Raw genomic sequence first — 57,671 nt, forward strand, 5'->3', positions numbered from 1 at the left:
GAAGAAGGTAAAGATCCAGATCCAAACGAGATCAAAGAGAACGAGATCAGCGGAGAAGGTACCGACAAAGACGGATTCCTATTCGCTTTTTACGGAGACAAGGCCCCTACTCCTATCATCGATTTTTCTTTGAGAGATTATTTTCCGGAGAATGCGCGGGCACAAGGTATCTCCGATGCGATGATCTACTTGGAGGTACAAGTAGATGAGAAGGGAAATCTGATTAATGCGAAAGTGATCAAATCTTCTATTCGTGGATATGGTTTCGAAGAAGCAGCAGTGAAAGTGATCCGATTAGCTCGATGGAGTCCGGGTTATGCCAAAGGAAGACCTACTCGTATGAATCATAGGGTCCCAGTCCATTTTGAATTGGACGATAACTAATTCCGACGTTTTAAACCGCCTAAATATTTCCATATTTTACACACTGGAAATATTTTTCTGAATAAGATTCCTTAAATATTCAAAGGTATTTCTTAAGAAATAAAGCTGCAGTTTCTGGCGAGCTTTCGTCCATTGTAATTAGAGATGGAATCCGGGGCTTGGAAATTCTTTTCGACAGGCGTAATTGCCAGTCTGATTATCGTCTTCTTCTTTTCTCATCCCAATCCGGGAATGATCCAAGCAGAGAAGGATCTCCCAGATGAGACCTTAGTTCTAGCAGAAAAACAAGAGAGCATCTCCATTCAGTCTGTCTTCTCCGGAAAACAAAGTTTTTTATATTTCGGATTTTTGGACTCATCCAAAAACGATCTAGATGAAGTGGAAAAATTCCTAAACTGGTTTCATAAATCCGCGCCTAGTGATTCTCAATTTGTTTTTATTAGTTTAACTCCTGAAAAGGACACCCACCAAGATCTAAAGAATAGATTCGGTAAACTAAGCGAGAAGATAGTCTTACTCAAACCTGCCAACTCAAGTGCTGCATTGGAACTCGCAAGAGCATTCGGGATACAGGCATATATCCAGCCAGATAGCGGAGATATGAAATATAAGACTGCACTTATATGGGTGGACGATTCTCCTAAGATTAGAGGGATTTTTCCTAAAATTCCTGAAAAACCAGAATCAATAGATCTCCCTTCCTTGCTTGTCCGAGCAAAATAAGTTCCCGAACTCGTTTAAAATACCATTTCCTATAAATTATTTTCCAAAGGAAAATCCTTGAAAAAGGTTCCCGATCGGCAGTAGAGTGGAAAGCCGCGTTAACAAATTGTTTCCGGAGTCATTCCAAATGCAAAAACGTTTCGTATCGGTGCTATTCGTACTGATTCTATTATTCATCTCTCCGATTTCCGCATTAACACCGCCTCCTAGTCTGGAATCGCAGGTGAATTCTTCCGACTTTATCGCACTGGCAAAACTTTCCAATGTGAAAGAAAGTAAGATCTCCTCTAATTCCATTTCTGTGACTGCTAATGTGGAAATTTTAAGATCCTTAAAAGGCGGCAAGGAACTCCGACAGAAATTCGATATCGCCTTTTTGATCTTTCCGGAACTATTCGGAAAATGGTTAAAGGCGGCTCCTCAAGAAGGAGAATATATACTTTTTTTAATTAAGAAAAAAGTAAAGGATAGTAAGGGGGTCGAGTCCGAAGTGATCGGACTTTACGAACCCCATCCTTACGCATTCAGAGAATACAATAAACAACTAGAAGAAAATATATTATCTTTAATTAAGAACTAAAGGACAAATAGATGAAACCAAATTTGCGTTTATTATCCGCTTTATTACTTTTACTTTCCGCAACCGGCCTATTCTCTCAGACACCTCCAGGCCTGGGAATGAAACAAGAACCTGCGGAACTTTTAGCTTCATTCAAAGAAGCAAATCCGAATCGAATATCTCATAGAGGACTTTCTTCTTCTGTGGATCTGTCCCAATACATGCCTCCTGTAGGAGATCAGGGTCAGCAGAGTTCCTGCGTGGCTTGGTCCACTGCCTATGCCACCAAGTCTTTTCAAGAATATATGGAAAGAAAGGATAGAGGTTGGAAATTAAGCGACTCTTCCGGAAGTCCAAACTATTCCAATATTTTTTCACCTGCGTTCATCTATAACCAGATCAACGGAGGCAGAGACAACGGATCTTTGATTTCGGATGCAATGCGTATAGTTGTAGAAAAAGGAGCAGCTCCGTGGTCTTCTATGCCATATAACGAGAGAGATTATCTGGCTCGCCCTCCTCAAGATGCTTTTAATGTGGCTTCTTCTTATAAAGCAAAAGAATTTTTGAGAATCAGGCAAACCGATCCGACCGAACTTAAAAACCAGCTCTCTTTGGGAAGGCCCGTAGTAGCCGGTATAATAGTTTATGAAAATTTTATGAATTTAAAGGGAAAAGAAATTTATAAAGAGGGAGTTGGTAAAACTTACGGAGGACATGCAATTGCAATCGTAGGCTACGATGATTCCAAGGGTGCATTCAAATTTATCAACTCTTGGTCCACACAATGGGGAGATAACGGCTACGGTTATATCGATTATAGATGGTTCACTAAAGTTTGCCAATCTGCCTTCGTACTTGTGGACGATGTGACGCCGGCAACTGCCACGAACACAACGACTACCACACCTGCAACAGATGTAAAACCAGTACCTCCTGAAAAAGTAAAACCGACCGCTCCGAAAGAGATCGCAGCCACCCAAGGTTCTTTTTCGGATAAAGTAGTGCTGACCTGGGCATCGGTTCCGCTTGCGATCGGATACGAGATTCATAGAAAGGGTCCTGGAGATTCTTCTTTTTCTAAGGTCGGACTTTCTCAGACAAATGGATTTACGGATGACGGGATCCAAAAGGATATGGCTTATTCTTATAAAGTTGCAACCTTAACAGACACTGACTCTTCCGATTTATCCGATGGAGAAGCGATCGGTTACGCAAAAACGGAAGAGGCAAAAGCTCCCCCTAAAGTTGTGGGAGTTAAAGCAAGCCAAGGGCAATATCCGAACAAAATCGACCTGGTTTGGGAATCGATCAGTGATGTTTCCGATTATTATGTATATAAGTGGAATTCCATCCAGAAAAAATATCTCTCTGTTGGAAGAGTTAAGAATACGAATTACACTGATAATGCGGCCGCCAAGAACGGGGTCACTGAATTTTATGTAATCGCTGCGATCAGTAATGGTAAAACAGGAGATGCTTCCGATGCAGCTTCCGGATTTACTATGAAGGCAGAAGCTAAACCTTCTAAACCTTTCGGGCTTACAGCAACAAAAGGATTATATAATAGTAAAATAGAAGTACAATGGCAGAAGGTCTCGGGAGCTTCTAAATATCTGGTATATCGTTATGATGTAAGCGGATTATTCGGAGGAGGCGCTTGGTCCAAGATAGGAGAAGAAGCAAAAGAGGCATTCATTGATGAAAAACTCAATGGCCAGTATGCATTCTACGCAGTGGCAGCAGTGAATAAGGACGGTCAATCCGGACCATTCTCCGATTATGCTTACGGATATATAGATCCGAACAAACATAGAGCTGCAAAACTTCCTACTCCGAACAATCTGAAAGGCGCACTCGATGCAAAAACAGGAAAAATTTCTCTGAAATGGGACTCCGTTAAAGGGGCCAACGAATACTATGTGTATCGTAAAAAAAGAGGAGCTTCTTCTTGGGACTTCGTTTCCGGCACCAATGAAAAGACTACAAACTTTGTCGCAGATGTTCCTGAGAAAGAAATTTTGTATCTCTACTCGGTGACTTCTAAAACGGATTTAGGTGGAGAAAGTGATAAGGCTACTCCTGTATCAGCCGTTCTTTCCCAAGCAAAACCCGCTAAGGTGATGCGTTCTTTTGGTGGAGACTCTAGTTTAGAAAAATTTAAAGGACCTTGGACTGCTATGTCTTGGGATGGCTCTAAAGGTGTAAACCAAGTTCTTCTGGAAATCGAAAGCCAAGACAATGTGAACTACGTTGTGAAGTTCAATAAGCAGAAAATTTTCGAAGGAAGATATGTGGAGAATAGCCCTATCATCGACAAAGAAGGTAAATTCCGGATCGAGATCGAAAATGCGGGAGATGCTCTGCAAGTGACACTAAAAGATAATGGGATCATTAACCAGAAAGCGACTCTGAATTTCTTGAAGGAATAGTCACGACAACAATTTCTACGGAGGTTGTTGGAATTCCTACATAAGAAGTCCGTGAAACATCTACTTGATCTTTTACGGATTTGTGATATGGGGGTTTTTATCGAAAGCTTGCATCGGGTACCACCGCACCGGCCCCCCTTCGCAGCGACAATAGGAGCGAGAAGACGACCAAGTTTTGCTTGAGTCGGTGACCGAGAGAATCGAGGTCAAGCGAGGTTATAAATCAAATCAACGTGCTTCGTTTTATCGAAAGCTCGCATCGGGTACCACCACACCGGCCCCCACCCAGAACAAGGGTGGGGTAACCCCACTCCCCGTTGGAATTCCTACAAATTAAAACAGATCTACTTCTTTCGCTAGAACGAAAATATTGCCGACTTCTTTGAGTCTTTGTGTAAGCTCAGGAGAACTTAGGACCTTAGTAACCGCGGTTTCCGGAAGTTTTTGCATTTCTTTAAAACGTTCCTGGTAGTCTTGGATCCAGATTTTTTTACAGAATAGATTGGCTTGGAAATAATATACTTGGTGGGTGATTAGGAAGTTTAAGGAATCAATATCTTCTAATGCTTCCGCCGTGATGATCGCTTCTCTGTTGTCGGAAAGTCTTCTGCAATAATCTATGAATGCAAGGTTGTCCAAGAACTTGGTCAAATCCTGATCTGCTTTAAATTTAAAACTGATCGGATCCAATTTAAATTCTTTGATCATCTCTCCTAGATCTAAGACCACCTGGTGACTTTGGCTTTTTACTCCGAAGTCATCCGCTGCAAAGCTGATCCCGAAATTCCAGAACCTTCTACATACGGATTTGAGAGTTGCCTCTCCTTCCTCGTAGGGTTTTTCGATCAACTCCATACGAACATTTTGAGGATTCAGATTTTGTTTCAGAAGTAGTTCATGAAAACGAGTGACCTTCTCATCCGTATCGAATGTATCGATTAGAGTTTGAGGAGAAATATTAAATTTCAGAAGTCCAGGAGAACCGTTGCAGGACATGATCAACTTCTCTAAGATCAGAAGTTCTATCCTATTTAGATCCTGGTCATGAGGAATATCTCGGATGAGATCCGCATAACCTGCATACGCTTCCCCTCCGACAAAAACTTCTCCACCTTTCATGGAGAATGTATGATCTCTATGATTATAATGAATGATCGGTTGGATGACCGCGTCCGCACGCTCACTCGCAAAATAATCGTTTACACGATTTAAATACGTCCAGCTCCAACGAACCAGATTATCTTTCAGGTTTTTTAAAGAAGAAGTTTCCAACTCTCTGAAGATTTCTTCTACATAGGAAATAAAATTACACTGAGTCCGCCCTATTCCGAAATCAAAATTGAGAGTTCCGGTTCGGACCGCATGGTCATGAAATCTTCCCATGGCAGCGTCAAAATTGGCAAGACTGACCGGCCCGGAATTGTCCAAAGGAGCGACACCGATTAGTAGGTTCTTTTTATCTCCATAAGCATAATAACGAAATAACTCTCGATGAGAAGGTTCTATATCCGCGATCCTCTGAGGGATCAATTGTATGAATTCTACTAGGGAAACTGTGGAAATATTTTGAAATCTAAGGAGGAAGATTGGCTTTCCTCGATTTTCATTGATGAATACTGTCTTAAACTGTTCTAGATCCCCCATATCGAAGGATCTTAGTTTTAAGTTATAAGCATCGGTCATTTCGTTTGCGACATTAATCGGCATAGGGTGGGCTTACTTACTCGGAAGCCCGTGGACTGGATTTTAAACGACTGTTGTTTTATGTAAAGCGGAAACGTAAACTATCGTTCGAGATTCGGTCCACACCTAATTCGGACAATTTTCTTTGTCCTGGTCCGGGGTTTATTAATATAACATCTCCTTCTATAATTACTTTCTTATCAAACAAAATATCTCCTTCGACTTTCAAGGAGGTGCAGCGCACTAAAGAAGGAATAGCTTGTATACGATCCGTAAAATCTTTTACCTTCTTATAGTATGTTTCATCTAAGGAGATGACTAATTCTCCGAGACCCAACATCTTTCTTTCTTCCGACATAGTCACCGAGAAATCTGGATTTAAAGAATATGCGTCTGAACGTCTGACTAGATAATCCTCACATTTTTTTACGGGAGCAAAACGATCTCTTGGTATAATGAGACCCTTTGTGTTGGAGAAGTTTTGGATGGCGGATCCCATCGCGGTCTCTAACTGTAGGACCTCCTTCCCTTCTACCTTTTTAGGATTCACGATCAATGATAGTTTGAAATTCCCTGCGAGTAATTTTTCTTTTAATACATCCAATCGTATCCAAAGATTATTAGTGGAGAATGTTCTAAATTTACCCAAGCCCTCGAACTCATGCATGTGATCGGAAGGCACCTGGGCAGTTTCCAATAATTGTAAATTCTTTTTTTCTCCACCGACTACCCTTCTGAAAATCGCTCCGCCTTTTTTATCAGCGAGTGTCTTGGGAGTCATCTCCATGCAGAAGTCCAAGTTTTCTTTCAGAATATATTCTAATATTCCAGGATGAACAGTTGCACCTAAATTGTCTCCGTTAGAAACGAATGCAACTTTGTATCCGTTTTCAAGAAGTCGATCCAATAGCCCTGTTTCTAAAAGTGTGAACCAGATATCCCCATGACCGGGAGGACACCACTCTTCGGAATTATCTTTGGAAATTTCCAAAGGTTTTAGTTCCGGAACAACGAGTCTAGGAACCTTATGTTGTAAGAAACTTGTAGGATAATTTTGGGAGAATTTAATTTTTGTAAGTTCGTCTTGGCTTTCTTTCTGAGTGCTAAAACTGTCCATCAAGATCAAAGGAACTTCGAGATTATATTTTTGTCGGATGAATTCTATTTGTCTGCAGACAACTTCTAAGAAGCTCATTCCATCCTTGATCTCTATCAAGGATTTTGGTCCGGAAAGCCCCATGCTGGTACCGAGGCCTCCATTCAGTTTGATCACTACTAATTCTTTTAAAAATTTGGGATCTCCTGAATATTCCGATTCGATTTTTTCTAAGGAAATCTCATCCTTATTCGGGTCCAGGTCCCCTACTTCTTCCCATTTTACGATCCCGGTTTCTCCATTTCGGACTTCTTGGATCTTGGAAATAAAATCGGAAATGAACTCTTCAGAGAGTCCTTCGGCCAACATTTTTTCTCTGACTAATTTTTCAGATCCTGCTGTCATCGAATCCATCTTATAATTCCTTTCGCATCGTACATTTCATCAAATTCGCCCAATTCGATCGTATATTTTTCGTCTTTCGAAGAAGGATCATAGATCAATTTTAATTTTACTTCTCTTCCACTATCTTCTTTTTTTACCGGTTTCTCATTCTGCTCTTCATACAGAGGAAGGAAGACAGAATAAGAATAGATATATACCGATTTTTTGGAATTTTTTCTATAATACAAAACACCTTTTTCAGCAAGATCTCGTTTTAGGATCTTTGTATAAGGTACAGGAAAAGTTTTATTCCAAATGGCAAGAAGTGTCTTATCCATCTCAGAATGTTTAGGCACCTCCGAATACAAATTCGTTACGGAAAAAAGAAAAATGCCTAATATCAGGAAACGAAACATCGCCTTCATAAACTTACAGACAGATTAAGAACCAGGAAGTATTCTTCAAGTAATTACTTAAAAAGAAAGGACCGCTAGCTATAGTATTTCCCCGCTATATTTGAAAGCGGATTCCGTATCTATTTAACGGATTCCTTATATTTAGAATAAGTCTCGTTATCCGAATCGAAGACTATATCTGCAGTAGCACAGATCACTCCACCCAAGGAAACGATCCTGATATTTAATAAAAATTCCTGGTCTTGGAATACAAGTTGTCCTAAAGCTAGATACTCGGCCCCGGCAAGTTTTCCTATAGATACGATCTGATCGTTAAGTACGAGCCCACTTGCTTGGAAATCCTGCTCTCCTATGACCCGATTCAATCTATCTCTCTCCAATAATTGGAATGTTTTAGGATCGAATAATTCTTTTCCAAGTCTATCTGTGACAAGCCTTCCTAGTTGAGAATTGCTCCCGTCCTCGTTGATTATATTCAAGATAGCAAGTCTTGCAGGAAGTTTGCCTCCTTGCGCTTTCAAAGAGGCTAAAAATTGGTATCTGAGTTCGGAGGCAATACTTGCAACCCCGGCATTCGGATCCTTCGCTTTCTTTCTGACTTCACCGGAAGAAACACAAGAACCTAATATAAGTATAGATGCTAATAGGAAGACCCGAATTTTCATTTTCCCGCCTATATTAAAAATATTTAACTAATGTGACTTGGTTTCCGGTGCTATTAAATTTCACCAGATCGAATGTGGCCAAGGTAAGAGTAAGTCCTCGTCCATGAGTGATCCCTTCAGAATTCAGTTTTTCCATGCTGCTCTTTTGTAGTCTAGCATGATTAAATCCTTTTCCTTCATCCGTGATCCTGACCCCTATTCTATCTCTGGAAAGTGAATATTCCACTTTTACTTTTTTGGATTTATAATAAGGATCTTTCTGTCTTTCCTGTACGAACCTGAAATAATTCCCTTCCGACATTGCTCTGGTTTTTTCCTCGAAGCTGATATTCAAATTTCCATGTTCGATTGCGTTGATGATCATTTCTCTGAGGCAGTTTCTCATTGCAGTGATCGTGCCCGGATCTACGAATCTGTATAAGTTTGCAGTCATTCTTTGGCTTAGAAGTTCTGCATTTTGTAGATAATTATTTGCAGAATAGACAGTCTTCTCATCATCCACATATCTAGACATCAAGTCCTGGTCCGGCTCGTAGGCTCTTCCTAAAATTTCCCTTTGGCCCTCATATTCCAAAATTTGGAACTGCACCTGCAATTCCTTAGGTTCTCTCAAATATTTTTGGAGAAATTCTCCTAGGAATCGAACCGGCTTTCCTTCGGAAGCGAGTTCTTCCAGTTTTTCTAATACGTATAATTTCTTATAAGCGTCCTGCAATTCTCCAGCCTTATAAATCAGCTCCATGAAGTTTTTACCGATCACTTCTTGGGGTTTAAATCCTATATGTTTGGAAACGGATCTGTTTGCGGCGAGGATATTCCAATTTTGGTCCAAAGAGAATAAAAAGTCCTCTTCTACTTCGAACAAACTTCTGTATTTTGCTTCCGATTCTTCTGCATAATTTCGGATCTTTCCTAATTCTTCTACTCTTTGTTTCAATTGATCCGACAAACGTTTGATCCGATCTGCCAACCCCAAGGATAGAAGGCTAACTTCCATCACGGAACCCACTTGTATTCCCCATAGGGTGAAAAAGTTATTCGGCAGTATCCCGAAAGATTTTAAACCGAATAAAAAGCTAAAGAACAAAAAAGAAGACCAAGCAAACAGAAAGTATTTTGCCTCTCTTCTCCCTGCTATCAAACATTGTATACCGTTAGAGATTAAAAATCCTAATGTAAAGAACATAAGGACTAAACTACTCATGATTGCAGTTCTATATTCCCAAATGAATAATGTGGAAACCATCCCTCCAAAACTCAATAAGAAGAGAAGATAGTACAATTTAGAAGTTTTAGGAGTGTATTCAGGAGCATTCAAAAAGGACCTGCTGAATGCTCCTGCAGTCAAGATCACTGAAAAAATAGAGAACGGCAGACTATAATTTGCCCATAAAACGGAACTTCTCCATAAATATTGGAAAGAAAGCCCATTCAAAGTAAACTGGAAGAGTATATAAGTTAATATATAAATAACATAATATAGGTAACTTTTGTCTTTGGTAGAAAATAAAAGAAAAAGATTATACACCACCATAATAAGCATGGAGCCGTAATACAATCCAAGCGCGAGTTGTTCGGTGGAAGAATGTTCTATAAATTCGTTTTTGGAGAATGTCAAAAAAGGTAATAAAATAGAACTGGAGCTTGCAATCCTAAAGTAAACTTCTCTTTTAGAACCCGGCTCATCCGAAAAAGGGTATGCAAAGTTTCTATGTTCGATCGGGCGAGTGCCGAATTCTCTTAAATCTCCAGAGTGATTGATTGCAGAATCGGAAACCCTTCCGACATAAAGATCTACATAGTCCAAAAGAGCATAATCTATCTCTAAGATCCAATCTATAACTTTACTAGTTTGATTCTCCGTTTTAAGACGCACCCAAATCGCAGATTTAGAATATCCTAAACTGTTTTGGAAAATCTTTTCCGACCCACCTTGGTCGAATATTTTTAATACTTCTTTAAAGGACTTTTTGCCGGTCTCATCTTGGTAGACGGAAAGATAAGGAAGAAGGGAAACGCCATCCATCTTCTCTTCCAAGAAGAAGCGGTCTTTTTTTTCGTAGACCGGACCTTCTCCCCAAACAGGAAAAGAGAAGAAGATCATCAAAAGAAAACTAGATAGGATTAAAGATCGATTCCTGATTTCCTTTCGCATGGGCTACAAATCGTATGCAAATTTTAGAAAAAAGCGCCCACAAATTTTAGCATTTTATCAAAAATCTGTTTAGACACTATGAAGGTTCCTATACTACTTCCGATCTGAGGAAGCATAAATACTAAGAAGATACGAGTTACCTTATTCTTCCAATACCCGCTGAAAGTTTCGGTATCTTCTCCCAATCTTTCGAAATCTTCTACCAATGGTTTTCTAAACCAGGATTCGGATAATGCCGCTACCCAGCCCGGTTTGATGATAGGATTAAAATTCCCAATTGGAGCTGCGATAAATGCAAGAAGAATAGAGACTGGATGTGCAAGCGCGATGATCGCTCCGATTGCAGCAAGTGTTCCCTTGACTAGGATCCATCTTATTAAAAATTCCTGGCCTTCTTCTTTTCCTCCGAACCAATAAAGTGCTGTGAATGCGGAAATGATAATCGCAGGGAATAATAAAGGACGAACTCTATCCCAGAAACCCTTGGTCGGTTGGATATCCAAATGGTCGATATCCTTATCTTCTACGATATGTTTTACAATTCCTTCTAAATGTCCTGCACCAACTACTGCAAAAATTTTCTTACCTACTGCCGCTTGTTGTCTGATCCTTTGCGCTAGATATGCGTCTCTTTCGTCTATGATCACATTTTTAACGGACTGGTATCTGGAGGGAAGTTGAGAGAATAAATCCTTGAGCACATCGTCTGACTTCATCTCTTCTATTTTTTCTGGAGAGATCTCTTCTTTAACGATAAGAGAGCTTACTAAGGTGGAGAATAATAACATTCTACTCCAAAATCCTACATTCCACCATGCTCTTTTGAGAGTGATGGAAATCTCCCTGTCTACTGGTACTATCTTAGCATGGATCTTATTTCCTTCTTCAATTGCCTTTCTCATTTCGTCACCGGGACGAATGTTTCCGTAGCCTAATTTTTTTTGGAAAGAAGAAAGGATCAGGCTGGAAAGAAGAAGCCACATCTTTCTTTCCTTGAAAACTTTGAAAATATCCAATTTTTTCCAGTGGTCCGGATCCTGAACGGATCTCATTCTGGAGGCGCAAAGTTCTACACAAACCGTGTCCGGTTTTTCTTCTTGGATGATTCTTTCAACTTCATCTATACTTTTTTGGCTAATATGAGCCGTTCCCAAAATAGTGATCTGGGAACCGTTTAATTCCAAGGTACGGATCGGTTCTGAGGAGGCGATTGTTTGCAAGAGGGTCGATTTCCTTTCTGTACATACAGTTTCCTTTACGCTGGATGATATGAAACTCTATTTTTCCAAAAAGAATGGGGATTCCCACGAGATTTTTAGAAAGTTAAATCGTCACATAATTCGATCCAGGCCCGGTCAAATTTCTAGGAAAAATGATTTGAAGGAACTAGGATGATCCTAAAATACTACCCGGTTATTACTGACAGAAAGTATGCTCAATAAGGACGTAAAAACTATAAACGTCGGGATCGCAGATATCCAAGGCGGCCAGTCCCCTTCGGTGATCCGTACCACATTAGGTTCCTGTATCGGAGTCGTTTTTTATTCTCCTGAAAAAAAAGTAGGAGCTATGGCCCATATCATGCTGGCCAAAGATCCTTCCGGAAAGGATTCCGCTAAAAACCCGCACAAGTACGCGGATACCGCTCTTCCGGAATTAGTAAAAAGAATGACTGAGCTAGGCTGCGGCAAGGGAGAATATTACGCTCGCCTATTCGGTGGAGCTTCCATGTTCAAGGGAATGAACTCAAGTTTTCTGCAGAACATTGGTGACCTGAACGTAAACGTCGCAAAAGAATTTTTAGATAAAGAAAAAATAACGTTACTCGTAGAAGATGTCGGAGGCCATGAAGGCAGAACGATTAGTCTCTATTTGGATGATGGCAGGATCCTTTTAAAGAAGGGCGGATTCGAAAAGTACCTTTATAAGGTCAGGTAGCGTAATGAAAGAAAAGATAGATCAACTTTTTGAAAACGAGGCCCAGCTCCCTAAAATCTCTTCCGTAGTAAGTAAAGTAATGGAGATGGTGGGAAAACCGGATGTTGTAATCGCAGACCTAGCTAAGGAAATTTCCAAAGATCCCGGACTTACTGCTGCAGTGATCAAACTTTCCAACTCTGCCTACTTTCGTCCCGCTAAACCTGTAAAAACCGTACAAGAGTCTTTGATGACTCTCGGGATTAAAACAGTAAAAGAAATTATTCTTCTAAACGAAACCAAAGGTATTCTGAAAAAGGAATTGAAAGGTTATCAGGTAGATGGAGAAGCAAACTGGATGCATTCCTTAATCGTAGCGGAGCTCGCTAAAAGGATCGCAGTTCAGAAAAAACTAAAAGTGGATAAGGACGTAGTATTTACTGCAGGACTTCTTCATAATATAGGCAAAGTAATACTCGCTGATTTTTTCCCTACAGTGCTCATGCAATTCAGGACCGAATTACAAACCTACCAAGGACCGTATACTGACCTGGAAGCTAAGTTTTTCGGATACACTCACCAAGAGACAGGCGCAAAACTTTTGGAAAAATGGAATTTTCCTCAGGAATTGATCGAGGTAGCCAGATATTATACCGAACCTGAAAAGGCCACGCAGTTCCCTGAATTAGTTTCCATAATACATATCGCGAATTGTATCGTGGTCTTAGGTGGAATGGGAATTGACATAGGCGGTTTAAAAATTCCACTCTCCTCTAAAGCCTTGCAAAACATAGGTGTGACAGAGGGAGATCTGCAAATGTATTACACTCTTTTACCGGAGATGGCTAAACATATCGAAGAGTTGATCTCGGTTTGAAAAACATCGCCCTGATTGGTCCTAGAGGCGTCGGAAAATCCAAAATCTCCCGTAAACTTTCCAAACTCACAGGCAAACCGGTAATTTCCACAGACATGATAGCTGTCTACCTGACAGGTGGAGTGTCCATTCCAGACTTCGTAAAATCACATTCCGGAAATTGGAAACCCTTCCGCGACCTAGAATTCCAGATCCTAAAACAAGTTTCAGGTTCTAAAAATCTGATCTTGGATTGTGGAGGCGGCATATTATTCGACCAAGACGATTCCGGTAAAGAGATCGTAAGCGAAAGAAAGACCAAGATCCTGAAAGAAACCTCATTTGTGATCTCTCTATCCAGAAAATCCGAATACTTAGTCGAGAAAATCCAGAACGATCCTACCCGTCCCCCCTTAAGTTCTGTTCTATCTTATAAAACAATTTTGGAATCCAGACTACCTCAGTACAGGGCTCATTCGGATATCCAGATTGCCCTAGATGACCGCAGCGTAGAAGAAGCTTGCGAGGAAATCCTACGCAGATCCGGCTGGACCTAGTATAAAAAGGGCGTTCTGCCTTTTCCTTGAACGCCCGAATTTATAAGATATTATTAAAATCATAAATATCTTTACGACTTTCTAATGGAATTAGAATCTTCGTTATAACCGGATAAGAAAAAAATCATTCTAAAAGGCGAATGCCCGATGTTGGAATTCCAACAAACCGGGGAATTTACTAGTGATCGCGTGTGTTGGAACTCCTACATCGCGGATCCATTTGATAAATAGATCCTTTAGAACATCCGGATAAACAAAATATAAAAATGATACAGTTAGTACTAGAGGTCCGAGATGATAGATACGGAGGTCCCGAAGAAGAATAAGTCTTCCTTCGAGAAACTAGTAAAGGTAATTCGGCAAAGAAATTATAAAAAGGCGACCGAATACACTTACCTAAGATACAATTTGGACTTTCTTTTGTTCGCGGACAAACCCGCGGAAAAAGTAGTTACAAAGGATATCGAAAAGTACATAGAATATTTAAGGAAGAAGAAGGTTTCCTCTTCCACAATCCAGATCAATATCAGTTCTTTAAAAATGTTTTTTGAAGAAGTTCTGGATATGAATGTATTCGAAGACTTCAGACGACCTGCAAGGGAATACAAGACCCCAAAGGTTTTAAACCAAAAAGAGATTACACTTCTTTTAGAGACCGCATCCGAGTCTCCTAGATCCCATCTTCTTTGTGCGTTGGCCTATTATGCAGGTTTAAGAGTAGGTGAAATCATTCGTCTGAAATGGGGACAATTCGATCTTTCGAAAAAGACGATCAAAGTGGACTCCCCTATTCCCACACAAAACAGAACCGTTTTGATGGATGGAGAATTACAAAAGATTTTGAAGAAGTTCGAAAAGGAAGTCGGAACAGAAAAAAGCTCTTATTTGTTCCCAGGCAAGTACCAAGGCACTCATTTGACTTCCAGGAATGTAGAACGTTTAGTCGGCGATCTGGCAAAGGAATCAGGAATCAAAACCCAAGTGACCCTGTTCACTCTCAGACATAGTCGTGCAATCCACCAATTGGCAGAAGGGAAAAGTTTAGAAGATATTAGAGAGTTTTTAGGTCATAAAAGCCTTGCGACTACCGAAAGTTATCTTCCGATCCGCAAGAACCTAAGGCCTCAGGTTAGACAAAAACATATCCAGGACGCTTTAAAAGAAATTAAGAAGAAATACAGATATTGAAACTTATCCGGCCGGAGTGCCGGAACTTCTTCTTTTTTGAATATTCTTTTTTCTTGATAGAAGCCACTGGATTTTTGTGTGCACCTCTGCAGTCAGGCCCATTTGTGTAAAGACCAGAGAGGCAAGAACAAATAAACTCCCTACTACCGGCCCGAATAAAAGTGTAAGTCTCCAACCTAATTCGGGGTCTTGTGTTTGTGCCCCGGCTTGGTATCCTATTGTTTCCAATAAAAATCCTAAAAATGCAAAGCCAATTGCTCTGATAATCTTGGTTGCCATCTTCCAAAAACCGAAATAAGCACCTTCTCTTTTTTCTCCTGTCAGAAGTTCATCATAGTCCACTACATCAGCCACCAAGGAATCGAAAAGAAGAATGGATCCTGCAAATATTCCGCCGAAAAATGCGGCAATCAAAGGAGCCTCATAAGATCTTTGAGGCAAGATCGGATACAAAATGATTGTCAGTACGCCGAGTAAAAAACTTCCCCAGAATGCAGGCTGCTTTTTACCGAATCTTTTTGCTAAGTAAATCCAAAGTGGAATTGAGATCGTAAGAAAAAATACGAAAGGGAGAAGGATACGTACTACCACTTGAGAGTCTTCTAAAAGTAATCTTTCCTTATAATATAAAAGTCCGAGGGAAGAATTCAAAGTTCTTGCAGCAGTTGCCACTATAAATGCCAAAAGTAGAGGCAGAAAATAACGATTTTTTAATATAAAAGATGCTGATTTAAAAAAAGATAGAATATTCTCCCCGACAGAACTCGGCTTTCCTGAAGATTTGTGATAAGGAAAATCTCTTCCTTTGGTAAAACGATAAGTAGAATACGATACAAAACATAATAAAATCCAGATACTCGCAGAAGAATAACTCCTGGATGTAAATCCATCCTTTCCCAAGGAAACCCAAATTGCAGGAAGTAATAATCCTAACAAAAGTCCTAAATTTGCAAAAAACAATCTCCAACCGAAAATTCGATTCCTTTCTCCTGATGTAAAACCGATCTCTCCTCCCAAACTAATATGAGGAACTGCGATCATAGTCATAAATGTATTCGTGAAAAAATAAGTTAGTACCAAATACAAAAACTTGGAAGTTTGGGTTTCTAACTCAGGAGGTGTAAAAAGAAAGTACACACCTAAGCCGAGTAAAAATCCTCCAACTACAATATAAGGACGTCGTCTTCCGTTTGTAAAACTGGTCCGATCCGAGATATATCCCATAATAGGATCGCTGATCGCATCCCATAAAATAGCGACGAGCATAGCCAAACCAAACAGAGAAGGTTTTAAACCTACAGTGGAAACATAAAAATCCAGAAGATAGATCTGGGCCATAGTTTCCACAGCAGTGATCCCCACTTCTGCGGAGGCATAACCTGCCATGGTTCGATTCGAAAGAGTTTGTTCTTTCATCAATTGAGAAGTTCTTCTACGCGTTACGGATTTGTTCTATCTCAATTGATAAAAGTTTTCCATATACCGATTAATTTGCCCGAACGAACCAGATGGATCTCACCCATCTCTGCCATTACCTTTTCACTTTGGGTAGGACGGAAAAATACATGATCATCCGGCTCTAAAGAAGTCGCCTTGGATCCATTTAAAATACTTTGATTCGTGCTTGTGCCGAATAAAGAATTGTCTTCGAGCCCTTTAGGAGATTCTTTTTTGGCGGAGAAGGCTCCACCGTAAATGAAATAAGTCACTTCTTGGTTCGGATTCCAGATCGGAAATAGAAAGGATAAAGATTCTAAGAAAGGGATTTTAGTTCCTTCTAACTTTTTTAAAACAGGAGTAGCAATATAAACGGCAGGACTATGTTCTTCTAAACTTTCCACATCGAAATCCGTAGGTTTTACCAAAGCAGATCCTAAGGACACATCGTTGACCACTCCCGGATTCTTTTGGTAGAAGTTATACGTTTTACTTCCTCCCCCGTTGAATACCAATTCCTTTTGAAATAAGTTGGGAAACTTCTCTTTCCCTAACTTTACGAAATCCGAATATTTGTCCAAGGAATTTTGGAGAGATTTTTCCATAGCGGAGATCTTATTTCCGAAAATAACCGGAACGGAAGCCACATGAGGTTCGTATCCCATATATCCGGAGAGTTCTAGATTTTTAGGATTCGAATGTAGGAGTTCCAACGCAGTCAAAGATTCTTCCGGTTTAGCAAACCCCCCTCTATGTAGTCCTATATCTATCTCTAAGCTTAGTTTTAATTTTAGTTCCTTCTTCTTTGCAAAATCTAAGTATTGTTCCACACGATTCGATGTATCCACCAACCATTGTACATTTTGAAAGTTTTCTTTTTTGGTTTTGGAGTATATGTTTTCCAAGGCAGCGATCGGCATCGGTTTTCCCAAAAGAATATCAAATTTTTGGAATTCTGGATCGTTCAATAACATGACGATATCTCCAGAATGAAATACCATTAGTCTTTTGGAATTTGTGGCATTTACGATGTACTTAAGCAAATCTATAGAAGGAAGAGACTTTACAACCACTCTGTAAGATAGAGGGGGCTTAATTTTTTCTTTCAGAAGTTTTAAATTTGAATCCAAACGATCCAAGTCGAGTAATACGATCGGTTTTCCGGGACCATTTTGTTTGAGTTCCGCATTTAGATCCTTAAAATAAGAAGTGTAAGATGCTCCGTTATCTTTCGGTTTCATAAAAACGATCAGTAAAAGTGCAACTACAAAAACCCAAAGTAATCCGTGGTTAGACCCTTTTCTATACATCCTTGATTCTCCTTCGAAAAACCAGATCGGATTTTAAGAGGCTCTGTTATTCAGGCAAACGGAATTTAGGAAGAGATAGATTAAATCGAACTGCGATCATTCGTACTAATATCACAAGAAAGGCAGAAACCGCAGTGTTTAAACTTCCATCCACTTCATATCTATCTAATACAATGTATAAGATTGCTCCTGCCAAACATGCAGTTGCATAAATTTCTCTACGAAAGATCATAGGAACCTCATTGATAAGAGTGTCTCGGATCACTCCTCCGAACACCGCAGATACCATTCCTAGAATCGCTGCGGCAAAAGGATTCACTCCGCTAAGTAAGGAAATCCTAGTTCCAATCACGGTATAAATTCCTATCCCAACTGTGTCGAAAAAGAAAATCCCGGTTTTCATTCGGATTAAAAGTTTAGGAAATACGAATGTGATCGCAAAACCCACAAAGATGGCCCAAAGAACATTGGAATCGGAAACCCAAGAGACAGGATAATTTCCTAATGTAATATCTCTTAAAGTTCCTCCACCGATCGCAGTGATAAATCCCGTGAAAAATACACTAAATGCGTCCGCGTGATAGGTCTTTTTTTCCGCAGCGGCCAAGGCTCCTGACACCGCAAATACGGTGACCCCGGCCAAATTGAAAAAATAAGAAAGGTCCACCTTAACTCTTTTTGTATACTTTTTGTTTCTTCTTCCCCTTTCCCATGAGAGAAGGGCTGAGTAACGCGTTCAACCCCGGCAGAAAACTTCCTACCTTTGCTAAAAATCCTCTGGAACCAGGGATCAGAACTTCCATAGGTTTATTAGGAATGACCTTGTTAAAAATAATATCAGTTACTTCTTCCGTTTTGAGATATCTGTTTCCTGAGAATGTCATGGAAGCTTCTTCATAATCTTTTTGCAGATCAAGCATCGGTGTTTGGATCGCGTCGGGACAAACCACACTTACGAATACTTTTTTAGGTTTCAATTCTTGAGCGACCGCTAGGGAGAATCCTCTAACTGCAAACTTAGAAGTAGAATAAAGAGAGATCCCAGGAATTGGAGCTACACCGGCCAAAGATGCAATATTTATAATATGCCCTCCTCCTTGTTCTATCATACGGATAGAAGCTTCTCTAGTCCCATACATCAAACCCTTAGCGTTGATATCTATATGTCTGTCTATATCCTTAGGACTTACATTTTCGATATAACCTGGAAGAAGATATCCTGCCACATTCATTAGAATATCCAGTTTTCCCCATTTTTTATAAGCAAGATTCATTACCTTCTTCCAATCGGAAGGAGAAGTCACATCTAACTTGGCAGTCAGGACTTTGTTCTTGTCAAACTTCTGCTTAGAAACATAATCCTTCAGAGCTTTTTCGTTCAGATTCGTGAGAAGAATATTATGACCTAAGGAGTGGGCCTTCTCCGCAAGATTTTTGCCTAAACCACCGTTTGCACCAGTGATGAGTATATTCATGTATATTTCCTAATGGGTAACTATATTACCGAATTCTAATTGCCCAAAAGAAAAAGTCGGACTGGTCCCAGGGAAAAGCCAGAAGCCGCTCATTTCAGAAGAAGGCATAACGTTAAAAAATTCCGGATTTCGCAAAGAAGGACCAGCGATCTCTTTTTCCAAAACCATGGAAATATATTGGTCGAGGCCAATCTCCAGAGTATTTCCGTTTAAGATCACTTCCATTCCTGTGTTTTTAGCATATTTACGCACACCTGGGATCCTGGACTTAAGCGGATTATAATTGTCCGCACTCACTCCATTCTCGCTGGTTACAAAAATCCCCTCCGGAGTATTTGCTACCAAACTATGATTTCCGTAGGTATGCCCAGGAGTTCTGATCAAAGCAACTCCACCACCAAGCTCGGTGTCCGTATCTAATAGAACGACCCGATCCATGGAGATACCACCGGATCCGTTCGGACAATACCAATCGGATTGAGGAGGAAGAAGTCCTTGGATAGAATTCCATTCTTCTTTCATGACTAGAAGTTTTGCATTTGGGAAATAGCCGGGCTGGCCGTTCGCTCCCAACCATTTGCGAAGGTCCTGAGTATGCAAATGATCGAAGGAAATATAATCCACCTTCTCCGGAGAAAGTCCTACTTGTTTAAGACATTCTTCCACGGTATTCAAAGTAGGAGCCATAATCTTTCTTCCAATATTCTGGAAAGGCCCGAAACTTTGGGAAAGTCTTTTGAAAAACGGGGTTTCGGCATTCGCATCCACATCGGATGGGGAAAATAATAGAGTTTTGATCCCTTCCGATGTTTTGTATTGGATGATGAATAATCGATTGATGATATGCAGAAATGGAGTGGGTAAACTAAAAGCATTCAGCAAAGCATACTTGGTAGGATAAGGAACTCGTACCAAATCAAAGGATTTGTAATATACTACTTGCGGCCCCGATAAAAATTTTTCTCTAAATCTTCTTGCTCTTCTGCGAACATCTTCCAAACGATCCACAGGGGCAGGAAGGCTGCGGGAGCCAACAAAATCTTTGATTGGTTTCAGGCTAATATCTTTTTTAGAAACTGGTTTTTTAACCGACTTGGAAACAGTTACCTTTGCCATAAGTTCATCCCTTCACGTATTTTTTTTAAATACCGATTCTCAAGAAATGAGAACCGGACATCTGATAAAGCTTCTTTATAAAAACTTAAAACGGTTTGTACAATGCCAGATAAGCGGAGAAAGTACCAAGCGCTGGAAGACCGAACCAAAGTATCTTTGCAAATTCGGGTTTTTTATAATATGCTGTCAGTAATCCACCAAAGAAAAGCCAGATCAGAATTTTGACGATCACCCAACCAGGAAAACTAGTTAGAAGCCCAATCCTTGCTAACATTCCAAAACCTCCAACCAATACGAAGGTCATGCCTAGTCCGTGAGCGGAAGCGATCAGTTTTCGAGGAGCGTTTTCTTTTGTACCTCCTCCTAATACGTGAAGTGCCAGACCACCGTACGCGGAGAATAAGAATAAGATGCCAAGGATATGAATAAGTTTGTACACCGGATAAGAAATCATAGGTGTCTATTCTTAGGATCCGAGGATCTTATGGAAAGCGAAAAACGACCTTCTACTTTTCAAGAAGGTGTTGCACTCCGACCCAATTTCCAAGGGGTGGAGACTCTATATATTCTTGGCAACGTTTTCTGTATAATATAGCAACTATATCTTCCGGATAAACTTTCAGAGCTTGTTCGAAATTTTGGAGAGCTTCCTTAAAATTTCCAACCTTGTACAAAATGATCCCTCTAGAAATCAAAGCCAAAGTGGCGTCCTTTAGTTTGCGAATATGTGGATCATCTGATTCATAAATTTCATATATGATGATGGGTTGGCTTTTTCCTTTAACCACAACTGAGTCCACTTCTCGAATCGCGAGTTCGTCTGCGATCGTAAGACTAGATAAAGTGTTTTGAGTAACTAATATATCTGCCTTATACAAATTTGTGAGACTTTCTAAACGAGATGCGACGTTTACCGTGTCTCCTATTACAGTCGTATCCAATCTATGAGAAGATCCGACTGTCCCGAGCATCAGATTTCCGGTATTAATACCGATTCCGATCCGTACACCCTTTACATGTCCGTGAGCACTTTTGACTTCTTCTTCCAGTTCCCGGACCCTTCTTCTCATATCGATGGCCGCAAGAACTGCCCTATCCGCGGCAGACTTACCTTCCCAATTATTTTCAGAATGGATCACTCTTTCTGCGGAGAATAATGCAAGAATCGCATCCCCCATAAACTTATCCACAAAACCTTCGTACTTTTGGATAAGAGGTTCCATCTTAGCAAGATAGCCGTTTATAAATCTGAAATTTTCTTCGGGAGTCATCTTCTCCGAGATGGTAGTAAAAGAACGAATGTCGGTGAATAGAACGCTCATCTCTCTTAATGCAGAATCACCCAGATTCACATCTACTGCTGAATCTTTTCCAAGCACACTTAAGAATTGCATCGGAACAAAACGGAAAAATGCATTCTTCTGTCGAGCTAACTCCAATTTTTGATGGCTCAGTTCTATGTTTAATTCTTCCGATTGTTTGTATAGATCAATGAATCGATTCGCAAGTATGGTGGTTAAGGAGATCACGAATAGAAGATACGCAAACTGAGTGAATCGGATCCCTGATTGGAAGAACATAGAATCCAAAACATCGTAACCCGAAATGAATACGATGATGAACATGCTGATGGCCATGAGAGAAGCGTCTTTTTTCCGAAGATACACCGCCTTTCCCATAAAGTATAATAGATAGATAAGAGAAGGTAAAATAGAGATCTGCCAAGCTCTCAAACTGATCATCAAATATTGGAATGGAGCAAAAAAGGAAAAGAAGAAAATCCCAAAACTCCATCCTGTGATACCAAGTATTACCTTATTCGGCAAAGTAGATCCGTAAAAATAATCGTGAAGGAAAAGTAAGAAGAATGGAGCAAGCAATGCCACGGAAGCATATTCAATTCTTGTAATCCAAGTGCTATCTTGTATAAAATCGAAAATGATCGTGGATCTACTTAAAGAGTATACCGCCATGGAAATGGAGAAGACCCCGAAATATAGATTGTATTTGTCCGTTCTTCTTTTGGAAAAAATAAGAAGATGATATAGTCCGAAAAATATATAGATCGTATTTAAACTTAAGTTGATTAAGATCCCGATCTTCTTGGAAAAATCGTATTCAACGCCTAATGTATAATCCCCATCCAAATAAAATCCAAGATCCACATTCGTAGGAGTGAATACGGGAGAAAGTACGGGATAATCTTCTTCCGAAAGATGAACTGCCGGCGCATCTCCTAATAAACGAAATACGATCCTATTTTCTCCGGCTTGAAGGATACTTGAGTCCACAGGAATTTCTATATCTCGTAGAGTTTTTCGGATCTGCATTTTTCCGTTGGAGTCCAAATGGATCTCTTTTTGGAGAAGATGTCCGTTCAGATAAATTTCCCAATTCTCCCCTATAAAATTTAAGTAAAGTCGGATTGGATTTAAAAAAACTTGTGCCTTAGGATCGAAACTCAAATTGAATTTTGTTTGAATGGTAAATTCCTGGATCTTGTCGGAAACAGGAGTTTTATAAAGTTGGTTTAGAACGATCGGAAATTTTTCTATTTTTGAATACCCTGGCTCGGTTGATTCGAAACCGGATTTGAATTCAGGTTTAAATCCTTGTATGGATTCCCACTCCAATCTTTTTAGATCCAGGTCCTTCCAACCTGGGATGGGCTCTTCTTCTTGAGAACCCAGAGAGTAAAAAGAGAATAAGAAAAAAGAAATAAAGACTAGAGATCTGAAAGTAAAAGCGGGATATTTTTGATTTTGCACCATGCGTTATTCGACAGTAGTAATTGGATGAGAAAAACTGCAAGATTTCAAGTTTTTTAAAGGATTTTTTCCTTTTCCCAAAAATGTTTTCGGTAGAAACTATCCGGAAGGGAAAATAGGAGGAAAACTTTATGTCCGACTCGTGGGAAGGCAAAAAATTACCGGAAGTAAGTTTATCTAGCTCCGCAGGAAACACCGTAAATCTACCGAAAGACTCAAGCGGTTCTTGGACCTTGTTGTATTTTTATCCGAAAGACGATACCCCAGGTTGTACAAAACAAGCCTGCTCTTATCGAGACAATCTGGAAAAGTTTACGCAAGCCGGAGCAAAGGTGTATGGGATCAGTTCAGATTCATTGGATAGTCATCAACAATTTATTGATAAGTTCAATTTAAGTTTTCCTCTTCTATCCGATCCGAAACAAAGTTTAAGCGGTCCTTTAGGAGTTTATGGAGACCAAGAATGGCAAGGCAGAGTGTTCAAGGGACTTTCTAGAGATAGCTTTTTGGTGGGACCCGATGGAACCATCCGCAAAGTATGGAGAAAAGTGGATCCCACTAAAACTGTTGCTGAAACTTTAGAGGCGATCTTAAAAGAGGCCGGTGCCTAAGGCGTGATCGTAAAATACACTCTAGATACATACCAACCGCATAGACATTTATTAAAGGTGGAAATGGAAGTCCACCCAGACAAACAGGAAACATTTCTTTGTATTCCGAATTGGTCTCCAGGTTCTTATAAGATCCGAGATTATTCCAAATCTATCCATCAAGTCCAATTTACACAATCCAAACCGGGATGGAATATCGAACAAACCGATCTTGACACTTGGAAGGTTTCCTCCAAGGGAGAAACATTCAAAATTTCTTATATAGTTTACGGATTCGAACATACCGTTCGAACCAATTATTTTACGAGCGATTTTATTTTAGTCCATCCTCCTGCAACATTCTTGTATCCTAAAGATCGGATCGATCTGGAACCTGAGTTAAGTTGGAAGAATCTTTCTCCTTTTCGTTTTTGTTATACTGGATTGAAGAAAAAAGAAGGTTCTAAACAAACTTGGAAGGCAAAAAATTTCGACGAATTTTTTGACTCACCTATTCTTCTTACAAACGAAAAACAAACCTCTTTTAATATAGAAGGCTGTGAGTTTGATCTAGTCATCCTAGGAGATATTGAAACAAAAGATAAGAAGAAAATCTCCAAGGATCTGGCAACCGTCGTGGAAACCCAGATCAAACTTATGGCTGGAACGGAAAATAAATATTATCTATTTGTTTTAGACATGAGCGATAATCTGTATGGGGGATTGGAACATCTCAATTGTAGCATCAACCAATTCGACCCGAACGGATGGTCTAATCCGGATAATTATAGAACTCTTTTAGAACTTTTATCTCATGAATATTTCCATCATTGGAATGTGAAAAGAATTCGTCCGATCGCACTCGGACCTTTCGATTACCAAAAGCCGAATTTAACAAAAGAATTATGGATCGCAGAAGGTATCACAAGTTTTTTCGATGCATACTTTCTGCTTCTTTGCGGATCTTATTCTCCCCAGCAATACCTGAACAAACTTTGGAAGGATATACAAGAATTGGAAGAATCTCTGGGTGAATCCTGGATGAGTTTAGAAGATTCCAGTTTTACCGCTTGGACTAAATATTATAATCGTCCATTCGATCCGAATTTTTCGAATACAGGGATCTCTTATTATACAAAAGGTGCCATTCTATCCTTAAGTATGCATCTTTATATCCTGAAAGAAACCAAAGGCAAAAAATCCTTGGTGGATATCATGGTTGCATTGAACAAACAATATCATCAGGAAAAAAAAAGAGGTTTCACCAAGGCTGAATTTTTTCAAACAGCGAAGAAGGTTACAGGTCTTGATCTGAAACTGGAATTCGATGCCTATATTGTGGAACCGAAACGTATTCCTATCGAAACATATTTACATTTGATCGGCGTGGAAAGAACTGCTTCTAAGCCGAAGATAGAGTCTGGATTTAGAGTAAAAGAAGAAAGAGGAAGAATGATCGTAAGTAAAATTCTTCTCTCTAAATCCGTAAAAGAAACGGATATCAATCTTGGTGACGAATGGATCGCATTGGATGATAAGAGAATTCTTCCAGGGAATTTTAAAGAATTATTAAATCAGTACCAACCTGGGAAAAAGGCGGACCTTCTTCTTTCCAGAAGAGGAAAGATCTTAAAAAGAAAAATCAAATTCGATTCTTCTCCTTCTGCAAACGAACTTTGGCTGGATGAAAAAGCGGAAGCTCCAAACAAAGAATTGAGAGAAGTATTTTTGAATCTGGGAAAAGATCCTGCGATTTCGAAAACTTCCCCCAAAAAAACTAAATCGAAGTAATTCCGCCATCCACAGTCCAATTTGCACCGTTAATATAACCTGATTCGGAAGAAATTAAAAAAGATACAACTCTTGCAATTTCTTCCGGAGAAGCGATCTTCTTTACCGGTGTCATCTCTATTATCTTTTTGCGATGATCATCCACCTGGTCTTCTTGGATGCCCATCTTTGTTTCCATATAACCTGGACTTACTGCGTTAGAGGTGATCCCTTTTTCTCCCCATTCTGCAGCGATCGATTTCATAAAACCTATGATCCCATGTTTGGAAGAGGAATATGCCACAGACAATGCGCTTCCTTGTACCGACAAAGAAGAAGCTATATAAACAAATCTTCCGAACGTTTGAGCGCTGAATATAGGAAGTAACGATTTTGTAATTTGAAAAGCGGAGCGGAGATTGATGGCAAAGATCCTGTCCCATTCTTCCAAATGGACTTCCGTAATTTTATGATAAGGACCGCCGTAACCTGCACAATGTACAAATCCACGGATAGGAGAAGCCGTAGATTTCAGATTTTTACAGGCATTTTCCAATTCATCGGAAGATGTGAGATCTATTTTTTGGAATGTTTCGTTCGGATGAAGTTTGTCCGGAGAAACCAGATCCCAATTTAGGATCTTATATCCTAAATTTCCTAATTCGGAAACAAGAGCTCGGCCAAGACCCCCACTTCCTCCAGTGATTAAAATTGTAAACATTTCCGAATCGACGTACAAGTGGGGAACGATTTCTCTGTTTGGTATGGAACATTCCTTTGAGAGGGTCAACAATATTCTGGAGGCCCTTCCCTATATTACGAAATACTCCGGGAAAACCGTGGTCATCAAATATGGCGGAGCCGCAATGGCAAAGGCTGACTTAAAGGAATCTTTTGCAAAAGATATCGTTCTTCTAAAATATGTAGGCATCCATCCGGTTATCGTACACGGAGGCGGGCCGGAGATCAATAGACTCTTGGAAAGTTTGAATATTCCGACCGAGTTCGTTCACGGACATAGGGTCACAAACGAAGAAACCATGGACGTGGTGGAAATGGTACTCACCGGAAAAGTAAATAAACAGATCGTTTCCATGATCAATAAAGAAAGTGGGAATGCAGTAGGACTTTCCGGAAAAGACGGAAATCTTGCAACCGCTTCCAAGACCAAAATTGAAATAGATGTAGAAGGCAAAAAATCCGAACTAGTAGATGTTGGTCTTGTGGGTAAGATCGACAAAATAGATCCAACTGTCATCCTATCTCTCCAAGAAAAAGGTTTTATCCCGGTTATTTCTCCTGTGGCAGAATCGGAATCAGGAGAATCCCTAAATATAAACGCAGATACTTTTGCGGGGGAATTAGCAGGAGCTTTAAAAGCAGAAAAGCTAATTTTACTGACCGACACGAGCGGAATATTGATCGACGGAAAACTTGTAACAGGTTTAAACCGTGCCTTAGTAAAAGATTATATTCGAAAAGGAGATATCACTGGAGGAATGATCCCTAAAGTAGAATGTTGTCTTTCTGCAATCGATCAAGGAGTAAGAAGGACTCATATTATTGACGGAAGAGTCCCCCATTCTATCCTGATCGAAATCTTTACCGATCAGGGAATCGGTTCCTTGATCGAATAAGAGGAAAGTTTCGAATCTCCTTGACAGGAGTTGGATTTGGGCTGGAATAAGCCCTCCAATCTGAAAATCTCTCAAAAAAAGAAGTATTCCCGGACCAAATGAGTTTCAAACAGCTCTCCTTAGCTCTTATTTCAGACATTACTGCCAGGATCAATTCTACGGATGATCTGGAAGAACTTTTGGGAATTATTATAGAAACCACAAAAGACGTACTCAATACGGAAGGATGTTCCCTTCTACTCTATGATCCGGACGAAGATTGTCTAGTATTTCAAGTTGCTAAAGGTGATAAGGGAGAATCTCTCACCGAATTAAAAGTCCCTAGAGGAAAAGGGATCGCCGGAATGGTTTTAGAAAGTCTAGAGCCGGTCATCGTAAACGATGCAGCGAACGATCCTAGAATTTATAGAAACATAGACGACGCAGTAGGATTCACTACAAAGAACCTGATCTGTGTTCCGATGAAGGCACAAGGAGAGATCCAAGGAGTTTTAGAAGCCGTAAACTCCTTGGAAAGGCCTGAATTTACAAATAAAGACATTAAAATATTAGAATATCTTTCCGATCTTGCTGCGATCGCGATCAGGAACAGGAGATTGATCCGTGACTTAAAAGATCGGGCCAGAGAATTAGATTGTCTCTATCAGATCAGCCAGGCAATTTCCAATATCAGCGAGTTGGATCAGTTCTTAAATCTGACAGTAAACTCTATCTCCGATGTTTTAGGCGCAGAAAGAGTTTCTTTGATCTTCCAAAACCCTAGAACAAAATCATTCGAACTTTCTAAATCCATCGGTTTCAGTTTAGAAGAAGAGTCCCATTTGGTGGACGAATCCCGTGGGATCTTGAATGAAATTTTATCCCAAGGAAAAGCAATCTTAGTACAGGGACAAACGGATATTAATCCGGACCTTCTTACACCGAATCGTTATAAGACCAGATCCTTCGTTTCTGTTCCGATCCGTCAGGATGGTACAATCATAGGTGTTCTGAATGCCGCGGATAAGATGAGCGGAGATAGTTTTTCCTATCAGGACCTTTCTATCTTAAGCACAATTTCTAACCAGATAGCGGAAGCATATAATAGTCTTTTGGCAAAAAACCAAAAGGAGAAGTTAACATCTATCCGAAGAGACATGCAGATCGCTTCCCAGATACAGCTAAACTCATTGCCTAATATTCCTAAGAAGATGCATCTTTTAGAGATCGAAACTTCTTATACCGCATCTAAAGAAATCGGTGGGGATTTTTATGATCTAATCTATCATAATCCAGACGAAGTAAGTATTCTAATCGCAGACGTTTCCGGAAAAGGGATAGCAGCCGCTCTCTTTATGGAATTTTCCAAAACGATTATCGCGGGTGAAGTAGCGCGTAACTCTTCCACGAGTATCAGTCTTATGGGAGCAAATCGGATCATCCAGGAAAAGTCCGGTTATTTTATGTTCGTTACGGTAATGCTCACACGTATCAATATGCTCAAAAAAAGAATACGTTATTCTAGTGCCGGCCATAACGAGCAGCTATTGTATAAAGCCAAAGAGAAGAAGGTACTACTTCTCTCCGGAAAAGGAATGCCACTGGGAATCAAAGAGTCGGAGATTGAAGAACATGAAGTGGAATACCAGCCTGGGGACCTTCTAGTTCTATACACTGACGGAGTAAGCGAGACCACAAACGAAGGTGGAGAAATGTATTCTTTAGAGAATCTTGCAAAACTCATAGAAAGAAACGGGGACATGCCCGTGGAAAATCTGAAAGAATTGATCATAGATACTACCGACGCATTCAGAGGAGAAGCGGATCCTAATGACGATTACACTTTAGTAATGGTCCGACTCAATTAGGATTTTATAATCCGATCATCCTGATATCTATTTGATCTCGGAACTTCTCCGACTATAATACTATTCCGCAACCATATGAGCAGGCTGTCCTGTAGAGGCTAATAATGTTCTCCACAAAGTGCTCTTAGTAGGCTGAAGCACCTTTCTTTCCTGGATAGCTATATCTATCGGAAGATGGGTGAACACATTATTCCACATTCCGATCACTAAATCCGTCTTACCTGCCATGCCGGCGTGTACGGCATTCTGAGCCAAAAACCCACAGAAAATAGAATCCTCAGGATTTGCAGGAATGGAACGGATAATATAACTTGGGTCTATATATTTTACATTCACTTCAATCTTCTCCGCTTTGAAAAATTCTTGGATTGAATTTTTAAGATATACGCCTATATCGCCTAACTTCAAATTTCCGGAAGCGTCTCTTTCTTCGGTTTTACCGAAAAACTTTTGGCCTGCACCTTCTGCTACAATGATCACTGCATGTTCTCTGGTTTGGATCCTTTTTTTCAAAACATCTAAGAAGGACCCTTTTCCTTTCAGATCAAAATCCACTTCAGGGATCAGACAATAATTTACGTTTTGAGAAGCTAAGGCCGCATTCACCGCAATAAAACCGGAATGTCTTCCCATTAGTTTCACTACACCTATTCCGTTCGGAGCACCTTTTGCTTCCACATGGGCACATTCTACCGCTTCCATCGCTTTGGAGAATGCCGTGGAAAATCCGAAAGTTTTTTGCACATAATTGATATCGTTATCGATCGTCTTGGGAACTCCGATGACTGAGATCTCTTCTCCCCTTCTATCTATCTCGTTTACGATCTCTTTGGCACCTCTTAAGGTACCATCCCCCCCGATACAGAATAACATCTTGACCCCATACAAAGAGAGTCTGTCCACCATGTCGGAAGCATTTTGGTTCCCTCTGGAAGAAGCGAGAATGGTACCCCCATCCCTCCCTATATGGGCTACATTTTCCGGATTCAACTCCATAGGCTTATGATCAAATTTTTTGACAAGACCCTGGTAGCCGTAAGGAAATCCAAGAATACGTTTCACCCCGTATCTATAATTTAATTCCATTACGATACCTCGGATCACGTCATTGATCCCTGGACAGAGGCCCCCACAGGTCACGATCCCGGCCGTCACTTCTTTCGGGTCAAAATAGATCTTCTTTCTAGGACCTGCTTGTTCGAAAAATTCGGCTCCTTCTCCTATATATTGCTTCCAGCTCTCTTCCGTCTCGAACACCGTCTTGAAAACCACCTTGGATTCGTCTGCAGTGTAATATTCATAAGCGGCAGGACTTTCAATTTTGCAAGGTCCGAAATTTCTAATCTTTGTGTTCATTTTTACCAATTCCAGGTCAATTGTAGAAGGTCTTATTTTTTGGTAAATATGACGGAATTTTCATTGGCAAAGCAGAATATTCCGTCATATATCAATAAATATAGGATGAGAACCGAGAAGATGACATATGATTCCAAATCTCTTCCTAAACGTAAGCGCTCGTTCTTTAGAAAGACTTTCCCTTCCCTCTTGCAGGTGATTTTTCCTTTTGTCGCGAGCCTGTCCGTAATCTACGGAGAGAACAGTTCCACTTTTTTCTGGGATTCTTTCGACAACTTTTCCAAAAATAAGGCCTTATTTTCCCAAAAGGAAACTTCCGACCAAACGGAAGAGAAGGAGGAGCATAAGGTCAAATTTTTCTCTTCTCTTACATTCAAATATCCTTATGAGATGAAAGCCTTTCGTGATTATATTCCGACCGATTCCACATCTTTCAATTCCATTCCCGGCTTACCTAATAAGTTACCGAGTCAACCTAGAATACATTTACAAAGAAATGAATTTTTCGCTTTGTATCCTGCATTCGGAAGAGAAGAAGTTTTTGTAATGGCAATGAGCGCGGGCCAGAACAAAGAAAATAAATCCGAGGCATATATAGGAGCTAATACAGAAAGAAGAGCATTCGATCAGCTAACAGATGTGAGAGTTACTTCTTCCGTTATGCCTGGCTTAGGTTCTAACCTTTCCAAAGGTTTAGACAACCAGGCTGGGAACTTACTCTTCGGATATCTGCTCGGAAGAGCCGGAATTCAAATGGATTTAGGTTGGAGAATGGCCGGAAACAACGTAGGTTTGGCAATTCCGGAATCCGCAAAATCTTCCATCGGGATCAGTTACTCTTTGATCTCAAATTCCAGTAGCTTAAATAAGATGGATTTCTTTTTACAAGTTTCCGGAATCAAAAGATTTAATGATAAAAGTTTTCTACCGATCGATACTCCTCAAGCTTTCAGAGGATGGCAACAAGGTTACGAATATTACGTGAATCCCGGATTTTCTATTTCAACAAGAAACTTAAGTTTCGAGGGTTTGGTTCGTTTACCTCTTCACCCGACTCTTCCAAATACAGATGGACTACTCACTCCGGAAATCCAAGGTATGCTTGGGGTGAAATACAAATTTTTGGAAAGTTCTCCAAATTTACAAAAATAAAAATCAAGTTTTTCTAATATAATTCTTCCTATACCGCACAGTAACATTCAAAGCCAGGAGAAAGGCCAGTGAAAAAAATCAAGTTTCTAATCTTATTCTGCGCTGCCTCAGGAATATTGGCCGACGAAGTAGTTTTTACAAAAAATGGAAAGAAAGTAGTATTAAAGGAAAATTTTACCTGGCAATATGCGCCTGAACAAAAAGTAGATCCTTCGAAAAAATCAAATACAAACAGATCCATCCTAAAAGGAACCGATCAGACAAGCTTGATCAAAAGTAAATCGGGAGTATACTCCGTTTTTTATAACGCGGCCCAATGGACAAGTGTGACTGAAAATCACGAATTTGCAGAATTTCATTTCGTGAACCAAGCCAGAACCGGGAACGCAATGGTAATCTACGAAGGTTTGGAAATTCCGTTAGAATCCTTTCCTGAATTAGTTTTATTGAATGTAATTAAAACGGATCCGGATGCCAGGATTTTAAACATCGAAGATTGTTCTGTGAACGGAGTCCCTGGAAAAATCGTCACCTACACTGCGCAAATCAAAGGTCTTAGATTTATTTTCTATTCTTTTCTGGCTAGTGGAAATTTCGGTTCAGTTCAATTCTCTACTTTTACCCTGGAAAGCCAATTCGAGAAAGAGAAAGCGAATTTTGAGAAGGTAATTTCTGGATTTGTTTTGAATTGAGAGGTTTGTAGTAACTTCGACGTAACTGGTGATGAATTTAAATTCGGCAGTGTAAAGTTAGGGTTTGAACTGCGATTTTCGTCGAAGTTACTACAGAATTTGCATTTTCTGAAAGGAAAGTTGCAGATCGAGCTTGTTGATTTGCTCTTTCTTTCTACCAAATCTGAGAAAGGAAGTAGTTTTGCCGGATGTAGTATCTACGACCTCAATCCTAGTTTCCATTATCGGACAAGCAGGCTCCTCACAACTGATCTCACTCAGCCTCAAGAGCAGATTTTCCTGGCCTAGTTTCTCCCTGATCTTAGATGCCAACCAAGGATGGAATGGAAACTCCGTTCCAGGCTCCGATTCATCCTGGTATGCAGAATGAACCGGGTTTGTAGTAACTTCGACAAATCTTTTCATTAATGATTAGACTCTGGAAACCGCCTCCAGGGGGTCATAAGCCAAATTCGGAGAAAGCCATTTTTCCACTTCGGAAACGGTCATTCCTTTCCGGTTAGCATAATCCTGGATCTGGTCCTTATTGATCTTTGCCACAGCAAAGTATTTAGAATCCGGATGAGCAAAGTATAAACCACTCACCGAACTTGCCGGCATCATTGCAAAATGTTCCGTAAGAGTGATGCCCGTATTCTTCTCCACTTCCAATAAATCAAATAAGGTTCTTTTTTCGGTATGGTCTGGACTTGCAGGATAACCTGCTGCAGGACGAATTCCCTGATAACGTTCTCGGATCAATTCCTCGGTAGAAAGATTTTCGTCCGCTACATAACCCCAGATCTCTTTTCGGATTTTCAAGTGCATATATTCTGCAAAGGCTTCTGCAAAACGATCTCCTAAAGCCTTTGCCATGATGGAATTATAATCATCCAATCGAGAATCGAATATGGAAGCAAACGCTTCTACTCCATGACCAGCGGTCACAGCGAAACCGCCGATATAATCCGCAACTCCGCTGTCTTTAGGAGCTATATAATCCGCCAAACAATAGTTAGGCTCATCTTTTTCTTCCTTACTGATCTGTTGGCGGAGAGTATGGAAAACGGTCTTAATATTCGCTCTGGATTCGTCTTCGTAAACTTCTATATCATCGCCAACACTATTCGCTGGAAAAACCCCGATCACGCCTCGAGTCGTATATCTTTTATTAGAAACTATATCTTCTAATAATTTCTGAGCGTCTTTGAATAATTCTTTGGCTTGTTTACCGTAAGTTTCACTTTCGAGAATCGAAGGATAACGTCCTTTCAACTCCCAAGCTTGGAAGAATGGAGACCAATCTATATAAGGAACCAATTCCTCCAAAGAGATCTCGTTATCGAAAGCACGGACTCCTACAAAGTTCGGTTTAGCTACCTGAGTCACATTCCAATCGGTAACATATTTATTATCTCTAGCATCTTCGATAGAAACAAGTTTTCTATCACTTCTTGTATTGAAATAAATTTCCCTTTGAACCTTTTGTTCTTCTTTAATCTGCTTTATATAATCAGGTTTTAAAGAAGGGTTCAAAAGTTTCCCAACAACATTTACAACTCTTGAAGCATCCAAAACATGAACTACAGGTTGATCATACTTTTCCGAAATTTTTACGGCAGTATGGGCGGAACTTGTAGTAGCTCCTCCAATCAATAAAGGAATATCGAACCCTGTTCTTTTCATTTCAGAAGCAACGTGAACCATCTCATCTAGAGAAGGAGTGATAAGCCCGGACAAACCGATAATGTCCACATTCTGCTTTTTTGCTTCTTCCAAAATTTTCTCACAAGAAACCATCACTCCGAGGTCGATCACTTCGTAGTTATTACATGCAAGTACGACTGCTACTATATTCTTACCGATATCATGAACGTCTCCCTTCACAGTTGCGATCAGGAATTTTTGTTTTGCAGAAGACTGAGCTTGCTTGCGGTTCTCTTCTTCCATAAAAGGTAGAAGGTAAGCCACGGATTTTTTCATTACCCGCGCACTTTTTACAACCTGCGGAAGGAACATCTTTCCCGACCCGAACAGATCACCCACAACTCTCATTCCATCCATCAAAGGACCTTCGATCACATGCAAAGGTTGATCGTATTTGAGTCTTGCTTCTTCCGTGTCTTGGTCTATGTATTCTACGATTCCTTTTACTAAAGAATATTCTAATCTTTGCTCGACCGTTCCTTCTCTCCAGGCCTCTTCTTTTTTTTCCGCCTTTTCACCTGACTTAAAGGATTCTGCAAATTCGATCAATCTTTCAGTCGAATCAGATCTTCTATTTAAAAGAACATCCTCTACTCTCTCCAAAAGATCTTTAGGAATTTCTTCATAAACCGCAAGCATACCTGCATTTACGATCGCCATATCCATTCCAGCTTTGATCGCATGGAATAAGAACGCAGAGTGCATTGCTTCTCTTACTGGATTATTTCCGCGAAAAGAGAAGGATATATTACTTAACCCACCGCTGATTTTTGCGCCAGGGCAGATGGCTTTGATCTCTTTGATTGCTTCTATAAAGTCGACCGCATAATTATTATGTTCTTCTATTCCTGTTCCAACTGTTAGAATGTTCGGATCGAAGATGATATCAAAGGGAGATAGGCCTGCCTTCTCAACTAATAGATCATAAGCTCTTTTGCAAATACGGACCTTCTCATCTTTTGTAGCCGCCTGACCTTGTTCGTCAAAAGCCATTACGATTACGGAAGCACCGTACATTTTGATCGTTCTTGCTTGTTGTAAAAACTTTTCCTCTCCTTCTTTCAGGGAGATGGAGTTTACGATCGGTTTTCCTTGGATACATTTTAACCCAGTTTCCAAAACGGACCATTTGGAACTGTCGACCATGAAAGGAACCTTTGCGATATCAGGCTCAACAGCGATCAAGTTTAAGAACTCTTTCATGGAAGCTTCTCCATCCAAAAGAGCTTCGTCGAAATTGATATCGATGATATTTGCGCCGGCTTCTACTTGCTGCAAAGCGACTGACACTGCTTCTTCAAAGTTCCCTTCTAAGATCAGTTTTTTGAATTTAGGAGAACCAGTTACGTTAGTTCTTTCTCCTATTAATACGAAGCCTGTTGCTTCATCTATATTCAAAGGTTCTAATCCAGATAATCTAGTCTTTCCTTCTATCTCAGGTATAAGTCTAGGCTTTTTATTTTGGACAGCCTTGGCCCCTTCTTTGATATGAGCAGGAGTTGTTCCGCAACATCCTCCCGCAATATTCAACCAACCTTGGTTGGAAAAATCATCCAAAAATGCTCCGAATTCCTCCGGAGTCTGATCATACCCACCGAACGCGTTAGGCAATCCAGCGTTCGGATAACAACTGATATAACAACCTGAGATCCTAGACAATTCCTCGATATAAGGTCGCATTTCTCCTGCGCCTAAAGCGCAGTTGATCCCTACAGAAAGAGGATTTGCATGATAGATGGAATTATAGAATGCCTCGATTGTCTGTCCTGACAAAGTTCTTCCGGAAGCATCTGTGATCGTGACGGAAAGAGATACCGGGATCCGTACATTCAAATCTCTGAATACATTCTCGATCGCAACAATGATTGCCTTTAAATTTAAAGTATCGATATTCGTTTCAGAAAGAAGAATATCGACTCCTTCTTCTACCAATGCCCTAACCTGCTCGTAAAACGTTTCTACCAATTCGTCGAAGGTTACAGCACGGAAAGCAGGATTATTCACATCCGGCGAAAGAGAAGCAGTCCTAGTCGTGGGTCCTATGGACCCGGCAAGAAACAATGGTTGATCCGGATGAGTTTTGGAAAACTTCTCCATTGCAGCGCGAGCGACCTTTACTGCCTTTCTATTCAGCTCATCTACGTAGGCTTCCGCATTATAATCCGCTTGAGAAATTCGATTGGAGCTGAACGTATTTGTTTCTAGAATATTTGCTCCTGCTTCTAAAAATTTATAATGTATTTCTTCGATCACTTCAGGTTTAGTGATTACTAGTAGATCATTATTTCCTTTTAATGCAGAAGGATGGTCTTTCAACCTTTCGTCTCGGAAATCTTCCTCTCCCAGACCATACCTTTGGATCATTGTCCCCATTGCCCCGTCAAGAACCAGGATCCTTTCTTCCAATAATTTTAAGAGTTCTTGCGCTTTGGGATTTGTATATGTGGGAAATTTATGTTTCATAATTCTTTAATATTGCAGTCTTTATCTAAAAGAGGTTTTTTAAGATCGTTGATCATCGGGAACTTTTTCGATTCTTTTGCATTCAAAACGATCCAGTCTTTCCACATCACCGGAACCTCGTCCTCCGGGAAGATGGCATTCACCGGACATTCTCTCAAACAATCATTACAATTGATGCAAATGTCCGGATCTATGACTAAGTAATCCTTCCCTTCTCGGAAAGCTTCTACAGGACAGGCAGCAGCACAGTATGTAATTTTACACCCAACACAGGGTTCAGTTACTACGTATGCCACAACCTCTCCTTGTCGATCAATAGCGGTAATGTTCCGGTTTGAACGGACCTTCTACCGGTACTCCGATGTACTCAGCTTGTTTAGCGTTTAACGTGGTTAGGCGAACTCCTAATTGCTCCAAATGTAACGCTGCAACTTTCTCATCCAATTTTTTAGGTAATCTATAGACGCCAATCTCGTACTTATTGTTCCAAAGTTCGATCTGAGCCAACACTTGGTTTGTGAAAGAGCAAGACATTACGAAAGATGGGTGACCAGTTGCACAACCCAAGTTTACCAAACGGCCTTCTGCAAGAACGATAATGGATTTACCGTTCTCGAAGGTGTATTTGTCCACCTGAGGTTTGATTTCCTTCTTCACCACACCTTTCTCTGCGTTCAATCTGGACATTTGGATCTCAGTGTCGAAGTGTCCGATATTACAAAGAATTGCGCCGTCTTTCATTGCTTTCATGTGTTCAAGGGAAATAATGTCGTCGTTTCCGGTCGCAGTTACTACAATATCAGTAAATTCGATCGCATCTTCTACCCTTAGAACTTGGTATCCTTCCATTACTGCCTGAAGAGCGCAGATAGGATCGATCTCGGTAACGATCACTCTAGCTCCAAAATTGCGTAAAGAAGCGGCAGAACCCTTTCCAACGTCTCCATAACCGCAAACGAGTGCTACTTTTCCAGCAAGCATAACGTCGGTTGCACGTTTGATACCGTCTGCCAAGGATTCTCTACAACCGTATAAGTTGTCGAATTTAGACTTTGTAACGGAATCGTTCACATTGATCGCAGGAAGTTTCAACTCGCCTTTTTTGAGCAGTTTTTCGAGACCTTTTACTCCTGTAGTAGTTTCTTCAGAAACTCCTTTGATCTCAGCGAGAAGTTGTGGATATTTCTCGTGAACGTACATGGTTAAGTCACCACCATCGTCCAGGATCATGTTCGGACCTTTTCCGTCTTCGAAGAAGATGGTCTGTTCCACACACCACCAGTATTCTTCTTCCGTTTCACCTTTCCAAGCGAACACAGGAACTCCGGTTTTCGCAATAGCAGCTGCCGCATGATCTTGAGTGGAGAAGATATTACAAGAAGACCAACGAACTTCCGCTCCAAGCTCGGTCAGAGTTTCGATCAGAACCGCAGTTTGGATGGTCATGTGAAGAGAACCCGCGATACGCGCGCCTTTCAGAGGTTGTTTCCCCTTATATTCTTTGCGTAAGGACATCAGACCTGGCATTTCTTTCTCTGCCAGAATGATTTCTTCGCGACCCCAGTCCGCGAGTGAAATGTCTTTAACCTTATATTTTAAACCTTTTTCTTGTATTGTAGCGGACATTAAAGTCCTCCTCTTTTCTTAGCTTTAATTATTAATACTTTGAAGTATTTCTGAGATTCTACTTCTTCGATCGATTCAAGGCTGAAACCGGTATGGTTCAACCAATCTGCGAGAAGTTCCGACTCGAATCCGAGCCATAAGTCGGCGAAATTATCGCGCATGATTTCTTGGTTATGCTTCTTTAGATCTACGATGATGAAAGTGCCATCGTCCTTTAGAACTTTATATATTTCCTTCATAGCTTGAGGTGGATTGGAAAGGTGATGGAGGACCATCGAAGCTACGACAGAATCTGCAGATTGAATCAAATTCCCCGGAAGAGTTTCAATCTCGGATGTGAGAAAATGGACTTGAGAATTATTTAAAAAGGCACTTTTCGCCTCTTTGATCATCTTCTCGGAAGAATCGATCCCGATAACTTCCTGACTCTTCATCAACAAGTAAGGGATTAAACCACCGGGACCACATCCAAGGTCTAAGATCCGACGAGAATGTTCCGGAAGTAAATCCAAGATCTTATTCCTATACAGAACCGGATCAAGAACATCGCTCTGCACGCTTTCCCAATTTTGGGCAACATCATCGAAGTATTTTGATCTTTTCAGATCTCTTTGTCTGAGAATATCTTTCGTCTTAACTAAGTCTTGTTCCGAATAAGGAAGACTCTTTTCAAAATTCAGAAGAAGCGTATGAAATTTGGCAGAAAAATCTTGCGAATCTTCATTCGAAACCGTAGGGCTATAATATACCCAAGAGCCTTCACGTTGAGATGTCAGAAATCCAGCATCTGCCAGAATCTTTAGATGTCTAGAAATCCTAGATTGGCCCATGTCCAAGACTTCCGTTATTTCCTGAACATTAAGAGGTGCAACGGAAAGTATCCGAAGAACCCGAATGCGAGTTTCATCTGATAATGCTTTTATCGCGAGTAGAATATCTCGATCCTGAAGGGCTCCTTTTGCTGTAGAAGGAGTAACGACAATTGAATCTGGGTAAGTTTCGACAGATTCTCTTTCTAAAGACATATCCTTTAGCGACATTTTCCAGACCCTTCTCACAAGATATCAAGATATCTTGATTTCTTCAAGCAAAAATTGGCCCTCCTACGGAGATAATTATGTCTTATAATTGGCCATTAAAACGTGAAGGTTAGGTCCAATTGGGCGATCCTCTTTTAAGAGTAAATTGCCGAGGCCATCCTACTAAAATGATCAAAACTTCTCTAGTCTCTAAATTCAAAATACGACGAATATCTATAATTCTTGAAGTCGGAGGTTTTCGATTCCTCCAAAAGTGAGAAAGAATTCTTTCATCCACTTGAAGAAAGTCCCAATGGATCATTAACACAATTATATAATTCATCGAGACGCCGTGCGCAAGGGCCACATTTCTCAGTTCTTGGTAATGTTCTTCTTGGGGACGATAACTGTGACGAACCAAATTCTGACCTTTCGCCTGAAAAGAAGTTCTAAGCGGGTTTCTTCCAATGTATCTCTGGGATTGAAGCAACAGGCCGTATTTCTCCTGTAGTCGTCTCAAATATAGAGGAAAATTTCGCTTACAGTCGATAGGAACTTTTCTCCAGAGCCTATCTGGAATCAATGCCGTAGAAGGATAAGGATTCTTAACGATCCTTGCTTTTCGTTTGAGGTTCTCATTTTGGAAAACGGTAGAGTTCATACTCTTCGCGTTTCCCAAATTTGAGCTAGTGCGGGAGGATTTTTTTGTTTGTCGAAGTTACTACAGCAAGATAAAACTATATATCCTGCTTAGTTTGATTTAATAATTCCTGATTCTGAAGTTTTTGATCTCGAAGAATCTTATAATTTTCTTCCATGATCTTCTTAAAGCCATCTAGAATCTTCATTTTTTCGCGCATAAATTCTTCTAGTGGCTGTTTCAAAAGACCTTGAGGAGATACTACAGCTTCCTCATCTCGTTTTAAAGGGAAACTTTTTCCGTTTTCTGTAGTAACTCCGACTTCTCCTTCCTTAACGAAGATCCCATTGGGCACATCAGAATCTTCATTATCAGGACTTTCTTTGCGTTGAGCCTCGCTTTCTTCGCAAACTACAAATTGTGTCCCTCGAACACCAGCATTGTAAGAAGGCGCAGTGATCGTAAAATCTTCTTTCTTAGATCCCTTATCTACACGAGCAAATACCTTACCAGAAACGAGTTCTAATTTTGATTTATTTGTCTTTTTGTCGGAACTTAGTTCTGCAATCTTAACTTTTGTAAAAGCTGCAATGCGAATAACAACTGAAGGACCAATCTGAAGATCGACTTTTCCATCCTTCGTTTCAAGTTCGTCCTGCTTTTTTAAGATAGAATTCTTCTTGAGGTTTACCTTTTTCCCATCCTGGGTTCCGGAAACGTCACCTACAACAAATAGCACGATCGCAATTTCTTCTTCTGCGAAAATCGAAGATGGTAATGCAACTAAAATAGAGAAAATGGCGAAGGCAAATACAAGTGCTCGGTATTTCATGCGAGGGTTTCCTATAACACTAATTTATTCAATAAAAACTGTAGTAGGATCTACTAGATCCATTATAATAGCAACAATTTGAAACTTACTTTTTGGAAGAATTTTGCAGATTATATCGGGAATAATTAGCTTTCAAGGAGAAATGTTCACTTTCGTATGAAGAATCTACCAATTCGAAGGTCAATTCTGTCTCTTGAGAAGTGATTACTGGAAATCCATAGTATTTGTTCTTATGTGCAATCTCTTTCTTCTGCTTCTTCCTATCCAAAATGAAGTCAAGGTGACTTTGTAATCTGTTTTGTAGTATCTTCGACGAAACATTCACTGCGCCAAGAAGCTTCTTTTTAGCAATTTCAAGAATTCCCTGATCTACATCGTATCCAATACTATTTCTGGAAGAGAGAAGAGCCGCTAATGATGTAGTTCCCGTCCCTAAAAATGGATCTAAGACGGCATCACCCTTTATAGAAAACATATTCACTAATCTGTAGGCAAAATCCAGAGGGAATGCAGCCGTCCTTTCCCGCGAAGCTCCTACATCCTTAAAAATCTGCCTTTCTCCCTTTAGATCCCAGACATCAGAGAACCAGACATTTCTTTCTTCCCAAAAAAAGGCGCTATTTCGTCGGATCTCCGTCTCAGATTTAGAATACTTCCTAAGTCCGCCTTTTCGAAGGACCAAAATATACTCATGCTCGTAGGTAACATATGCCCCGACCGGAAACATTCCGGACCCCATAAACTTGGTTGGAGAATTGGTCTGTTTTCTCCACAAGATATCAGGCAATGAACTAAAGCCGAAGTTACGACAAGCCTGTAAAATCCGAGAATGATTCGAAAATAAACCGAATTCGCCTCCAATACTTCGAGTGGCATCGCCTATGTTCACAAGTAGGATCCCACCCTCTTTCAAAACGCGGAAGCATTCTCTCCAGACCTTATCCAGCTGTAAATGCATTGCCTCGAAGGCTTCATTTCCTAAATTTTTGGTAAGGGCATTCTTGGTGTTTTTATCCCAACTTTTGAAAAGATTATCCCACATTTCTACCATAGGATAAGGAGGTGAAGTTAATATGAGGTTAACGCTTTCATCCGAAAGCTCATCCATTTTTCTCGAATCGGAATTATATAATATATGAGAAGTTTCCGGAACGAGTATATCCTTCATACACGTTCCGCATGTTTCAAGAGCGGCCTAAATTGGCTATTCAAATTTAGAAAACTAAAATAAGAAGTCGGATAAGTCGAAGATCCGACAAAAACCGAGCCTCAATTCTTTTTGCCATGGATCTTTTTGTCGATCAACTCATTCAGAAGATCGGCCAGATCTTGAAATTCATCCCCACTTCGGATCCGGATCTTATCTACGTCTTTGCCTTCCAGTAGTAGCTTTAGATTCTTCTTAATATTATAGATTGGTCCGGCCATTTTATGGGAATAGACCAAGACAAATATCGCAGAAAGAAGAAGATACAACAGAGAGAATAGTAAAATTCCTTTAAATTGGATCGTAAACAGATCCAGACCATGATCGTAATCAGGAAGAGTGAGCTCTTTTTCGACGAACTTGTCCTTCTCTTCTCCATTAACAATCTCAAATCCCTTTTGATAGACTTTAACAGTGTCTTCGCGAAGCCTGAAAACCACTCCCTTGTCGTACTTGGTAGAATGGATCCAAAATAAAAACCCAAGAGTAAGCAGTAACCCGAAGATGAACAATAAGGAAAAATTTAAGAAGAACCTTAATTGAAAGTCTTTGTCGATCAGATAATTGGCAAGATGTCTTTTATAACGAGGGGTTTTTACGGAGGGGTTTGCTGTTTCTTCAGACATGGGAATTAGCCTTCTTTGGTAGAATTTCTTTAAAATTCTCCACATGTCAAAAATAATTCGTTTTTAACGAAGTTGAATCACCTCCATTACCGAATCTCTTTGGATTTTTATCTCCTTTTCAAGAGTTTGTAAATACATAAAATTATCGTCCATATCGACGATAACACCTTCTAACGTCTCACCATTGGAAAGTATTACCCTCTCCAATCTTTGGTATTCGTTAAATAGGTCATCCTTATTGGAAAAAGATTTTTCGGAATTTCTAGGAATCTCATCCACATGAAGTTCTGAAAATTTAAATCCGAGGTCTTTTTGCTCTGCAGAAGAAAGGAAAGTACGCTGGAATCCTTTTGCTTCTAAGCGGATTTTTTGACCAGGCTCCAAAACTTGCTCTCCGCGGTTCGGTTCGTTGCTACTTTTTGCAGCCACTCTCCCCTCTAGAACGGATACGATTGTTCCGTCTTTAGGACTTTCTTTAACTTCGAATTTTGTTCCTCTGACTTCTACCAAGCCTGTTTCTGTCATAATCTTAAATTCATCCTTTTTCAGGTTCTTATGCAGATGAACTAAGATGCTTCCATTACGGAGTCGGAAAGATTGTTTTCCTTCTTTCATGATCTCGAGTTCTGTAGATTCTTCTAAGACCATACCTTCTCCCTTAGCAATGTTTAAGAAAAGTTTAGATCCAGGTTCTGTCTTTAGAATCTGACCGGAACCTACAGATTCGCCTTCAGTTAACGCTAAAAGTTTTTCGGAATCAGAGGAGAATAAGTATCCTTTTCCAATAATTTTAGTCACGGATATTGCAAGTTCATCCTTGACGGGGGAAACTTTAGGGGTTTGTAATATAAGAAAACTGAATGCTCCGATCAATATCGCAGCCGCAGAAGCAAGAGAGTATAATAACGGTTTTTTAAATGTGATAACTTTAGAAGTTTGTGCTTTTTCGTAAATTTCTTCGAAGGAGATATTTGGAGGTGCAGAAGCCCAAGATTTGGAAAGCATACTGGACAATTTTTCGATAGAAGAACTGTATTCATTCTTCTCCCCTTCGACCGCCTTCCTTATTTTATGTTCGAAATTTTCGTCCATTCTTCCCTTCAAGAGCCTTTTTCCGTATTATTCCATCGGCAGAATTTGTTTATTTTTTGCAATCTCTACGAGCTTTCCAGTCGCCTTGACGACTAATCTGGATGCAGTTGCAACCGAGATCCCCATAATATCTGCAATATCAGCCAACGTGTATTTTTCTATATTCTTTAATACTAAAGCGTATCTTTCTCCTTCTTCTAAATCATCCAGACAATCCATCAATCTGGATTCCAAGTCGGAAAGTTCGGTCTTTCTTACAAAACTTTGTCCTTCTTCCCGATAACTTCCCATATCGTCCGTTCCGGATTCTTTCACCGTGGAGAACTTCTTGGCATAGTTAATCGATCGATTTCTTGCGATCGTATATAACAGCTTTAAGGCTTGTTCTTTGTTTAAGTCGGAATTGGAATACTTCTTAAAAAAATTAAGAAACGTATCCTGCATTAGATCAGAGGCAATTTCCGGATTTCCGGTATACTTATACAAGAAATCAAAAATTCTCCCGTTGGATTCCCGATACAGGGTTTCCATAAAATCTTTTCGGGATGCCATTACACAAAGATTCCAACTTGAAACGCTAATTCAAGTAATTTCCGACGGCTGTTCTAAACTATACCCTTTTCTCCTCTTCGCGAATGGGCTTTGATAGAATTAACATATCTGATTGGACTTTTTTACATGGATGAGAAAATTTTCTAGGATCGTTTCATTTTTTTCTACTCTTTGATTTTGGGAATTTGAAGAAGTTTCACTCTGAATATTTGTTCGGCCCGAGTTCGGGGAGAAAGAGTTTCTGCAACCGGAATTTGGAGGGGGTTTTGTAGTAACTTCGACGGAGGATGAGTTACCTTTACTGCCGGTCGAAGATACTACAATCGGCCAAATTCGCCCTTCTTATTGGAGACATAATTTTTAAACCCGCAAATACTCCAGGTACTTCAAAATCGAACCGATAGAATTTGTATCCACCGGCATTAAGAACCCAGTTAGAATGAGTCGACATCTTCAAGTCCTAGCCTTTTTTGTAGTAACTTCGACCATCCTATACTCCCCCCTTCTCTATCCATCTCCAGAGGCCTCCTTCCAGAATGAAATTCCAGAATCGAAACCCCTCTTAAGAGTACTACCCGCATTTAGAAAAGAAGAATGCGACTGGGCGATTCGCTGGGATGTTTGCCTTAGATGTGTTTCGAGTCGATATAGATACGCACAACGGATCCATTTCTATCCATCCGGAGTGTATAGGGAACATGGATGTTATTCTGAGGAGAAGGGCTTCTTTTTGATAAAAGAAGATTAAGTGTAAACGGAAAGAGCCGGAGATTATCCGGCCCTTGTCATTGGAAATTACTTCTTACAAGTAGCGAGAGCTGCAAGTGTTTTAGAAGATTTTAAACAAGTAAGATCATATTTACCAGTCATACACTCTTTAAGTAGATGAGAAGAAATTTGACCTTGCATCGCTTTCAATTTTTCAGTCTGCTCTGGAGTTTGACCAACAGCAAGATTGGAAATCAATTCGTTTACAACTGGATCACATTCTGCTTGGCTCACTTTCGCTCCGCCGCAAGAAATAAGACCTGCAAAAATTAGAATCGTAAGGATCGAAAAAAACGTGTTTTTCATGCAAAGACCTCTGCGAATTTTTAATTCTATGTCGCTAATATTAGCCCGAGTCGAATCTCTCACTATTATAAAATCGAAATTTCCAAAACCTTGGAGAACTCCGACAGTTTAACGACGAAGGCCATTCTAATCATTCCCACCTATTAGAAAAGTTATTTTTTAGTCGGGAAAATAGTTATACCGTAATAGGAGACGGACTTTTCTCCCTTGAAGGTCAGTATCCTTTTTTTGGAGTCGAACTTCCAACTTCCGGCATTTACCAATACTTCGAAACCTTTTCCATAATGTATTTCGGGAAGAAAGATTTCAGCTACCGGGATTTCATCTCCTTCCTTTCGAAAAGAATATTTGAACATGGATTTTTCCATATCAAAACTGATCGCTTCCGGATTTCCTTTGGTGCGGATTGGATAAGGCCTGGAGAATGCTCTGACAGCTCTTCCCCCATTCTCATCTATACTCTTAGGAGTATCCAAAGAATAAAGAGAAAGATCTTCTTCATTCCATCTATCTCCTAAACTGTGAGTATTATCAGGAGTATAATTCCATAGTGTATAATGTACGAAGTTTTTCTCGATAGAAGTTATGATACGATTTAGAGAAGCTTCCAAGTGAGAATAATTTTTTGTTCTAAACGCTAATCGCCCGTTCATGTCCATTGGGATCCCAGTTTCTCCGATCACCGTAGGACAATTATTCATCTTCTTGATGGAAACTTCTTTGATCATTCTGATCGTATCTTCGTAAGCCTTCCCTACATTCTTCTTTCCGAATATTGGAACCTGTTTAAAGATATGAACTCCGAACCAAGGAATATAACGTTTGAACATCAATACGGAAACATCATACCAATGAGTCGCGTTGATTACTGTTCCTTCTCCTTTTTTTGGTTTTTCGTCCCAATCCAATTCTAAACTTCCTGGATCCGATTCTACAAAGATGGAGAATTTTTTCTGAACGGATTGTATTCTAGTTTTGAATCTTTTAATAAATGGAAGCATGAACTCAGGATAGAATTCTATCTTTCTTCCCCTATATTTATTAAAATAATCGGGGCGAAGTAACATCGGAGCGCCGTTCGGATCATAATCCCAGACTCCATGTTGTCTCCAAATGCAATGTTTTCCTTCTTGCCATAGAGGAACCGACTTAGTATTTATTTTGGTTTTTCCTAAATTGAATCCCGTAAACCCGAGCATATACGCGTTGTTTGCCCTGACAGTTCTTCCTTCGGATAAGAACATTTCTTGGAAAGGAGAGGTAGTTAGAATTTTACCGAAACCAAGTCCGGAAAATTCTCCTATATTTTTTTTACCGATCCATCCAGGAGAAGGCTCATTTAAGGAATCGAATCCTAATACGTTTTTGTATTTAGCGACCTTCTTCGCGATCCGACACATTGCTTCTATATAATGATCTTGTAAAAAAGTTTCTACATTCTTTCCACGAATGGAAAGTTTAGGCGCAAATGTTTTTCCCCCGAAGAACAGAGTGAACATTGTAGCGCAAGCATACTTCTGATAGTTTAGAGGCCAGGACATTCTTTTGTAATTCCTGCCCTGGAAATGATGGACGATTGCAGTATCGGAATCTTTAATATTCTCTATATTCATTCCGACTTCTTCCAAGGTCCAACCAGGAGCACCATCTCCCCCCGTGAATCTAGACCAAACGTCTTGGTGAGGATCTATGAATACGTAGAATCCCTTTTTATCGGCAAGAGCCACCATTCTTTCAATATAATCCAGATACGCTTGGTCGTATTTGCCTGGACCTAAATGTTCCACTGCTTCCCAAGTTACGAGAAAGCGTAGAAAGTTAAATCCCCACTTCTTCAAACGATCCAAATGTTCAGCAGCTTCTTTTTCTTCCAAAGGTCTTCCGACAAAAGAAACTTTTCTATGATCATGAAAGGTTAAGGACTGATCAAAATGTGTGGTCCCATCCGGTTTAAATGGAAGTTTGGAACTTCCCGAAAGATTTACTCCTCTTAACTGGAGAATGTACCCTTCCGAATCTATAAAATTCCCGTCTTCTACCTTGATTTCCAGCATTGGATCTTAATCTTCCCCGAATTGAATCTTAGCGTCTTCGTATCCGCGGCTGATCAGATAATCCGCTTGCACTTGAGAGAAATTTAATATACTTCCGAAACCGAGAGAAGTCCTCGGGCCGATCACTCTGATCTTATAATCCGTTTTTTCAGGTTCGGAGAAAGACAATAAGGATTTAGTGAATCCCTTCTTCTTATTATCCTTTTGTTTTTTTTGGTATTGCAGGTTTGCCATGATAGTCTGAAAGGATCCGATCAAAGAAAGTTCGAAAACTCTCTCGAGTCCGTCCCTTCTGTTCCGTGGAAGTCCCATATTCACTCCTCCCACAGGAGACAACAATACTACTACGATCTCTTTTGCGCCTCTTTCTACCGCTGGGAGGATCGGAACATTCGCCATCACTCCCCCATCCCAATGAGGTTTTCCATCCACATATTGCCAAGGAAAGATCAAAGGTATGGCAGAAGAAGCCATCACATGTTCTATATCTATATCCTTGTTCCCAAAAAAGACCAATTCGGCGGTAAGTATATTCACCGCGGTGATGATGATCTCCATCGGATTTTTTCGCATATTACGAAAATCTAATTGAGAATAAAGTAGATATTTTAAAGGAGTTGTGTCCGCGAGTGGAGAAAACCTACGGAAGATTAGGTCCAGAAAATCGTTCCAGATGGAGTATTTCATCACCTTTTGGATTTCGATGGATTTCCAAAGTTGTATGATCCTAGCTGCATCCATTCCGCAACCTAATGCGGAAGCGGTGATCGCTCCAACGGAAGTTCCGCAGACTATATCCGGTTTGAATCCGATTTCTTCTAAATATTTTAGGACCCCGGCATGATATGCTCCTCGAGCGCCTCCACCGGATAATACCAAAGCCCGCTTCATTCCAAATTAAATCCTGCCGGAGTCAGTCTTAGGTTTCGCAGGTAAATTTCAAGACGGAATATTGATTTGGAATTTTGTAGTATCTTCGACAATTTCTACACAAATTCACTCTAGCGCGGATATCAGCAGCTAATACGAACTTAAGGTTTGGAAGAATGGACTGAGATTTTGGAATTTGCGTCGAAGTTACTACAGATTTCACTCAGGAGAATTTCCCCGAGTTAAGCAAAATCTAAAAAGGAAGGAATTAAAACCTTCTGAGTGTCTGCGTCTAGCTATGCTAAATGCCCGAAAGTGACCAATTCTCGGAACTCAGAAAGGCCAGTGGTCTGATGGTATTGCAATAGGTCCAAGAGGGCCATTTTGCAGGGGCCTGGGCTATTGCTCAGCCACCTCACAGGTCATTTTCTTGCTGCAACTGTCGCTACTCAACTAAACCACCTCCTTTAACGTGTGGCCAGACAGTATTCTGTCGCATTAAAAAGTCAAGAAATGTCCGTATTTTTTTACGGATTTCAAAAGCAAGTTCCTAAACCAAGACTTAGGAAACTATTTTCACCTTTCTGGAAAGATAGAGAGCGAGAAGATTGAAACCGACCGCGAAGTAACCTACTACATCAAATCTTTCGAAAGTTCCATTTGGCAATTGGACCAAGATCGCTCCCGCGAGAAGTGCTCCAATACCTGTGGCCACACTTTGTAAGCTGGAATTCACAGACATAAAACTTCCTCGTACCTCAGGGCGAATGGCAGAAGTTAGCATCGCCATAGAAGGAATCACCCGACCGGATACTAGGACCATGAAAACTGTCGTAACTCCGAGCGCCATGTATACCGGAAGATCCTTAGGCAAATGGGTAATTGCAAGTATAGGAAGTAAAGCGAGAAGAACTAGGATCAGAAAAACCTTATGTTTTCCAAACTTATCGGACATGAATCCGACGATCCAGGAAGAAACAAAGGTGCAGATCCCGCCTATCTCGTAGATATGACTGACCTGAGTCTTGGAGAAGCCCATATTCCTCTCCATAAAAACGGCGATCGAAGTTACGACAGTAAACCCGCCCAAGATCACGCTCATAAAAAACGCAAGAGCCACTAAATGGTCCCTCTTAGAAAGAACATTGATTAATTGGCTGAAGTCCGCAACCTTCTGTTTTTCCATTTTAGAAGGAAGACTAGGCAAATATAGAATGGCCAGAACCAGGATCGGAAGGCCCAAAAGTACGATAAATGCAAAGGTATAATTCCAACCCGAGCTCATCGCAATACGGATACCGGAAGGAACTCCCAGAACGGAGGCAGCAGAGAATGCACCCATCACTCCGCCCATCGCCTTCCCTCTTTTTTCGATCGGGAAAACATCACCTATGATAGAAAGAATGACCCCGCTGACCATTCCACCGAAAATCCCGGCAATGATCCTTGCAAAAAGAAGAAAGGAATACGTATTTGCAACCGCGCAAAGCGCGGTTCCTACCAAAAACCCTACATATAAAAAGATTGCGGCTGACTTACGATTAAAACGATCTATAAAGTTTGCCCCGATCAAAGCAGCAATTGCGGCGGCGAAAGAATAAGAAGAAAGGACTAAGGAAAACATTGCAGTATCGATCTGGAACTGCTTCAAAAAATAATCCTGAAGCGGGAACATGATCATAAAGTCCATGATATTGGTGAATTGAATACTCGCAAGAAGTAGGATCAGGAACAATTCATGACGAACTATTTTTGTCCGAGGAAGGGAAGCTACGGATTCCATATACTTACCAGATTTTTTTACGCGAGTTATAAAGAGATAAATTTTTAGAAGTTCCGTATTTTACTCATATAAATTTGTTCTTACAAAGTTTGGAGATTAAATAGATTCGAATAATCACCTAGAACTTAGTTCAAGAAATTTCTGAAATTATAGAGAGGCAATTGTAATGCGGATTTGGATGACGAATCGGCACCCGAGTTTCTTTCCTAACTTAATAAATAATTTTTCGATTTTTGTTATTCGGATTTTTCACTTCCTCTCTCAGAAGCGTATAAACATAAATCTTCATTCGTCTATCTGAATATCCTCTATGAAACTCAGAAGATACCTTTCGGAAGACTTTTCTTATTCGAAATCCGGAGAAATCCGTAGACTTCGTACTCTAGACAATGACAAGTCCGTCAGGATCCTTAGTATTTTTTCCCTTCTAATTTCCTGTATTCTTTTCACTCAAAATATACTTTCACCGGGAACTCCCGATGGTGGACATCTTCAATTCTTGTACGGAGTGAGCTTTGGAAGTTCTGCTTTGTTTTCCAGTTTGATGTTGGCCGTTCTCGCCTTAAAGGACATAAAAGGTAAAAAACTTTCATACTTCGCCATGATCGGGTATGTCGGAATACTTACATTCACAACTACTTTCGCAACCTTAGTAGATCAGTATCATACCTCCGATTATTCCGCTTTTTGTTTCGGATTACTTCTTCTTCCACTTTTCTTAAGGGCAAGTTTTGCCACTTATCTAGCCATCGTCTTCGTAAATGTGCTCTTCTTTTCATTCGGTTATTCTTATATGATAGAAAGAGAACTAACTTCCTCCGTTGTAACCCCTATTATTGCATTCTCCATTGCAAGTATGGGAGCAGCGATTAATGTAGAAGGTACCCGTTTAAAAAGCAACCTTCTGCAATTACAATTAGAAGAATCTAATAAAAATCTAAAAGAGCTATCTCATAAGGATTCCTTAACTGGACTTTTTAACAGAAGGCATTTAATGGAATCTTTAAGCACCCTTTTGGCCGCGTCTAAAAGATACGATTTTCCGTTGTCGGTCCTTCTACTCGATTTAGATCATTTCAAAAAGGCAAACGATTCCTTAGGGCACCAAGTGGGAGATAAACTGCTCGCAACTATCGGAAGATCATTATCAGGATTAGTAAGAGATTGTGACGTGGCAGCCCGTTATGGCGGAGAAGAATTCTGCGTAGTATTATCCAATACGAATATAGAAGGAGCAAAATTCGTAGCAGAAAGAATCCGAGCCAGAATAGAAACCGAAACCTTCGAAGAGATCCCTTGGACAATTACTGTAAGTATCGGTGTCGCAACAAGAGAAGGAGACGAGACTCCGGAAGACTTCCTCAAAGCTGCAGACAAGAAATTGTACGAATCAAAGGCCGCCGGAAGGAACAGAGTCTCCGCTTAATTCCATTTCCGACTCGAATAAAGAAATTCTAATATATCTTCCCAAAAACTGTCCTAAAAAGCTGACCCCTAAAGCGGGGATTGTAGGGGGTAACCATTGCGGTCCGAAAAATTTCAGGCCTAACCAAACGATCATCCCAGAAAACATAGCATAGACTGCCCCGCTCGCATTCGCTTCTTTCCAGAAAATGGCAGCAACCAAAGGAACAAAAAGAGAAACTAAACTGATGGAGGATGAGTCCGCGACCAACTGATAAATATTTGTCTCACTCAGCGCCATTCCTGTAGAAACAATTGTTACGATCAATACTGAAGAACGCATCACTCTCAGTAATAATTTTTCGGAAGGATTTTTCAAAGTAGGACGGATCAAATTTTCTCCTAAAACCGATGCAGGTGCCAAAATCGCGCCGGAAGCAGTACTTAAAATCGCCGAAAGTAACGCTCCGAAAAATAGAATCTGTATAAATAAAGTAGAATGTACTAATACAACATGAGGAAGTATCATCTGATTATCCCCGGCAGCGATCTCAGGATACACTCTCCTTGCAAAATATCCTGCAAGCAAAGGTAGAAATGCAACAGTTAGGTACATTCCTCCGCCCAAAAAAGAAGAATACACAGCGACCTTTTCCGATTTAGAAGACATTACTCTTTGGAAAATATCCTGTTGAGGAATAGAACCCAATCCAATCGTCATCCATGCGGCGATATAAGCAAGGACCGCTTCTGTTTCTAATGGAGGGAAGAAGGAAAAAAATCCAGGCTTTGCAGTTGCGATGACTGTTTCAAATCCACCCGCCTTATCTTGTAGATCCCAAACTAAAACTAAAAGCCCTACAATAATCAAGATGGTCTGTAAGAAATCCGTAATGGAGATCGCCCACATTCCCCCAATATAAGTATAGATCAATACCACAACAGATGCTAAAAGTATTCCGACATACATATCGAATCCGAACAAGGAATGGATAACTATTCCCATCGCAACCAACTGAGCAGCAATCCACCCGAAGTAGGAAGGAATCATAAATAATGCAGAAAGGAATTCAACCTTACGACCAAATCGATTTTTGTATAAGTCACCGAATGTAAGAATATTCATCCTGTACAATGGCTTCGCAAAAAATATCCCTACCAAAAAAAGACAAAGTGCTGCTCCGAAAGGATCTTCAATGACAGCCAAGACCCCTCCATCCACAAACTTGGAAGAAGCACCCATTAATGTTTCCGACCCGAACCAAGTGGCAAATAAAGCGGAAGATGCAAGCACAAGCGGAAGTCTTCTTCCTGCTAATACATAGTCTTGGGAACTATTAACATATCTAGAGGCAAATGCTCCGATCGAAATAGTGACAACGATATATAGAATAACGAAAAGGCCGAGCAATTAAGAATGTCCTGGGAGAAAGCTTACTAATTGCGATCCTGAAACTTACAGAATCAAAACGCAAGCGATAATAAGAAGATTGATCAATCTATATCCAAGATCAAAAGAGTGATATCATCTTGGATGGAGGTTTTAGAAATAAAATATTGGAGGTCGGAGAGTATCCTTTCCGCTTGGACCTGAGGTTCAAATTGAGCATTCGCCCGAATAGAATGCAAAAATCTTTCTTCTCCGTATTCGGATTTATCCTCATCGAACTGTTCGTAGATTCCGTCCGAAAAAAGAAAGATCCTATCTCCGGATTCTATTTTATATTCTTCAGTCCTGTACGGATAATCTTTCACGAATCCTAGAATAGCTCCCGTTTTGGGCATTTCTTCCGTGTTATAAGATCGTATTAAAAATTGGGAGATATGACCTGCCGAAGCAAAATATACTTTTTTCTCGGATAGATCCACATCGCAGATTGCTCCGGTAAAATAGAGTGTTTTATATTTATTTAAAATAGAATTATTCAATCCGGAGAGTATTTCTCCCGGTTTTTCCAAAGAAGATTTTAAACTTTCATATTCTCCTTTGATAGCCATTGTCACCAAGGCCGCCTGGACACCGTGGCCTGTAGCATCTGCCAAGAAAAATCTATACCTTCCATTATTTAATTTGTATATATCGTAGAAGTCCCCACCTACCTCATCCATGGGCAGATAATTAACAGAATATCTCAGGCCCGGAATATTTTTAAGTTCCGGAAGAATACTTCTTTGGATCTTTTGGGAATACAACATATCCTTTCTGATAATCGAAAGAGATCTGGCCAATTCCTCAGTTCTTTCGTTTACCTTTCTTTCTAGTTCGGAATTCATCCGAGTAATATCTTCGTATAACTTTGCATTTTCTAATGAAATTGCAGCCTGAGCGGAAAGAATTTCCAGAATTTCTAATCTATGTTCATCGAAAATCCCTGCAGTAAGTCGATTTTCTAAATAAAGAACACATAATGTTCTTCCTTGTTTTGTGATCGGCATGCACAATAAGGACTTAGGCTTACTTCTTTTGACATACGGATTGACGGAATAAAAAGAATCCTTTGCTGCATCTGAAATCAAAACCTTCTGTCCGGAACGAAAACAGAAATAAACTACTTCTAACGGAAGCAGATGCCCAGAATCGTCTAGTGAAATTGGTTTAGGTAAAAATCCCGGTTCTTCTATATCTGAACCCGCCATCAAAAACAGTTCTTTGTTTTGAGGAAGGATCAAAAAACCTCGAGTGGCCGCTGCATTTTCCATGATAGTCCGGATAAGCTGTCTGAGTAATTCACCTAATTCGATCACCCCGGAAATACTTTGAGAAGCCTTAAGCACGGTTCTTAAATCCAAACTAAAAGAGTTGGAATGAATAGAGTCTGCCAGGATTTTTTCCACGGAACGTTTCGGCGCTCCTTGAGGGCGAAGTAATTCTCCATATTCGTCTCTGAGTAAATTTACGATAGATTTTGCTCCCCAAGATCCGTAGAGTCGAACAGCATTTTGCATCAAAAATTTTCCGTACGAGTTCCTACCCTGTATTATATTCCATTCGGCAATATGTTGGTAAACTACGGCCTTTCTGAAATCATTAGGTTCAGATTCTACCTGCTGCATCGCCATATCGAAGTATTTGGATGCACTTTCCTTTCTTCCCGCGTAATCTTCGTAAAGTCCCGCCAACACAAAATAAAATAATTGGAAACTTGGCGGATAGATCCTCGCCCAAAGTTTAAATAAATATAATGAATATCTAAAGAAGAATTTTTCAGTCAGCTTCAGCTTCTTCTTACGTAATTTCAGAAGGCCTAAGGATCTATAAAATCTATACTCGGAGTAAATGAACATGATCCTGGATTTTTCCAGATCAGAATGGTAATTTTTGAAAATTCTCTCTGCTTCTAAATAATAACCAGATAAATACGCGAGGGAGCCAAATAACGTAGCGTACCAGGAATTAGCAGTTCCATTCCCAGCGGCTCCTAAAACCTTGGACTCGAATTCCCTATCCGTGTAGAGATCCTCTTTGTATCGAACGGTTTCAGTAGATTTCCCCTCTAAACGATCTAAATAAGAATCGGAAGAATGCAAAAGGATCATCAAAATATCATAATTTAGTTTGGCTCCCCTTTCTAAATTTTCTTTGATCTTCTCTCTATAAGAGATCGAATTCTCCGCTGAGTATAATTGGTTCGTATTTTGGGAAAAAAGTGCAAAAGCCGCCCAAAGATAATCCCCATACTGCATACATTTATGAAATGCTTCTTCCGTGTAATCCACTATGGAACGGAAAGGATACATGAAATAATCCAGAAGAATGGTCCGACCGAACACAAACCTTCCGTAAAGTTCATCCGATTTAAACTTTTTTAATATCTTTTCAGCCAAGGTCCAATATCTCATGGACTGTTGAAAATTTCCGTTGATAGAAAGTAATATGGAACCGAATCCTGCGTATCCGAAAAAGCTAAAAGGAGCATTCCCTTCTTTTAATGTAAGATTGATTAGCTTTAAATAAATATAAGCCATCACCTTCATATCCATATGTTTGCCGTAATTAAGAAGGTTGACTAGTATATTTAAGGCTTCTGTTTTATACGGATCCTTACTGTCTTTCGCATTTACTAATTTTTCGGGAGATCTTCCTCTACTATAGAAGATCATCTTCAGCACTTCGCCGAATACGGCTAAAAAGCCGGGCTTTTCCTTAAAACCTATCCCGAGTGATTGTAATGCCTTAATCCCAATCTTGGATGCGGAATCCAAATCGTTATAGACGTTCATCACTTCCAATTGCATCAGATAAACGTCCGCTTTTTCGGAAGGACTAGGCAATTTGGAAAGTAAGTCGGATACGATCTTCTCCGCTTCTTCTCTTCTAGATAAATAATATGCAGATTCTGCGAGCGATTTTAGAATATGAATCGCATTCTTTCTGTCTTTCTGCCAATAGGAGTCTTTTAATTGAGAAGCAAGTAAGCTAAAAAAAGAATAGGATGATTCATAAGCGGCGCCGGCTCTCGCAGAATTTCCGGCAAGTATTGTATAATGGAAGAAATCTTCATTCTCCTGACCGTTTGTATACAATTCTCTAGAGCGCAAAAGATGGTTTGCAATATCCAAAACTTGTTCGGATCCGCCGGAAATTTTTTCACGCTCTATCAATAACTTAGCAAGTGTATTATGAATTCTAGCTTTTTCAGTAGAATCAGTCGCATCCAAAATGCTTTGGATCATTCTATCATGAGAAAAATGGAATTGAATATCGGACAGAGAAGAATACATGCCGGACTCTTCTATCTTTTTATGGGAAATATATTGTAAGGCGGGAAATAACATATTTCCGGATTCTCTATAAAATACGATCCCTTCTCTAATTGCCTCTCGTATTCCCCTAGACAAGACCCCCGGCTTGGTCTTGAAAAAATCGTACATATCTTTTAGATCAAATTTGGCACCTATACAGGCTCCTACCCTCAAAACCTCCAAGGTTTCGTCTGGAAGTTTTCCCACTTTATCCAAAAATAAGTCTAGAACGTTATCCGTAACTGCTCTTTGTAAAAGTCTATCCCAATCAACTCTATGATAAGCTGTTTTTGGATCAAAACTTAAGCAACCTTCCTCGTATAATGATCTTAAGAATTGATGCAAAAATAGAGGATTGCCCCCTGTTTTTGAAACAAGGACTTCTGCAAGTCGATTCGCATCCTCTGCGGAAACATGGATACTATCCGATACATATTTAAAAACGCTATGTTCGTTTAAAGGAGAGAGTCGAATCTCTCTCAAATCCAAACCCAAAGAACCTTGTTTTACATTGATATTAGGAAAAAAGTCCGCGTCTTCTGAACGACTAGTAAGAACAAAGAGTAATCCTTCCCAATCTTCGCTATTCAAAATAAATTCAAGTAATGCAAGTGAAGCGGAATCCGCCCATTGAAGATCATCTACAAGAATGATGGCAGGATTTTTTCGATCAAAACAAAGAGTCAAAAACTTTAGAGCGACTGCAAAAAGTATCTTTTCGTCCTTCTGCCTCTTATTCGTTTTTGCAGGTATTTCAATTCCTAAAGTTTTTCCCAAATCAGGTAAGAATTGGGTCAGGATTTCTATATTATCTCCCAGAGTTTCCTTTATAAAATTCTTAAGTAAGATGATCTCTTCTTCTTTTTTCTGAAGGATCCTTCTTAAAAGATCGTCCATGATCTGTCGGAAAGCGTAATACGGGATCTCTTTCTTATCTTCTTCGAATTTACCTCGCAAAAGGACTACGGAATAGATATCCAAATATGTGATCGCATCTTCTACTAGCGCCGTTTTTCCGGTACCCGATTTGCCTCCGATAAATACAGCGGCCCTTCTTCCGTTAGTTACATTCACTATACCGGATTCGATCTCTTTTCTTTCTTTTTCTCTATCATAGATCCTAGGAGAATCTCGGAAACCTACCTTCTTTTCGTAAACCCCCGGAACGAACTCCGACAATTTACGCTTAGACTTTAAAGAATCCTTAATACTCTTTAAGTCATGTATCAGATTTTCCAGAGAGAAGTATCTTTCTTCCGGCATCTTTGAGAGCAATTTGTCAACCAAGGTTGAGATCGCTGCGGGGACATCTTCTCTCCTCTTCACTAAAGAAACGGGAGATCTTGCGATATGATAGTGAACCATCTCCAAAGGATCTTCCGTTTCAAAAGGAGGAGTCCCGGAGATGATTTTATAAAATAATGCGCCTAAAGAATATGCGTCGGATCGGAAATCAACCGGACGATTTAATCTCCCGGTATTCTCCGGAGAACAATATGGCAGAATGTCAAAAGTGTATCTAAGAGGAGCATAACTTCCTTTTTCAGAAAGAAGAAGGGAGGCTCCCCCTAACCAGGCCAATTTAGTTTCTCCAGTATCCGGATTATAGAAAAAAGCCCGCGGAGAAATTTGATTATGAACGATACCGAAAGAATGTAACTTAACTAAATTTTCTGTGATTGCTAAAGCTATCTCTAAAAAAGTTTCTAGGGAAATAGATCCCGCCAAACTTTGGTGTAAAAGTTTAGAAGGAATGTTTTCATATACCAGACAAATACCGTCCGAATTTTCGAACATATCTTCCGGCTTGAGAATGCCAGGATCGCTGACTAGTT

Annotated in this window: 48 protein-coding genes (2 of these 48 cut by a window edge); 16 read left to right on the forward strand and 32 right to left on the reverse strand. The window is 40.1% G+C overall.

Annotated features, from left to right (window positions below):
* From CH365_RS13545 to CH365_RS13560, 4 genes are all read left to right on the forward strand, one after another.
* Positions 1 to 384, forward strand: partial view of an energy transducer TonB gene (locus CH365_RS13545; protein WP_100769106.1) — the 3' portion only. The gene continues 273 nt to the left of window position 1, outside the view; 384 of the gene's 657 nt are visible here — the last part of the coding sequence; the start codon falls outside the window, past its left edge; it ends in the stop codon at positions 382 to 384.
* A gap of 144 nt (positions 385 to 528) precedes the next feature.
* Positions 529 to 1,107, forward strand: coding sequence for an SCO family protein (locus tag CH365_RS13550; RefSeq protein WP_100769107.1), 579 nt, complete (start codon positions 529 to 531; stop codon positions 1,105 to 1,107).
* A 127-nt stretch (positions 1,108 to 1,234) separates the two neighbouring features.
* Positions 1,235 to 1,687: an LIC_20196 family exoprotein gene (locus tag CH365_RS13555; RefSeq protein ID WP_100769108.1), complete on the forward strand. Its 453-nt coding sequence runs from the start codon at positions 1,235 to 1,237 to the stop codon at positions 1,685 to 1,687.
* Positions 1,688 to 1,698: 11 nt separating this feature from the next.
* A complete protein-coding gene (locus CH365_RS13560) occupies positions 1,699 to 4,098 on the forward strand; it encodes a C1 family peptidase (RefSeq protein ID WP_100769109.1) in 2,400 nt (799 codons plus the stop codon).
* A 333-nt stretch (positions 4,099 to 4,431) separates the two neighbouring features.
* Here the strand turns inward: CH365_RS13560 and CH365_RS13565 are convergent, their stop codons facing one another.
* The 6 genes from CH365_RS13565 to CH365_RS13590 all read right to left on the reverse strand — a co-directional run bounded on the left by CH365_RS13565 (position 4,432) and on the right by CH365_RS13590 (position 11,717).
* Positions 4,432 to 5,805, reverse strand: coding sequence for an EAL domain-containing protein (locus CH365_RS13565; protein ID WP_425268555.1), 1,374 nt, complete (start codon positions 5,803 to 5,805; stop codon positions 4,432 to 4,434).
* A gap of 55 nt (positions 5,806 to 5,860) precedes the next feature.
* On the reverse strand, positions 5,861 to 7,291 hold the full coding sequence (locus CH365_RS13570) for a UTP--glucose-1-phosphate uridylyltransferase (RefSeq protein WP_100769110.1): 1,431 nt from the start codon (positions 7,289 to 7,291) through the stop codon (positions 5,861 to 5,863).
* Positions 7,279 to 7,686, reverse strand: a complete 408-nt coding sequence (locus tag CH365_RS13575) for a hypothetical protein (protein WP_100769111.1) — start codon at positions 7,684 to 7,686, stop codon at positions 7,279 to 7,281. Before CH365_RS13575 ends, CH365_RS13570 begins: the two co-directional genes overlap by 13 nt.
* 110 nt (positions 7,687 to 7,796) lie before the next feature.
* Positions 7,797 to 8,342, reverse strand: a complete 546-nt coding sequence (locus tag CH365_RS13580) for a CsgG/HfaB family protein (RefSeq protein ID WP_100769112.1) — start codon at positions 8,340 to 8,342, stop codon at positions 7,797 to 7,799.
* A gap of 13 nt (positions 8,343 to 8,355) precedes the next feature.
* Positions 8,356 to 10,497 carry a 7TM diverse intracellular signaling domain-containing protein gene (locus CH365_RS13585; protein WP_100769113.1) on the reverse strand — a complete coding sequence of 714 codons (2,142 nt, stop codon included), beginning with the start codon at positions 10,495 to 10,497 and terminating at the stop codon, positions 8,356 to 8,358.
* 23 nt (positions 10,498 to 10,520) lie between these two features.
* Entirely contained in the window at positions 10,521 to 11,717 is a 1,197-nt protein-coding gene (locus CH365_RS13590; protein ID WP_100769114.1) for a TraB/GumN family protein, read from the reverse strand.
* A 211-nt stretch (positions 11,718 to 11,928) separates the two neighbouring features.
* Here CH365_RS13590 and CH365_RS13595 point away from each other — a divergent pair, with 211 nt between their 5' ends.
* From CH365_RS13595 to CH365_RS13610, 4 genes are all read left to right on the forward strand, one after another.
* Positions 11,929 to 12,435, forward strand: a complete 507-nt coding sequence (locus tag CH365_RS13595) for a chemotaxis protein CheD (protein WP_100769115.1) — start codon at positions 11,929 to 11,931, stop codon at positions 12,433 to 12,435.
* Positions 12,436 to 12,439: 4 nt separating this feature from the next.
* Positions 12,440 to 13,291 (forward strand): HDOD domain-containing protein, encoded by an 852-nt coding sequence (locus CH365_RS13600; RefSeq protein ID WP_100769116.1) that lies wholly within the window; start codon positions 12,440 to 12,442, stop codon positions 13,289 to 13,291.
* Positions 13,288 to 13,827 carry a shikimate kinase gene (locus tag CH365_RS13605; protein ID WP_100769117.1) on the forward strand — a complete coding sequence of 180 codons (540 nt, stop codon included), beginning with the start codon at positions 13,288 to 13,290 and terminating at the stop codon, positions 13,825 to 13,827. Before CH365_RS13600 ends, CH365_RS13605 begins: the two co-directional genes overlap by 4 nt.
* A 294-nt stretch (positions 13,828 to 14,121) precedes the next feature.
* A complete protein-coding gene (locus tag CH365_RS13610) occupies positions 14,122 to 15,015 on the forward strand; it encodes a tyrosine-type recombinase/integrase (RefSeq protein ID WP_100769118.1) in 894 nt (297 codons plus the stop codon).
* A 3-nt stretch (positions 15,016 to 15,018) separates the two neighbouring features.
* Here CH365_RS13610 and CH365_RS13615 read toward each other — a convergent pair whose 3' ends face one another.
* From CH365_RS13615 to CH365_RS13645, 7 genes are all read right to left on the reverse strand, one after another.
* Positions 15,019 to 16,431, reverse strand: a complete 1,413-nt coding sequence (locus tag CH365_RS13615) for an MFS transporter (protein WP_100769119.1) — start codon at positions 16,429 to 16,431, stop codon at positions 15,019 to 15,021.
* A 41-nt stretch (positions 16,432 to 16,472) separates the two neighbouring features.
* Positions 16,473 to 17,762: an alanine racemase gene (locus tag CH365_RS13620; protein WP_100769120.1), complete on the reverse strand. Its 1,290-nt coding sequence runs from the start codon at positions 17,760 to 17,762 to the stop codon at positions 16,473 to 16,475.
* Between the two features lie 46 nt (positions 17,763 to 17,808).
* A complete protein-coding gene (locus CH365_RS13625) occupies positions 17,809 to 18,429 on the reverse strand; it encodes a trimeric intracellular cation channel family protein (protein ID WP_100769121.1) in 621 nt (206 codons plus the stop codon).
* Position 18,430: 1 nt separating this feature from the next.
* Positions 18,431 to 19,237: an SDR family oxidoreductase gene (locus CH365_RS13630; protein WP_100769122.1), complete on the reverse strand. Its 807-nt coding sequence runs from the start codon at positions 19,235 to 19,237 to the stop codon at positions 18,431 to 18,433.
* 9 nt (positions 19,238 to 19,246) lie between these two features.
* Complete coding sequence (locus CH365_RS13635) at positions 19,247 to 20,353, reverse strand: MBL fold metallo-hydrolase (RefSeq protein ID WP_100769123.1); 1,107 nt, start codon at positions 20,351 to 20,353, stop codon at positions 19,247 to 19,249.
* Between the two features lie 85 nt (positions 20,354 to 20,438).
* Positions 20,439 to 20,807 carry a hypothetical protein gene (locus CH365_RS13640; protein WP_100769124.1) on the reverse strand — a complete coding sequence of 123 codons (369 nt, stop codon included), beginning with the start codon at positions 20,805 to 20,807 and terminating at the stop codon, positions 20,439 to 20,441.
* Positions 20,808 to 20,859: 52 nt separating this feature from the next.
* On the reverse strand, positions 20,860 to 23,124 hold the full coding sequence (locus CH365_RS13645; protein WP_100769125.1) for an adenylate/guanylate cyclase domain-containing protein: 2,265 nt from the start codon (positions 23,122 to 23,124) through the stop codon (positions 20,860 to 20,862).
* A gap of 128 nt (positions 23,125 to 23,252) precedes the next feature.
* Here CH365_RS13645 and CH365_RS13650 point away from each other — a divergent pair, with 128 nt between their 5' ends.
* Positions 23,253 to 23,732, forward strand: a complete 480-nt coding sequence (locus CH365_RS13650) for a peroxiredoxin (RefSeq protein WP_100769126.1) — start codon at positions 23,253 to 23,255, stop codon at positions 23,730 to 23,732.
* A 3-nt stretch (positions 23,733 to 23,735) separates the two neighbouring features.
* Positions 23,736 to 25,502, forward strand: a complete 1,767-nt coding sequence (locus CH365_RS13655; RefSeq protein WP_100769127.1) for a M61 family metallopeptidase — start codon at positions 23,736 to 23,738, stop codon at positions 25,500 to 25,502.
* Here the strand turns inward: CH365_RS13655 and CH365_RS13660 are convergent.
* Positions 25,489 to 26,202 carry an SDR family NAD(P)-dependent oxidoreductase gene (locus CH365_RS13660; protein ID WP_100769128.1) on the reverse strand — a complete coding sequence of 238 codons (714 nt, stop codon included), beginning with the start codon at positions 26,200 to 26,202 and terminating at the stop codon, positions 25,489 to 25,491. The two genes, CH365_RS13655 and CH365_RS13660, sit on opposite strands and share 14 nt — an antisense overlap.
* A gap of 43 nt (positions 26,203 to 26,245) precedes the next feature.
* Between CH365_RS13660 and argB the strand changes: the two genes are divergently transcribed.
* The gene (gene argB, locus CH365_RS13665) at positions 26,246 to 27,118 is read left to right on the forward strand and encodes an acetylglutamate kinase (RefSeq protein ID WP_100769291.1); all 873 of its coding nucleotides are present in this window, start codon (positions 26,246 to 26,248) and stop codon (positions 27,116 to 27,118) included.
* A 98-nt stretch (positions 27,119 to 27,216) separates the two neighbouring features.
* Positions 27,217 to 28,965: a GAF domain-containing SpoIIE family protein phosphatase gene (locus tag CH365_RS13670; protein WP_100769129.1), complete on the forward strand. Its 1,749-nt coding sequence runs from the start codon at positions 27,217 to 27,219 to the stop codon at positions 28,963 to 28,965.
* A gap of 60 nt (positions 28,966 to 29,025) precedes the next feature.
* Here CH365_RS13670 and CH365_RS13675 read toward each other — a convergent pair whose 3' ends face one another.
* The gene (locus CH365_RS13675; RefSeq protein ID WP_100769130.1) at positions 29,026 to 30,321 is read right to left on the reverse strand and encodes an ATP-dependent 6-phosphofructokinase; all 1,296 of its coding nucleotides are present in this window, start codon (positions 30,319 to 30,321) and stop codon (positions 29,026 to 29,028) included.
* Between the two features lie 63 nt (positions 30,322 to 30,384).
* Between CH365_RS13675 and CH365_RS13680 the strand changes: the two genes are divergently transcribed.
* Together CH365_RS13680 and CH365_RS13685 are read left to right on the forward strand one after the other, a co-directional pair.
* Positions 30,385 to 31,473, forward strand: a complete 1,089-nt coding sequence (locus CH365_RS13680) for an LIC_20087 family outer membrane protein (protein ID WP_244283196.1) — start codon at positions 30,385 to 30,387, stop codon at positions 31,471 to 31,473.
* 68 nt (positions 31,474 to 31,541) lie between these two features.
* Complete coding sequence (locus CH365_RS13685; protein ID WP_100769131.1) at positions 31,542 to 32,165, forward strand: DUF3157 family protein; 624 nt, start codon at positions 31,542 to 31,544, stop codon at positions 32,163 to 32,165.
* A 90-nt stretch (positions 32,166 to 32,255) separates the two neighbouring features.
* Here the strand turns inward: CH365_RS13685 and CH365_RS13690 are convergent, their stop codons facing one another.
* The 11 genes from CH365_RS13690 to CH365_RS13740 form a co-directional block, all read right to left on the reverse strand.
* A complete protein-coding gene (locus tag CH365_RS13690; RefSeq protein WP_100769132.1) occupies positions 32,256 to 32,570 on the reverse strand; it encodes a hypothetical protein in 315 nt (104 codons plus the stop codon).
* Positions 32,571 to 32,576: 6 nt separating this feature from the next.
* Complete coding sequence (gene metH, locus CH365_RS13695; RefSeq protein ID WP_100769133.1) at positions 32,577 to 36,314, reverse strand: methionine synthase; 3,738 nt, start codon at positions 36,312 to 36,314, stop codon at positions 32,577 to 32,579.
* Positions 36,311 to 36,610, reverse strand: a complete 300-nt coding sequence (locus CH365_RS13700; RefSeq protein ID WP_100769134.1) for a DUF362 domain-containing protein — start codon at positions 36,608 to 36,610, stop codon at positions 36,311 to 36,313. The genes metH and CH365_RS13700 overlap by 4 nt, the downstream gene beginning before the upstream one ends.
* Before the next feature lie 16 nt (positions 36,611 to 36,626).
* Positions 36,627 to 37,940 (reverse strand): adenosylhomocysteinase, encoded by a 1,314-nt coding sequence (ahcY, locus tag CH365_RS13705; protein ID WP_100769135.1) that lies wholly within the window; start codon positions 37,938 to 37,940, stop codon positions 36,627 to 36,629.
* A complete protein-coding gene (locus tag CH365_RS13710) occupies positions 37,940 to 38,980 on the reverse strand; it encodes an ArsR/SmtB family transcription factor (RefSeq protein WP_100769136.1) in 1,041 nt (346 codons plus the stop codon). The genes ahcY and CH365_RS13710 overlap by 1 nt, the downstream gene beginning before the upstream one ends.
* Before the next feature lie 109 nt (positions 38,981 to 39,089).
* Positions 39,090 to 39,620 carry a DUF1564 family protein gene (locus tag CH365_RS13715; protein WP_100769137.1) on the reverse strand — a complete coding sequence of 177 codons (531 nt, stop codon included), beginning with the start codon at positions 39,618 to 39,620 and terminating at the stop codon, positions 39,090 to 39,092.
* A gap of 76 nt (positions 39,621 to 39,696) precedes the next feature.
* Positions 39,697 to 40,431, reverse strand: a complete 735-nt coding sequence (locus CH365_RS13720) for a FecR family protein (protein WP_100769138.1) — start codon at positions 40,429 to 40,431, stop codon at positions 39,697 to 39,699.
* A gap of 85 nt (positions 40,432 to 40,516) precedes the next feature.
* Positions 40,517 to 41,599 (reverse strand): DNA-methyltransferase, encoded by a 1,083-nt coding sequence (locus tag CH365_RS13725; RefSeq protein WP_100769139.1) that lies wholly within the window; start codon positions 41,597 to 41,599, stop codon positions 40,517 to 40,519.
* A gap of 101 nt (positions 41,600 to 41,700) precedes the next feature.
* A complete protein-coding gene (locus CH365_RS13730; protein ID WP_100769293.1) occupies positions 41,701 to 42,264 on the reverse strand; it encodes a hypothetical protein in 564 nt (187 codons plus the stop codon).
* A gap of 63 nt (positions 42,265 to 42,327) precedes the next feature.
* Positions 42,328 to 43,356, reverse strand: a complete 1,029-nt coding sequence (locus CH365_RS13735; protein ID WP_208861211.1) for a FecR domain-containing protein — start codon at positions 43,354 to 43,356, stop codon at positions 42,328 to 42,330.
* Between the two features lie 27 nt (positions 43,357 to 43,383).
* Positions 43,384 to 43,908: an RNA polymerase sigma factor gene (locus CH365_RS13740; RefSeq protein ID WP_100769141.1), complete on the reverse strand. Its 525-nt coding sequence runs from the start codon at positions 43,906 to 43,908 to the stop codon at positions 43,384 to 43,386.
* A gap of 439 nt (positions 43,909 to 44,347) precedes the next feature.
* Between CH365_RS13740 and CH365_RS13745 the strand changes: the two genes are divergently transcribed.
* Positions 44,348 to 44,656 (forward strand): hypothetical protein, encoded by a 309-nt coding sequence (locus CH365_RS13745; RefSeq protein WP_100769142.1) that lies wholly within the window; start codon positions 44,348 to 44,350, stop codon positions 44,654 to 44,656.
* A gap of 47 nt (positions 44,657 to 44,703) precedes the next feature.
* Here CH365_RS13745 and CH365_RS13750 read toward each other — a convergent pair whose 3' ends face one another.
* The 4 genes from CH365_RS13750 to CH365_RS13765 all read right to left on the reverse strand — a co-directional run bounded on the left by CH365_RS13750 (position 44,704) and on the right by CH365_RS13765 (position 49,689).
* Positions 44,704 to 44,982, reverse strand: a complete 279-nt coding sequence (locus CH365_RS13750) for a TIGR04454 family lipoprotein (RefSeq protein ID WP_100769143.1) — start codon at positions 44,980 to 44,982, stop codon at positions 44,704 to 44,706.
* Positions 44,983 to 45,134: 152 nt separating this feature from the next.
* Positions 45,135 to 47,036, reverse strand: a complete 1,902-nt coding sequence (locus CH365_RS13755; protein ID WP_100769144.1) for a glycoside hydrolase family 5 protein — start codon at positions 47,034 to 47,036, stop codon at positions 45,135 to 45,137.
* 6 nt (positions 47,037 to 47,042) lie between these two features.
* Positions 47,043 to 47,927, reverse strand: a complete 885-nt coding sequence (locus CH365_RS13760) for a patatin-like phospholipase family protein (protein ID WP_100769145.1) — start codon at positions 47,925 to 47,927, stop codon at positions 47,043 to 47,045.
* A 541-nt stretch (positions 47,928 to 48,468) separates the two neighbouring features.
* A complete protein-coding gene (locus CH365_RS13765) occupies positions 48,469 to 49,689 on the reverse strand; it encodes an MFS transporter (RefSeq protein ID WP_100769146.1) in 1,221 nt (406 codons plus the stop codon).
* A 310-nt stretch (positions 49,690 to 49,999) separates the two neighbouring features.
* On the opposite strand from CH365_RS13765, the gene CH365_RS13770 reads away from it, so the two are divergent.
* Positions 50,000 to 51,115: a GGDEF domain-containing protein gene (locus CH365_RS13770; protein WP_100769147.1), complete on the forward strand. Its 1,116-nt coding sequence runs from the start codon at positions 50,000 to 50,002 to the stop codon at positions 51,113 to 51,115.
* Here CH365_RS13770 and CH365_RS13775 read toward each other — a convergent pair.
* Positions 51,080 to 52,504: a high affinity choline transporter 1 gene (locus tag CH365_RS13775; protein WP_100769148.1), complete on the reverse strand. Its 1,425-nt coding sequence runs from the start codon at positions 52,502 to 52,504 to the stop codon at positions 51,080 to 51,082. The genes CH365_RS13770 and CH365_RS13775 overlap by 36 nt on opposite strands.
* Positions 52,505 to 52,587: 83 nt before the next feature.
* Positions 52,588 to 57,671, reverse strand: the 3' portion of a protein-coding gene (locus CH365_RS13780; protein WP_208861212.1) for a trifunctional serine/threonine-protein kinase/ATP-binding protein/SpoIIE family protein phosphatase. The gene runs 184 nt beyond the window's last position; the window shows 5,084 of its 5,268 coding nt (coding positions 185–5,268); the start codon falls outside the window, past its right edge — the gene reads right to left on this strand; the stop codon is at positions 52,588 to 52,590.

It is taken from the genome of Leptospira neocaledonica (assembly GCF_002812205.1).
GTDB classification, from domain to species: Bacteria; Spirochaetota; Leptospiria; order Leptospirales; family Leptospiraceae; genus Leptospira_B; species Leptospira_B neocaledonica.

Coding starts and splice junctions, on each gene's coding strand:
- CH365_RS13630 (WP_100769122.1), bottom strand. CDS start 19,237: ATGAATATACTCATCACTGGTGCAAACGGTGGTTTAGGCAAAAATCTT.
- CH365_RS13725 (WP_100769139.1), bottom strand. CDS start 41,599: ATGAAGGATATACTCGTTCCGGAAACTTCTCATATATTATATAATTCC.
- CH365_RS13570 (WP_100769110.1), bottom strand. CDS start 7,291: ATGGATTCGATGACAGCAGGATCTGAAAAATTAGTCAGAGAAAAAATG.
- CH365_RS13620 (WP_100769120.1), bottom strand. CDS start 17,762: ATGTATAGAAAAGGGTCTAACCACGGATTACTTTGGGTTTTTGTAGTT.
- CH365_RS13615 (WP_100769119.1), bottom strand. CDS start 16,431: ATGAAAGAACAAACTCTTTCGAATCGAACCATGGCAGGTTATGCCTCC.
- CH365_RS13645 (WP_100769125.1), bottom strand. CDS start 23,124: ATGGTGCAAAATCAAAAATATCCCGCTTTTACTTTCAGATCTCTAGTC.
- CH365_RS13635 (WP_100769123.1), bottom strand. CDS start 20,353: ATGGCAAAGGTAACTGTTTCCAAGTCGGTTAAAAAACCAGTTTCTAAA.
- CH365_RS13715 (WP_100769137.1), bottom strand. CDS start 39,620: ATGAACTCTACCGTTTTCCAAAATGAGAACCTCAAACGAAAAGCAAGG.
- CH365_RS13585 (WP_100769113.1), bottom strand. CDS start 10,497: ATGCGAAAGGAAATCAGGAATCGATCTTTAATCCTATCTAGTTTTCTT.
- CH365_RS13745 (WP_100769142.1), top strand. CDS start 44,348: ATGAGTCGACATCTTCAAGTCCTAGCCTTTTTTGTAGTAACTTCGACC.
- CH365_RS13660 (WP_100769128.1), bottom strand. CDS start 26,202: ATGTTTACAATTTTAATCACTGGAGGAAGTGGGGGTCTTGGCCGAGCT.
- CH365_RS13720 (WP_100769138.1), bottom strand. CDS start 40,431: ATGAAATACCGAGCACTTGTATTTGCCTTCGCCATTTTCTCTATTTTA.
- CH365_RS13690 (WP_100769132.1), bottom strand. CDS start 32,570: ATGAAAAGATTTGTCGAAGTTACTACAAACCCGGTTCATTCTGCATAC.
- metH (WP_100769133.1), bottom strand. CDS start 36,314: ATGAAACATAAATTTCCCACATATACAAATCCCAAAGCGCAAGAACTC.
- CH365_RS13560 (WP_100769109.1), top strand. CDS start 1,699: ATGAAACCAAATTTGCGTTTATTATCCGCTTTATTACTTTTACTTTCC.
- CH365_RS13555 (WP_100769108.1), top strand. CDS start 1,235: ATGCAAAAACGTTTCGTATCGGTGCTATTCGTACTGATTCTATTATTC.
- CH365_RS13640 (WP_100769124.1), bottom strand. CDS start 20,807: ATGATTTCTTATCCGGTGTACAAACTTATTCATATCCTTGGCATCTTA.
- ahcY (WP_100769135.1), bottom strand. CDS start 37,940: ATGTCCGCTACAATACAAGAAAAAGGTTTAAAATATAAGGTTAAAGAC.
- argB (WP_100769291.1), top strand. CDS start 26,246: ATGGAACATTCCTTTGAGAGGGTCAACAATATTCTGGAGGCCCTTCCC.
- CH365_RS13600 (WP_100769116.1), top strand. CDS start 12,440: ATGAAAGAAAAGATAGATCAACTTTTTGAAAACGAGGCCCAGCTCCCT.
- CH365_RS13610 (WP_100769118.1), top strand. CDS start 14,122: ATGATAGATACGGAGGTCCCGAAGAAGAATAAGTCTTCCTTCGAGAAA.
- CH365_RS13565 (WP_425268555.1), bottom strand. CDS start 5,805: ATGCCGATTAATGTCGCAAACGAAATGACCGATGCTTATAACTTAAAA.
- CH365_RS13580 (WP_100769112.1), bottom strand. CDS start 8,342: ATGAAAATTCGGGTCTTCCTATTAGCATCTATACTTATATTAGGTTCT.
- CH365_RS13750 (WP_100769143.1), bottom strand. CDS start 44,982: ATGAAAAACACGTTTTTTTCGATCCTTACGATTCTAATTTTTGCAGGT.
- CH365_RS13575 (WP_100769111.1), bottom strand. CDS start 7,686: ATGAAGGCGATGTTTCGTTTCCTGATATTAGGCATTTTTCTTTTTTCC.
- CH365_RS13675 (WP_100769130.1), bottom strand. CDS start 30,321: ATGAACACAAAGATTAGAAATTTCGGACCTTGCAAAATTGAAAGTCCT.
- CH365_RS13735 (WP_208861211.1), bottom strand. CDS start 43,356: ATGGACGAAAATTTCGAACATAAAATAAGGAAGGCGGTCGAAGGGGAG.
- CH365_RS13760 (WP_100769145.1), bottom strand. CDS start 47,927: ATGAAGCGGGCTTTGGTATTATCCGGTGGAGGCGCTCGAGGAGCATAT.
- CH365_RS13670 (WP_100769129.1), top strand. CDS start 27,217: ATGAGTTTCAAACAGCTCTCCTTAGCTCTTATTTCAGACATTACTGCC.
- CH365_RS13730 (WP_100769293.1), bottom strand. CDS start 42,264: ATGTCTGAAGAAACAGCAAACCCCTCCGTAAAAACCCCTCGTTATAAA.
- CH365_RS13740 (WP_100769141.1), bottom strand. CDS start 43,908: ATGGCATCCCGAAAAGATTTTATGGAAACCCTGTATCGGGAATCCAAC.
- CH365_RS13770 (WP_100769147.1), top strand. CDS start 50,000: ATGAAACTCAGAAGATACCTTTCGGAAGACTTTTCTTATTCGAAATCC.
- CH365_RS13550 (WP_100769107.1), top strand. CDS start 529: ATGGAATCCGGGGCTTGGAAATTCTTTTCGACAGGCGTAATTGCCAGT.
- CH365_RS13765 (WP_100769146.1), bottom strand. CDS start 49,689: ATGGAATCCGTAGCTTCCCTTCCTCGGACAAAAATAGTTCGTCATGAA.
- CH365_RS13755 (WP_100769144.1), bottom strand. CDS start 47,036: ATGCTGGAAATCAAGGTAGAAGACGGGAATTTTATAGATTCGGAAGGG.
- CH365_RS13710 (WP_100769136.1), bottom strand. CDS start 38,980: ATGTCGCTAAAGGATATGTCTTTAGAAAGAGAATCTGTCGAAACTTAC.
- CH365_RS13595 (WP_100769115.1), top strand. CDS start 11,929: ATGCTCAATAAGGACGTAAAAACTATAAACGTCGGGATCGCAGATATC.
- CH365_RS13650 (WP_100769126.1), top strand. CDS start 23,253: ATGTCCGACTCGTGGGAAGGCAAAAAATTACCGGAAGTAAGTTTATCT.